The following is a 57,671-nucleotide window of genomic DNA, read 5'->3' on the forward strand; positions in this document are numbered from 1 at the left end:
GCCTGCGACTTGGCGTACGCCGTGCCGAAGACGGAGTCGATGCCCATGACCTCGCCGGTGGAGCGCATCTCCGGGCCCAGGATCGTGTCCACGCCCCGCCCGTGGACGTCACGGAAACGCGACCACGGCATGACGGCCTCCTTGACGGAGATCGGCGCGTCCAGCGGCAGTTCACCGCCGTCGCCGGTCGCCGGGAGCAGGCCCTCGGCACGCAGCTCGGCGATGGTGGCGCCCAGGGAGATCCGGGCGGCGGCCTTGGCCAGCGGCACCGCGGTCGCCTTCGAGGTGAAGGGGACGGTGCGGGAGGCGCGCGGGTTGGCTTCCAGGACGTAGAGGATGTCGCCCGCCATCGCGAACTGGATGTTGATCAGGCCGCGGACGCCGACCCCCTTCGCGATGGCCTCCGTGGAGGCCCGCAGGCGCTTGATGTCGAAGCCGCCCAGCGTGATCGGGGGCAGCGCGCACGCCGAGTCGCCGGAGTGGATGCCGGCCTCCTCGATGTGTTCCATGACGCCGCCGAGGTAGAGCTCCTGGCCGTCGTAGAGGGCGTCGACGTCGATCTCGATCGCGTCGTCGAGGAAGCGGTCGACCAGGACCGGCCGCGAGGGGCTGATCTCGGTCGACTCGGCGATGTACGACTCCAGGCGGGTCTCGTCGTAGACGATCTCCATACCGCGCCCGCCGAGGACGTACGAGGGCCGCACCAGGACGGGGTAGCCGATCTCGTCGGCGATGGCCTTGGCGCCGGCGAAGGTGGTGGCGGTGCCGTGCTTGGGCGCCGGCAGCCCGGCCTCGGCGAGGACGCGGCCGAAGGCGCCGCGGTCCTCGGCGGCGTGGATGGCCTCGGGAGGCGTGCCGACGATGGGGACGCCGTTGTCCTTGAGCGCCTGCGCCAGGCCCAGCGGGGTCTGGCCGCCGAGCTGCACGATCACGCCCGCGATCGGGCCGGCCTGCGCCTCCGCGTGGACGATCTCCAGCACGTCCTCCAGCGTCAGCGGCTCGAAGTACAGCCGGCCGGAGGTGTCGTAGTCGGTGGAGACGGTCTCCGGGTTGCAGTTGACCATCACCGTCTCGTACCCGGCGTCCGACAGCGCGAAGGAGGCGTGCACGCAGGAGTAGTCGAACTCGATGCCCTGGCCGATGCGGTTGGGCCCGGAGCCCAGGATGATGACGGCCGGCTTCTCGCGCGGGGCGACCTCGCTCTCCTCGTCGTAGCAGGAGTAGAAGTACGGCGTCTTCGCGGCGAACTCGGCGGCGCAGGTGTCGACCGTCTTGTACACCGGGCGCAGGCCCAGCGCGTGCCGCACCTCGCGCACCACGTCCTCGCGCAGCCCCCGGATCTCGCCGATCTGCTGGTCGGAGAAGCCGTGCCGCTTGGCCTCGGCGAGCAGGTCGCGGGTCAGCTCCGGCGCCTGGGCGAGTTCGTCCGCGACCTCCTTGATGAGGAAGAGCTGGTCGACGAACCAGGGGTCGATCTTCGTGTAGTCGAAGATCTCCTCCGGCGTGGCACCGGCGCGGATGGCCTGCATGACGGTGTTGATCCGGCCGTCGGTCGGCCGGACCGCCTCCGTCAGGAGGGTGGCCTTGTCGCCGGGCTCGCCCACGAACGTGAACTGGCTGCCCTTCTTCTCCAGCGAGCGCAGCGCCTTCTGGAACGCCTCGGTGAAGTTGCGGCCGATCGCCATGGCCTCGCCCACCGACTTCATGGTCGTGGTCAGCGTGGAGTCGGCGGAGGGGAACTTCTCGAACGCGAAACGCGGAGCCTTCACGACCACGTAGTCGAGCGTCGGCTCGAAGGAGGCCGGGGTCTTCTCCGTGATGTCGTTCGGGATCTCATCCAGCGTGTAGCCGACGGCGAGCTTCGCGGCGATCTTGGCGATCGGGAAGCCGGTCGCCTTCGACGCCAGCGCCGAGGAGCGCGACACACGCGGGTTCATCTCGATGACGATCACCCGGCCGTCCGCGGGGTCCACCGCGAACTGGATGTTGCAGCCGCCGGTGTCGACGCCGACCTCGCGGATGATCGCGATGCCGATGTCCCGCAGGATCTGGTACTCACGGTCGGTGAGCGTCATCGCGGGGGCGACGGTGATCGAGTCGCCGGTGTGGACACCCATCGGGTCGAAGTTCTCGATGGAGCACACGACCACGACGTTGTCGTTCTTGTCGCGCATCAGCTCCAGCTCGTACTCCTTCCAGCCCAGGATGGACTCTTCCAGGAGCACCTCGGTGGTCGGCGAGAGCGTCAGGCCCTGGCCGGCGATCCGGCGCAGCTCCTCCTCGTCGTGCGCGAAGCCGGAGCCGGCGCCGCCCATGGTGAAGGACGGGCGGACGACGACGGGGTAGCCGCCGAGCTGCTCGACGCCCTTCAGCACGTCGTCCATGGAGTGGCAGATGTAGGACCGGGCGGACTCGCCGTGCCCGATCTTCTGGCGGACGGCCTCGACGACGTCCTTGAAGAGGTCGCGGTCCTCGCCCTTGTTGATGGCTTCGACGTTGGCGCCGATCAGCTCGACGCCGTACTTGTCCAGGACGCCGTTCTCGTGCATGGAGATCGCGGTGTTGAGGGCCGTCTGACCGCCCAGGGTGGGCAGCAGCGCGTCCGGCCGCTCCTTGGCGATGATCTTCTCGACGAACTCCGGGGTGATCGGCTCGACGTAGGTGGCGTCGGCGATCTCCGGGTCGGTCATGATCGTCGCCGGGTTGGAGTTGACGAGGACGACCCGCAGGCCCTCGGCCTTCAGGACCCGGCACGCCTGCGTGCCGGAGTAGTCGAACTCGGCGGCCTGGCCGATGACGATCGGACCGGAGCCGATGACCAGGACGGACTGGATATCGGTGCGCTTAGGCACGCTGGCCCTCCATCAGGGATACGAAGCGGTCGAACAGGTAGGCGGCATCGTGCGGGCCGGCCGCCGCTTCGGGGTGGTACTGGACGCTGAAGGCGGGGCGGTCGAGGAGCTGGAGCCCCTCCACCACATTGTCGTTCAGGCAGACGTGGGAGACCTCCGCACGGCCGAAGGGGGTCTCGGAGACCTGGTCCAGCGGGGCGTCCACGGCGAAGCCGTGGTTGTGCGCGGTGACCTCGACCTTGCCGGTCGAACGATCCTGCACCGGCTGGTTGATGCCGCGGTGGCCGTACTTCAGCTTGTACGTGCCAAAGCCCAGCGCCCGCCCCAGGATCTGGTTGCCGAAGCAGATGCCGAACAGCGGCGTGCCGCGCTCCAGCACCTCCCGCATGAGGGCGACCGGGTGGTCGGCGGCGGCCGGGTCGCCGGGCCCGTTGGAGAAGAACACGCCGTCGGGCTGGACGGCGTACACCTCCTCGGCGCTCGCGGTGGCGGGCAGCACGTGCACCTCGATGCCCCGCTGCGCCATCCGGTGCGGGGTCATGCCCTTGATGCCGAGGTCGACGGCGGCGACGGTGAACTTCTTCTCGCCGATCGCCGGGACGACGTACGCCTCCTGGGTGGCGACCTCCGCCGAGAGGTCGGCGCCCTTCATCCCGGGGACCTGGCGGACCTCGGCGAGCAGGGCGTCCTCGTCGCGCAGCGCCTCGCCGGAGAAGATGCCGACGCGCATGGCGCCGCGCTCGCGCAGATGGCGGGTCAGCGCGCGGGTGTCGATGCCGCAGATGCCCACCACCCCCTGCTCGCGCAGCTCGTCTTCGAGGGTGCGGCGGGAGCGCCAGCTGGACGGCACGCGCGCGGGGTCGCGCACGACGTATCCGGCGACCCAGATGCGCTTGGACTCGGGGTCCTCGTCGTTGATCCCGGTGTTGCCGACGTGCGGGGCGGTCATCACGACGACCTGGCGGTGGTACGACGGGTCGGTGAGGGTCTCCTGGTAGCCGGTCATGCCGGTGGAGAACACGGCCTCGCCGAAGGTCGCCCCCACGGCCCCGTACGCACGGCCGCGGAAGATCCGGCCGTCCTCCAGGACGAGTACGGCGGGAGCCTTCACGGATCCCCTGGTGGAGGTCGTCATCGTTCGGCGCCTTCCGTGGTGGTTGTCTTGATCATGGAGTTGATGGTGTCGGCCCACTCGTTGTGTTCGGCCGCGTGGTCGGAGCGGAAGCCGGAGTCGATCAGCCGCTCGCCGTGCGCCCAGGTCACCACGAGCAGGCCGCCCTCGGTCAGGACCTTGCCGGCGATGCCCTTGTCGAGCCGGGCCTCGCGCAGCGCCTCGACGGGGACGAAGAAGTCCGACGCCCCGGGACGTACGACGTCCAGTCCGGCGTCGGTCAGGGTGAGCTCGACCCGGCTGCGGGTGCCCAGGCCGTGCGCCACGATGCGGTCGAGCCACTGCCCGGCGGTGGTGGAGCCGTGGTAGCGGCCGCTCATCGTCAGTCTCGCCGCGCCGGGCCGGTCCGGCGCGGCCGGCAGCTCGGGCAGGTCGCCCTGGAGCGTGCCGCGCCATTTCCAGCCCTCGCGCATCAGCCAGTAGACGAGCGCCACGAAGAGGGCGAGTCCGACGAGCCAGCCGATGCGGGCGGCCCAGTCGGTGACCTCGGCCGATTTCTTCTCGGCGGCCAGCAGGATTACAGGTGTCACGTGAGCTTCCCGTCGACGAGCGTGGCCTTGCCCCGCAGCCACGTGTGCGTGACACGGCCCGGCAGCTCACGCCCCTCGTACGGGGTGTTCCGGCTGCGCGAGGCGAAGCCCGCGGGGTCCACGGACCCACGGTATGCCGTGTCGACGAGCGTGAGGTTGGCGGGCTCACCTGCCGAGACGGGACGGCCGTGGCCCTGTGCCCGCCCGATCCGCGCGGGCGTGAAGGACATCCGCTCGGCGACCTGGGCCCAGTCCAGCAGGCCCGTCTCCACCATGGTCTCCTGGACCACCGACAGCGCGGTCTCCAGGCCGACCATGCCCATGGCGGCCGCGGCCCACTCGCAGTCCTTGTCCTCGTGCGGGTGCGGGGCGTGGTCGGTGGCGACGATGTCGATCGTGCCGTCGGCGAGCGCCTCGCGCAGGGCGTGCACGTCCCGCTCGGTGCGCAGCGGCGGGTTGACCTTGAAGACCGGGTTGTACGTGCGCACCAGCTCGTCGGTGAGGAGCAGGTGGTGCGGGGTGACCTCGGCGGTGACGTCGATGCCGCGGGACTTGGCCCAGCGGACGATCTCGACGGACCCGGCGGTCGACAGGTGGCAGATGTGGACGCGGGAGCCGACGTGCTCGGCGAGCAGCACGTCCCGGGCGATGATCGACTCCTCGGCCACCGCGGGCCAGCCGCCGAGCCCCAGCTCGGCGGAGACGACGCCCTCGTTCATCTGGGCGCCCTCGGTCAGCCGCGGCTCCTGCGCGTGCTGGGCGACGACCCCGCCGAAGGCCTTCACGTACTCCAGGGCCCGCCGCATCATCACGGCGTCGTCGACGCACTTGCCGTCGTCGGAGAAGACGGTGACCCCGGCGGCCGACTCGTACATGGCGCCCAGCTCGGCGAGCTTCCTGCCCTCCAGGCCGACGGTGACGGCACCGATCGGCTGCACGTCGCAGTAGCCGTGCTCCTGGCCGAGCCGGTAGACCTGCTCGACCACGCCGGCGGTGTCGGCGACCGGGAAGGTGTTGGCCATGGCGAACACGGCGGTGTAGCCGCCGGAGGCAGCCGCGCGCGTGCCGGTCAGCACCGTCTCGGAGTCCTCGCGGCCGGGCTCGCGCAGGTGGGTGTGCAGGTCGACCAGGCCCGGCAGCAGCACCTTGCCGCCGGCCTCGACGACCACGGCCTCCTCGTCGGACAGGCCGGCGCCGACCTCGGCGATGATCTCGCCGTCGATCAGCACGTCCTGCGGCTCGCCGCCGAGCACCTTCGCACCACGGATCAGGATCTTGCTCATGTGTCCTACTTCTCCTCGATACGGGTGTGAGAGACGGCGGGCACGTTCTTCGCGTCGACCACGGCGCCGCCCAGCAGCAGATACAGGACGGCCATCCGGATGGAGACTCCGTTCGCGACCTGCTCGACGACGGTGCAGCGCTCGGAGTCGGCGACCTCGGCGGTGATCTCCATGCCGCGGACCATCGGACCCGGGTGCATCACGATGGCGTGCCCGGGCATCCGCGCCATGCGCTGGCCGTCGAGGCCGTACCGGCGCGCGTACTCGCGCTCGGTCGGGAAGAATGCCGCGTTCATGCGCTCCCGCTGGACCCGCAGCATCATCACCGCGTCCGACGTGGAGAGCGTGCTGTCCAGGTCGTACGACACCTCGCAGGGCCAGGCTTCGACGCCGACCGGCACCAGGGTGGGCGGGGCGACGAGGGTCACCTCGGCGCCGAGGGTGTGCAGCAGGTCGACGTTGGAGCGGGCGACCCGGCTGTGCAGGACGTCGCCGACGATCGTGATGCGCTTGCCGTCGAGGTCCTGGCCGAGCCCGGCGTCCCGGCCGACGAGTCGGCGGCGCATGGTGAACGCGTCCAGCAGCGCCTGGGTGGGGTGCTGGTGGGTGCCGTCACCGGCGTTGATGACGGCCGCGTCGATCCAGCCGGAGTTGGCGAGGCGGTACGGCGCCCCGGAGGCGCCGTGCCGGATCACGACGGCGTCGACGCCCATGGCCTCCAGGGTCTGGGCGGTGTCCTTCAGGGACTCGCCCTTGGACACGCTGGAGCCCTTGGCGGAGAAGTTGATGACGTCCGCGGACAGGCGCTTCTCGGCGGCCTCGAAGGAGATCCGGGTCCGGGTGGAGTCCTCGAAGAAGAGGTTGACGATCGTGCGGCCGCGCAGGGTGGGCAGTTTCTTGATCGGCCGGTCGGCGACCCGGGCCATCTCCTCGGCGGTGTCGAGGATCAGGACGGCGTCGTCGCGGGTGAGGTCGGCGGCCGAGATGAGATGACGCTGCATCTGTCAGGCTCCGTAGGGCAGTTCAGTTCGGGAGAATCCGGGCAGGCGAGGGCATGGCCACAGGGCGTACGGGCATGCCGTACACCGCGGCGCTACTGCTGCCGCTCGCCCGGGGCGGCCGGCTTCAGACCGAGCAGCACGGTGTCGCGACCGTCCTCCTCGGCGAGCTGGACCTTGACCGTCTCCCGCAACGACGTGGGGAGGTTCTTGCCGACGTAGTCGGCGCGGATGGGCAGTTCGCGGTGGCCTCTGTCGACCAGCACCGCGAGCTGCACGGCACGCGGACGCCCGAGGTCGTTCAGGGCGTCCAGGGCGGCGCGGATGGTGCGGCCGGAGAAGAGCACGTCGTCGACGAGGACGACCAGCCTGCCGTCGAGGCCGTCGCCGGGGATGTCGGTGCGGGCCAGCGCACGCGGCGGGTGCATGCGCAGGTCGTCGCGGTACATGGTGATGTCGAGCGAACCCACGGGGATCGTGCGCTCGGTGATCTGCTCCAGCTTGGCGGCGAGACGCTGGGCGAGGAAGACGCCCCGGGTCGGGATGCCGAGGAGCACCACGTCGTCGGCGCCCTTGGCGCGTTCGACGATCTCGTGGGCGATACGGGTCAACACCCGTGCGATGTCGGGGCCTTCGAGAACGGGCCGCGCGTCGGAGTGCTGCGGATCCTGCTGAGCGTCCATGGGAAACGGACCTCCTTCTCCGCCTCACGGGACGGACCTTAAAGGACGTCGGATTTGCGCCATCCACGGTAGCAGGTCGCAGGACACGCCAGATCACCCCTATGGCCCAACCGGCCACGGCCACCACGGAAGCATCGGTGCGGACCATTCGGCTTGACGCGGAAGAGTAACGCTGCGTAACCTCACAGTGAGTTACCAGCCGCGCGGCATGGAAAACCCCCAGCCGCGTCGACACAGTGTCCGGGGAGCTATATGTCCAGCGAATACGCCAAACAGCTCGGGGCCAAGCTCCGGGCCATCCGCACCCAGCAGGGCCTTTCCCTCCACGGTGTCGAGGAGAAGTCCCAGGGGCGCTGGAAGGCCGTCGTGGTCGGTTCGTACGAGCGCGGCGACCGCGCCGTGACCGTGCAGCGCCTCGCCGAGCTGGCGGATTTCTACGGCGTGCCGGTCCAGGAGCTGCTGCCGGGCACCACCCCGGGCGGTGCCGCCGAGCCGCCGCCGAAGCTGGTCCTGGACCTGGAGCGGCTGGCGCACGTGCCGGCCGAGAAGGCGGGCCCGCTGCAGCGGTACGCGGCCACGATCCAGTCGCAGCGCGGTGACTACAACGGCAAGGTGCTCTCGATCCGTCAGGACGACCTGCGCACACTCGCCGTCATCTACGACCAGTCGCCCTCCGTCCTCACCGAGCAGCTGATCAGCTGGGGCGTGCTGGACGCGGACGCGCGCCGTGCGGTGGCGTCCCACGAGGAGAGCTGAACCGCTTCCCGCCTCTGCAGAAACGTGCCGTCGGGGTGGCCGGAACTTCACGGTTCCGGCCACCCCGGCGGCTTTCTGCGCCCGTCAGGGGCCCCAGTGGCACCGGGACGCCGCAGGGCCCGCAGCAGTCGCGCTGCGGGCCCTGAACGCGGGTCGTACTGCTTGCGGGTACCTGTCACGCCTCGTCGCGGCGCAGCGAGGGCTTCAGCTCTTTGAAGCGGCCGAGCAGACCGTTGACGAACGAGGGCGACTCGTCCGTGGAGAACTCCTTCGCCAGCTGCACCATCTCGTCGAGCACGACGGCGTCCGGCGTCTCGTCCGTCCAGATCAGCTCGTAGGCGCCCAGACGCAGGATGTTGCGGTCGACGACCGGCATCCGGTCGAGCGTCCAGCCGACCGAGTACTGCGCGATCAGCTCGTCGATGCGCTGCGCGTGCTGCGCGTAGCCTTCGACCAGCTGCATCGTGTACTCGCTCACCGGGGGCTGCCGGGTGTCGTCCCGGGAGAGCCGGATCCAGTCCGCGAGGACCGTCAGGACGTCCGCGTCTCGCTGGTCGCCCTCGAAGAGGATCTGGAAGGCACGCTTGCGGGCCGTGTTGCGGGCAGCCACGGTTAGCTGTTCACCCGGCCGAGGTAGTCGCTCGAGCGGGTGTCGACCTTGATCTTCTCACCGGTGGTGATGAAGAGCGGGACCTGGATCTGGTGGCCGGTCTCCAGAGTGGCGGGCTTGGTGCCGCCGGTGGAGCGGTCGCCCTGCACGCCCGGCTCGGTCTCCTGGACGACCAGCTCGACGGCGGCCGGCAGCTCGACGAAGAGCACCTCGCCCTCGTGCTGCGCCACGGTGGCCGTGAAGCCCTCGATCAGGAAGTTCGCGGCGTCGCCGACGGCCTTCCGGTCGACCATGAGCTGGTCGTAGGTCTCCATGTCCATGAAGACGAAGTACTCGCCGTCCATGTACGAGAACTGCATGTCGCGCTTGTCGACAGTGGCCGTCTCGACCTTGACACCGGCGTTGAAGGTCTTGTCGACGACCTTGCCGGAGAGCACGTTCTTGAGCTTGGTGCGCACGAAGGCCGGGCCCTTACCGGGCTTGACGTGCTGGAACTCGACGACGGACCACAGCTGGCCGCCATCGAGCTTGAGCACCATGCCGTTCTTGAGGTCGTTCGTGGAAGCCACGGTTGCGGAATCTCCTGGACTGACGTGGACGACCCCGGCGCACGCACCTGGCTAAAGGGCGAGCAGCTCCTTGGTCGTGATGGTGAGTAGCTCGGGTCCGCCGTCCGCCTCGGGGCGGACGACGAGCGTGTCATCGATCCGGACGCCGCCCCGGCCCGGGAGGTGGACCCCGGGTTCGACGGTGACCGGCACGCAAGCGTCCAGTTTACCCATGGCCGCGGGGCCCAACTGCGGGTCCTCGGCGATTTCGAGTCCGACACCGTGTCCCGTCAGGGCGGGGAGGCTCTCCGCGTACCCCGCGGAGTCCAGCACCTGACGTGCGGCACGGTCCACCTCGCGGCAGGCGACACCCGGGGCCAGCGCCTCCCGGCCGGCGCGCTGAGCGGCGAAGACGAGGTCGTACAGCTCGATCTGCCAGTCGGTGGGGGACGTACCGATGACGAAGGTGCGGCCGATCTCGCAGCGGTAGCCGCGGTAGGTCGCGCCGAGGCAGACGGAGAGGAAGTCGCCCTCCTCGACCCGTCGGTCGGTGGGCCGGTGGCCGCGTCTGCCGGAGTTCGGGCCGGTGGCCACGGAGGTCGCGAAGGCGGGGCCGTCGGCGCCGTGGTCGACGAGGCGGCGCTCCAGTTCGAGGGCGAGGTGGCGTTCGGTGCGGCCGACGAGGATGGATTCGAGCAGCTCGCCCAGTGCCTGGTCGGCGATCTCGGCGCCGATCCGCAGGCAGGAGATCTCCTCCTCGTCCTTGACCACTCGCAGCTGTTCGACCGCGCCGCCCAGGTCGGCCAGGCGCAGCCGCGGTGCGACCGAGCGGATGGCCCGGTGCCGGGCGACCGTGAGGTGGTGCTCCTCGACGGCGAGGGCGTCACCGGTCTGCGCCACCGCGAGGCCGGCCGCCGCGACGGCGGGATCGGCGCCGGGTCCGGACAGCCGCTGCACGCGCAGCGCCTCGTCGGGCCGGCCGTACCCGAAGCGGTCGTCCGGCGGGCCGGGACACAGCAGCATGTCCTCGGTCCTGCCGAGCAGCAGAACGGCGCCGTGCGGGGCGGTGCCTGCGAGGTAGCGGACGTTGGCGGGGCGGGAGACCAGCGCGGAGGCGCTGCCGCTGGCTTGGCAGCGTTCCCGTAGGCGGGCTCGGCGAGCGGCGTAGACCTCTGACATGACACGAGCGTAGGAGCTTGGCAGGTGGGCCGCCGCTCGGGAGAGGCCGAGTGGGGCCGAGTGGGCAGGCGCCGATCGGGGAGGAGGGATGCCCCGGGCCGTCGCCCGCCGTCCGCGGTCCTGGGGCGCATCGCGCCCGCCCGGCAGCCGGCGCCCCCGAGGGGGTCTGGTGCCGCCGGTTCACCACTGCGGCGGGCTCGCGATCGATCGTGCCAGTACGTCGTCCAGGATCTGGGCCGTCTGTGGGACGTCGAGCTGGGAGTTGTCGATGATCGGGAGGCCGGAGCCGTACCAGCCGGCCATGCGGCCGTGGATTCGGGCGACCTCCTCGTCGGCGAGGCGACGGTTGCCGGCGCGTTCGGCGTTGCGTTCCAGGACGATCTCCAGGCCGGGCAACAGCACCACCGGCAGCAGGCCCGGGCCCACGTGCCGCTTCCAGCCCCCGAGGCCGACGACCGGGCGGTCGGGGAAGACGGCGTCGTCGAGGATGCACGAGATGCCGTTGGCCAGGAAGTTGCGCGCGGCGAAGCCGCAGGTGCGGCGGGCCAGACGGTACTGCGCCTCGGAGTGGTCGTTCCACCCGGACTGGGGGTCGGCGAAGCCGGAGCGGACCCATTCGCGGACGTCGTCGAGGCTGATGTGGGCGGTGGGGACCCGGCGGTGGTCCGCCCAGTACTTGGCGACGCTGGTCTTGCCGGCGCCCGCGGGGCCGATGAGCAGCACCGCGAGGGTGGTGCCGGCCGGGTCGGGGGTGGCTGTGGCGGGGGGCGCGCTGGGCATGGCGACGGGGCCGCCGGGCGGCAGCGGCACATGGCCGCTGGTGTCCGGGGCCGAGGGCGCGGGGGCGTGCTGAGGCGTGGGGGGCACCGGCGCCGCGGGGGCGCCGGTGAACCCCGGGGCGGGAGGCGGCGGGGGGACGGGGGCGGGGCCCTGGTGTGCGCCCGGGGGGTGCGGGCCCGGATGGTGCGCGGCCGGCGACCAGCCGGTGGCCGGTCCGCCCCCCGGCTGGTGGGGCGGTGGCAGCGGAGAACCCACTGCGTGCTGCATCCGGTGCCACTCCGTCTCGTATCAGGCGATGGGCGCTGACAGCGGGGCGGACCCGCTTTCCCCCACAGCCTAAAGGGCGTGGGTAAGGCTCCGTTCGAACGGTACCGCCCCCTCCGTCATGTGGGGAAACGGCCGGGGGCGGTCCGAAGTGCCCGGTGGCGTACGGCGCGTCGGGCCGAGGGGGCTGGCGGGACCTACTGGCCCACCTCTCCGTACGCGGCGAGGAGGACGGCCGGGTCGGGCCCCTCCAGGACGGTGGGCTTGGCCAGGCCGTCCAGGACGATGAAGCGCAGCAGGTCGCCGCGGGACTTCTTGTCGACCTTCATGTTCTCCAGCAGCTTGGGCCACTGGTCGTAGCGGTAGTGCAGCGGCAGGCCCACCGACTCCAGCACCGTGCGGTGCCGGTCGGCCGTGGCGTCGTCCAACCGGCCCGCGAGACGGCCGAGTTCGGCGGCGAAGTGCATGCCCACGGCGACGGCGGCGCCGTGCCGCCACTGGTAGCGCTCGTTCTTCTCGATGGCGTGCGCGAGCGTGTGGCCGTAGTTGAGGATCTCCCTGAGGCCCGACTCCTTGAGGTCGGAGGAGACGACCTCGGCCTTGACCCGGATGGAGCGCTCGATGAGCTCGGCGGTGTGCGGGCCCGCCGGGGTGCGGGCGGCCTCCGGGTCGGCCTCGATGAGTTCGAGGATCCTCGGGTCGGCGATGAAGCCGGCCTTGATGATCTCGGCGAGCCCGGAGACGTAGTCGTTGGCCGGGAGGGAGTCCAGCGCGGCCAGGTCACACAGCACGCCGGCCGGCGGGTGGAACGAGCCGACGAGGTTCTTGCCCTCGGCGGTGTTGATGCCGGTCTTGCCGCCGACGGCCGCGTCCACCATGGCCAGCACGGTGGTCGGCACCGCGATCCAGCGCACGCCGCGCAGCCAGGTCGCGGCCACGAACCCGGCGAGGTCGGTGGTCGCGCCGCCGCCGACGCCGATGATGACGTCGGTGCGGGTGAACCCGGACTGGCCGAGCGCCTTCCAGCAGTAGGCGGCGACCTCGGCGGTCTTGGCCTCCTCCGCGTTCGGCACCTGGATGGCCACGGCCTCGTAACCCTGCCCGGCCAGGTCACCGCGGAGCGCGTCGCCGGTCTCGGCGAGCGCCTCGGGGTGGACGACCGCGACCCGCTTGGCCTTGTCACCGATCAACCCGCCGAGCTCACCCAGCAGTTGACGGCCCACCAGGACCTCGTACGGTTCGCTGCCCGCGGTGCCGCCGACCTGGATGCGGGTGACTGCCTCGCTCATGCGTTCTTCAACTCCAGTGCGTCCAGGGCGGCTTGGGTGACCTCTTCGGGCGTACGGCCGTCGGTCGGTACGACAGCCGTGGCAAGCCCCTCGTACAGGTGACGACGGGCTTCCATCAGCTCGCGCCACTGCTTGCGCGGGTTGACCGCCAGCAGTGGCCGGGCCGCGTTGAGGCCGGTGCGCCTGACCGCCTCCTCGACGTCCATCGAGAGGTAGACGACGCGCTGCCCCGCGAGCGACGCGCGCGTGCCCGCGTCCAGGATCGCGCCGCCGCCGAGGGCGAGGACACCGTCGTGCTCGGCGAGCGCCTTGGCGACGGCCTGCTTCTCGATCGCGCGGAAGGCCGGTTCGCCCTCGTCGACGAAGATCTCGGCGATCGTCCGGCCCTGCTCGGCCACGATGTCCTCGTCGGAGTCCCGGTAGCGCACGCCGAGCCGTTCGGCGAGCAGTCGTCCGACGGTGGACTTGCCGACACCCATCGGACCGACCAGGACGACCAGGGGCACCGCGTTCATCGGATCGCCAGGTGCTCGAGGTACGAGCGCACGTTGCGGCGGGTCTCGGGCACGCTGTCGCCGCCGAACTTCTCCGCGACCGCGTCCGCCAGGACCAGCGCGACCATCGCCTCGGCGACGATGCCGGCCGCCGGGACCGCGCACACGTCGGAGCGCTGGTGGTGGGCGGCCGTCGCCTCGCCGGTGACGACGTCCACGGTCTTCAGGGCCCGGGGCACGGTCGCGATCGGCTTCATCGCGGCGCGCACCCGCAGCAGCTCGCCGGTGCTCAGACCGCCCTCGGTACCGCCGGAGCGGCCCGAGGTGCGCCTGATGCCCTCGTCGGTGGCGACGATCTCGTCGTGCGCCTGCGAGCCCGGCACCCGCGCCAGACCGAAGCCGTCGCCCAGCTCCACGCCCTTGATCGCCTGGATGCCCATCAGCGCGGCGGCCAGCCGCGCGTCCAGCTTGCGGTCCCAGTGCACGTGCGAGCCGAGGCCGACGGGCACGCCGTACGCCAGCACCTCGACCACGCCGCCCAGGGTGTCGCCGTCCTTGTGGGCCTGGTCGATCTCCGCGACCATCGCCTTCGACGCGTCCGCGTCCAGGCAGCGCACCGGGTCGGCGTCCAGCTTCTCGACGTCGGAGGGCTTGGGGTAGACGCCGTGGGGCGCCTTCGCCGCGGCCAGCTCGACGACGTGCGAGACGATCTCGATGCCGGCCGTCTCCTTCAGGTACGAGCGGGCCACCGCGCCCAGCGCCACCCGGGCCGCCGTCTCCCGGGCGGAGGCCCGCTCCAGGATCGGCCGGGCCTCGTCGAAGCCGTACTTCTGCATCCCGGCGAGGTCGGCGTGACCGGGGCGCGGCCGGGTCAGCGGGGCGTTGCGGGCCAGGCCCGCCAGGATCTCGGGGTCGACGGGGTCGGCCGCCATGACCTGCTCCCACTTCGGCCACTCGGAGTTGCCCACCATGATCGCGACCGGGGAGCCGAGGGTGAGGCCGTGCCGCACACCGCCGATGAAGGTGATCTCGTCGCGCTCGAACTTCATGCGGGCACCGCGTCCATAGCCGAGCCGGCGCCGGGCCAGGTGGTCCGCCACCATCTCCGTGGTGATCGGCACGCCGGCGGGAAGTCCCTCCAGCGTCGCGACGAGTGCGGGACCGTGGGACTCCCCCGCGGTCAGCCAGCGCAACCTGCTCAACGGTGCTCCTCAGTGCTCGCGCCTGGTACTGCCGTCCCTACGCGCGTCCTCGCGTACGGCAACGGCGCGACCGGGTGCGCGGTCCCGGCCCGCCACCTCCGATCCTCCCACGTCCGGGCGCCGGTACCGGCCGCCGGTCCACAGGGCGGACGGGACACCGTGTTCCCGGCCTGAACCGGGCGGCGCCTGGGGCGTGTTTCGAAAGTGGCGTCGTTGGCCCGGAGGGCGGGGCTCGCGGCGTCTGGTGCGGTGCATCGCAAGGCGGAGGGTCGTCCGCGTACCGGGTGTACGTGGACGATCCCGACAACGCGGCGAGGTGCCGTGCCAGGCGTCGCGAGCCAGACGGGACTTTCGAAACACGCCCCTAGCGGGCCGCGAGCGCGTGCTCGCCGGCCTTGCGCATCACGTCCAGCGGGGCGGGTGTGCGCCCGGTCATCAGCTCCACCTGGAGGACGGCCTGGTGCACCAGCAGGTCGAGCCCGCTGACCACCGCCCCGCCGTACGCCGACCAGCGGGCGGCGAGCGCGGTCGGCCACGGGTCGTAGAGCACGTCGAACAGGGTGGCAGGCCGTTCCGGCAGGGCGCAGGACAGCGCGTCGGTCGTACCGGCCGGAGTGGTGGCGACGACGAGCGGGGCGCGCAGGGCCTCGGCGGCGTCCGCCCAGTCCGCCGTCCGCACCTCCATGTCGAGCCGCTCGCCCCACTGCCGCATCTCGGCGGCGCGGGCCTCGCTGCGGACGTAGGCGACGACCTCGCCGGTGCAGATCCGGGCCAGTGCGGCGAGCGCGGAGGAGGCGGTGGCGCCGGCGCCGAGGATCGCCGCCGAGTCGACCTGTTCGATGCCGTGTTCCCTGAGGGCCGCGACCATGCCGGGGATGTCGGTGTTGTCGCCGACGCGGCGGCCGTCCTTGGCGCACACCACCGTGTTGACCGTGCCGACCGAGGCGGCCGTCTCGCTGATCTCGTCGAGCAGCGGGATGACGGCCCGCTTCAGCGGCATGGTCACCGACAGCCCGGCCCACTCCGGTCCGAGCTGGGCGAAGAATGCGGGCAGGGCCGCCTCGTCGAGCTCGATGCGGTCGTACGACCAGCCGGTGAGGCCCAGTTCCGCGTAGGCGGCGCGGTGCAGCGCCGGGGAGAGGGAGTGGGCGATGGGCTTGCCGAGCACGGCGGCCCGGCGGACGTCAGTTGCCCGTGCTCTCATTGAACTTTTCCTTGAGCTTCAGGAAGGCGTCGTGGGTCTTGGCGAACTCGGTCTTGTTCGCCCCGTCGGTCGCGACGAAGTAGTACCAGCCCTCGTCGGTCGGATTCAGCGTCGCCTTCATCGCCGTCTCGCCCGGGTTGTCGATCGGACCGGGCGGCAGACCCTTCTGCGTGTACGTGTTGTACGGGTCCTGGTTGCTGTTGATCTCCGACTCGCTGATGTCGATGTTGCTCTGGCCCTTCAGGTAGTTGAAGGTCGAGTCGAACTGCAGCAGGCCGTACGTCTCGGGGTTGGCGAGGTCGAGACGGTTGTAGATCACCTCGGACATCTTCCGGTAGTCGTCCTCGGTCTTGCCCTCGGCCTCGACGAGGCTGGCGACCGTGACGAGCTGGAGCGGGCTGTCCAGCTTGAGCGCCTTGGCCTTGGCTTCCAGGCCGTACGCGTCGTACTTCCTGGCGGCCTGGCTCACCATCTCCTTCAGGACCGTCTCGGGCTTCATGCCCTTGGCGGCGGGATAGGTGCCCGGGTAGAGGAATCCTTCCAGCGGATCCTTGATGTCGCTGTTGTCGTTCGCCCAGTCCGGAAGGCCGAGGCTCCCGAGTTTCTTCTCGGCGGCCTTCGCGGTCGTGCCGGACGACAGTTCGAGCTGCTCGTCGATCGCCTTGTAGACACTCGCATTGCGCTCGCCCGGCTTGACCAGCACGTTGTTCTGGCTCTTCGGGTCGAGCATCATCGCGATGGCGCTCTCGGCGGACATCTCCTTCTTCAGCAGGTAGGCGCCCGCCTGGATCTTGTCGCCGTCGGGATTCTGCTGCTGCGCGGAGACGAAGGCGTCGACGCTCTTGACGACACCGGCGTCCTTCAGCTTCTGGCCGATCGTCGACCCGAAGGCCCCCTTGGGGATGACGACGGACACCGTCTCGCCCGTGCCCTCGCCCGCGAAGTCCGGTGCCGATCCGAAGCGGTTCTGATAGAACTGGTAGCCGAAATATCCGACTCCGCCCAGTCCGCCGCCGAACACCAGCAGGACCACCAGGCAGGCGCACCCGTTGCGGCGCTTCTTCTCCTTGCCGCTCCGGCCGCGCCGGTCGCCGCGTCCGCCGCGGTCGCCCGGCTCGTCGCCGTCGGTGTCGTCGTCGCCCGCGAAGAAGGCGTGTTCGCCCTGGTCGGGGCCGGGATCCCAGTCGGTCCGCGGCTCGGGTTCGGCGCGTCGGCGGGCCGGCGGCTCCGGTGGCGGGTAGGCGTCCGGGGTGCCGTAGTAGTCGGGCTGCTCTCCGCCGTACGACGTGCCCTGCTGCCCGTACGGGTCCGACGGGTCGGTGTACTGGGGGTGCGCGGGCGGGCCCGTGGTCCAGCCGTTGTTGTCGTACTGCTGTTGCTGCTGCGGTTGCTGCGGTTGCTGCTGCTGGGCCGCGTAGTCCTGCTGACCGTGCTGCTGGTCGTACTGCTGCTGCTCGTACTGCTGCTGGTCGTACTGCTGCTGGTGCTGCTGCGCCTGACCGTATGCGGCCTGCTGGCCGTCGCCCCAGCCTCCGTCGTCGTACTGCGGCTGCTGCGGCTGCTGCGGCTGCTCCGGATAGTGCTGCGGCTGGCCGCCGTAGGGGGACTGCTGGCCCGCCTCGGCCTGCTGTCCGCCCCATCCGCCGTCCCCGTACAACGGGTCCTCCGGATGCCACGGTTCGGAGCCTTGGCCCCGGCCATACTCAGTCATCGATCCCCTAGAGCCGCGAGGCGGCGGGCGCCTGATCACGGCCCGGCTCCCGTCCCGCCTCTCTCTGTGCGGTGGCTGTTCGAATGCCGCCACATCGCGCGGAACGTTACCGTATCGCGATCAGATGACCACTTCGACGCCCTCGCCGGGTGCTTTACCTGACACCCGTTCGGATTCCAACGCCTGCTGAAGGATGATCACGGCCGCTGCCTGGTCGATGACCGATCTGCCCTTCTTCGACTTCACTCCCGAGGCGCGCAGTCCCTGACTGGCCGTCACGGTCGTCATCCGCTCGTCGACGAGTCTCACCGCCACCGGCGCGATGCCCTTCGCGAGTTCCTGGGCGAAGCCCCGGACCTTGACCGCGGCCGGGCCCTCGCCCCCCTTGAGGGAGCGGGGCAGACCGACGACGACCTCGATCGGCTCGTACTCCTCGACCAGTTGCCTCAGCCTGCGGTGCGCTGCCGGGACGTCCCGGCCGGGGACCGTCTCCACCGGCGTGGCGAGGATCCCGTCGGGGTCGCACGAGGCGACCCCGATGCGGGCGTCCCCGACGTCGATCGCGAGGCGACGGCCACGGCGCATCACCGGGCCGTCCCCGCGCGCCTGTCCGTCGGCGCTCACTTGGCCGTTTCCGCCACGAGCCGCTCGACGGCGTCGACGGCCTCGCCGACGGCGGCCGGGTTCTGGCCGCCGCCCTGGGCGACGTCCGGCTTGCCGCCACCGCCGCCGCCGAGGGTCTTGGCGGCCGTACGGACCAGGTCACCGGCCTTCAAGCCGCGCTCGCGGGCGGCCTCGTTGGTGGCGATGACCGTCAGCGGCTTGCCGTTGGTGACCGCGAACAGGGCCACCACGGCGGCCCGTCCGCCCTGGATCCGGCCGCGCACGTCCAGGACCAGCTTGCGCAGGTCGTCGGCGGTCGTGCCGTCCGGGACCTGGCCGGTGACGACGGCGACCCCGCGGACGTCCTTGGCGGACCCGGCGAGACCGGCGGCGGCCTGGAGGACCTTCTCGGCGCGGAACTTCTCGATCTCCTTCTCGGCGTCCTTCAGCTTGCCGAGCATGGCGGAGACCTTCTCCGGGAGCTCCTCCGGACGGCCCTTGATCAGCTCCTGGAGCTGGGCGACGACCGTGTGCTCCCGGGCCAGGAAGTTGTAGGCGTCGACCCCGACCAGGGCCTCGATACGGCGCACACCCGAGCCGATGGACGACTCGCCCAGCAGCTTCACCAGGCCCAGCTGGGCGGTGTTGTGCACGTGCGTGCCGCCGCACAGCTCCTTGGAGAAGTCGCCGATGGTCACCACGCGGACGCGCTCGCCGTATTTCTCGCCGAACTCGGCGATGGCGCCCTGCTTCTTGGCCTCGTCGATGGACATGACGTCGGCGCGGACGTCCAGGTCGCGGGCGAGCACCTCGTTGATCTTCTGCTCGACGTCGGTCATCACGGCCGTCGGAACGGCGGACGGCGAGCCGAAGTCGAAGCGGAAGCGGCCGGGCTGGTTCTCGGAACCGGCCTGGGCGGCCGTCGGGCCGAGGGCGTCGCGCAGGGCCTGGTGGGTGAGGTGCGTGGCCGAGTGGGCGCGGGCGATGGCCGTGCGGCGGCGCACGTCGATGACGGCCTCGGCCTTCGCGCCGACGGTCACCTCGCCGACCTGGACGACGCCCTTGTGGACGTACACGCCCGGCACCGGCTTCTGGCAGTCGCGGACCTCGATGACGGCACCGGAGTCGGCCTTGATGCGGCCCGTGTCGCCGATCTGACCGCCGCCCTCGGCGTAGAAGGGGGTGCGGTCGAGGACGATCTCGACCTCGTCGCCCTCGGTGGCGGCGGGCGAGGACAGGCCGTCGACCAGGATGCCGACGATCGTCGACTCACCGTCGGTGTCCGTGTAGCCGATGAACTCGGTCTCGCCGGCCCGGTCGGCGATCTCGCGGTAGGCGCCGAGGTCGGCGTGACCGGTCTTCTTGGACCGGGCGTCGGCCTTGGCGCGCTCCCGCTGCTCCTTCATCAGGCGGCGGAAGCCGTCCTGGTCCACGGCGAGGCCCTGCTCGGCGGCCATCTCCAGGGTGAGGTCGATCGGGAAGCCCCAGGTGTCGTGGAGCAGGAAGGCCTTGTCGCCGGACAGGACGGTGCCGCCGGCCTGCTTGGTCTCGGTGACGGCGGTGTCGAGGATGTTGGTGCCAGCCTTCAGCGTCTTGAGGAAGGCGTTCTCCTCGGCGACGGCGACCTTCTCGATCCGCTCGCGGTCCGTGACGAGCTCGGGGTACTGCTGGCCCATCATCTCGATGACCGTGTCGATCAGGTCGTTGACGACCGGGCCGGTGGCGCCGAGCAGGCGCATGTTGCGGATGGCGCGGCGCATGATGCGGCGCAGCACGTAGCCACGGCCCTCGTTGCCGGGGCTCACGCCGTCGCCGATGAGCATCACGGACGTGCGCATGTGGTCGGTGACCACGCGCAGGGCGACGTCCGAGTCGTGGGCCTCGCCGTACTCGACGCCGGTCAGCTCGGTGGCCTTCTTGATGACGGCCATGGAGGTGTCGATCTCGTACATGTTCTGCACGCCCTGCAGAATCATGGCGAGCCGCTCCATGCCGAGGCCCGTGTCGATGTTCTTGCTCGGCAGGTCGCCGAGGATCTCGAAGTCCTCCTTCGAGGTGCCCTCGCCGCGCTCGTACTGCATGAAGACCAGGTTCCAGATCTCCACGTACCGCTCGTCGTTGACGGCGGGGCCGCCCTCGGCGCCGAACTCGGGGCCGCGGTCGTAGTTGATCTCGGAGCACGGGCCGCACGGGCCGGGCACGCCCATGGACCAGTAGTTGTCCTTCTTGCCGAGGCGCTGGATGCGCTCGGCGGGGACGCCGACGACGTCGCGCCAGATGCGCTCGGCCTCGTCGTCCTCCAGGTAGACGGTGATCCACAGGCGCTCGGGGTCGAGACCGTAACCGCCCTTGTCCTGGGGGCTGGTGAGCAGCTCCCAGGCGTACGTGATGGCGCCTTCCTTGAAGTAGTCGCCGAAGGAGAAGTTGCCGCACATCTGGAAGAACGTGCCGTGGCGCGTGGTCTTGCCGACCTCTTCGATGTCGGGCGTGCGCACGCACTTCTGCACGCTGGTGGCGCGCGCGAAGGGCGGCTTGACCTCGCCCAGGAAGTACGGCTTGAAGGGCACCATGCCGGCCGGGACGAGCAGCAGAGTCGGGTCGTCCGCGATGAGCGACGCCGAAGGAACGACGGTGTGACCGCGCTCCTCGAAGAAGCTCAACCAGCGGCGGCGGATTTCAGCCGACTCCATCAGTGGTCCTCATTCCGGTTGTGCGAGTACGTCGTCCTGTCGTTGTCGACGGACTTCGGGGTGTTGCTGTTCTCGATGGCGGTGTACCGCCGGGGCGCGGGGAGTTCGTGGTCGACGGAGGCGTTCAGCCCCAGCGCGTCGCCCAGTTCCTCCTCCCGCTGCGCCATGTTGTCCCGGACGTCGAGCGCGAAGCCCACCGCGCGGTCCTTGAGCCGGTGACCGGCCTCGATCGCCTTGTTCGCCGCGCTCGCGGCCAGGTTCTCGGGCGTCAGCTGCTTCAGCTTGCGGTTGACCTTGGTGGTGGCCCACACACCGGCGGCGACGCCTGTGCTGAACCAGAAGGTACGGCGGAACATCGCTGGCTCTCAGTCCTTCTTTTTACGGAGGTCTCGCTTGTCCCGCCGAGAGACCGTGCGGCCCACGATCACCGTACGCCGGGGTGCTTTGGCGGGTACGTCGTCGTCCTTGCGGCCGCCGAGGGCCTGGCGCACGCCGTAGCCGAAGGCGGCGACCTTGACCAGGGGGCCGCCGAAGGTGGAGGCGACGGTGGTCGAGAGCGCCGAGGCGTTCGACGTGACCTCCTGGACGTCCGACGCGATCGCGTCGACCCGGTCGATCTGGGTCTGCGCGGAGCGCACCGCCGAGGAGGCGTCGGCCAGCAGCGGGACGGCCTGATCGGTCACGTCCGCCACGAGCTTGGTGGTCGCCCTGAGCGTCTGGGCCAGCCTCGCCAGCGCGACGGCGAGGAAGGACACCAGGATCGCCCAGAAGACGGCCACCAGGATCCCGGCCACCTCTCCACCGGACACTGTGTGCACCCGCTCCCTGAAACGTGCCTGCAGATCGAAAAAGTCGTGCACCGAGCCTATCGCGCCGGGGGTGGGGCTCCGTACCGGATTACCGTCCGAGGGCGGCCGGGTCGCGCGGAGCGATCGTACGGACTGCATATGGTTCAGTGCCGCGCTGGCCGCGCTGGAGGAGTGCCGCACGGCGGCGGAGCGGGTCGCGAGTGCCGCCGGGAGGCGTACGCGGAGCACCGCACCGGCTGTCCGGCCCTGGTGACGGACGACGTGGCGCGCGCGGAGACGCTGCTGCGCACGGCGCTGGAGCGCTACCGGGAGATCGGCGAGCTCAACAGCGAGGTGCTGACGGGCCAGGTGGAGCTCGCCATGGCCCGGGCGTTCCAGGACGATCTGCCGGACGCGGTGCGGCTGTGCGAGGACGTCCGCCGGGTCTGCCAGGACCACGGCGAACGACGGGCGCGGGGATACGCGCTGTACGTCCTGGCCTACGCCGCCTGGAGCGGGGGTGAGCCGGCCCGCGCCCGCGAGCTGCTCACGGACTGCCTGGACGGGGCCCACGCCTTTCGCGACCTGCTCGGCTCGGTGCTGTCGATCGAGCTGCCGGCCCTGGTCACGGCCACCGAGGGCGACCCGGCGGAGGCCGCGGTGCTGCAAGGGGCGGCGGGGGCGATGTGGCCGTCGGTGGGCCTGCCGCTGTGCGAGAGGGCGGCCCGGGACCACCTGGGCGACGAGCGGTACGAGGAGTGCGCACGGCAGGGGTGGTCGCTGGGGCGCGGGAGAGGGCGAGGCGGTGGCCCATGCGCTGCGGCGTGGCGGGCCCGAGCCGCTGGAGGCGCTGCCGGGGCCGCGCGGTCCCGGCCGGCCGGCGACGGCGTCCCCGGACACGCACGAGCCCGCCGCCTCACCCACCCGGAAGGGCGGGGAGACGGCGGGCTGACGTGCGGGGTGCTGTCCGCCGGAGGATCAGCGGGCGTAGTACTCGACGACGAGCTGCTCGTCGCAGATCACCGGGATCTCCTTGCGGTTCGGCTCGCGGTCCAGGCGGAAGGCCAGGGCGCGGAGGTTCACCTGGAGGTAGCGCGGGGTCTCGCCGTCGGGGGCGAAGCCGCCCTCGCGGGCGATCGAGAACAGGGTCTTCTCGCGGCTGCGCTCACGGACCATCACGACGTCGTCGGGACGGACGCGGAAGGACGGCTTGTCGACCTTCTGGCCGTTGACCTCGATGTGGCCGTGGACGACCATCTGGCGGGCCTGGTAGATCGTGCGGGCGATGCCCGAACGCAGGACCAGCGCGTCGAGACGGCGCTCGAGCTCGATGATCAGGGCCTCACCGGTCTTGCCCTGGACCTTGGAGGCACGCTCGTAGGCGCGGACGAGCTGGCGCTCGGACACGTCGTACTGCGCGCGCAGACGCTGCTTCTCCAGCAGACGGACCTTGTAGTCCGAGTTCTGCTTGCGGCCACGGCCGTGCTCACCCGGCGGGTAGGGACGGGCCTCGAAGTACTTGACGGCCTTCGGGGTCAGCGCGATACCGAGGGCACGCGACTTCTTGACCTTGGGGCGGGACTGGTTCGGCATGAACCAAACACCTCGTGTCTCTGATGCGAATACGGCTTCACCAGGGTTAGGGGAGGTCGCATCCGCAGCCGGGGAAACCCACCGGGTCCTGTCCTACGGACCTGTCGGGCAGCCGCTCCCTGGTCTGGGCACAACGTGCAGCACGCGAGTGGCCCACCGACCTGTCCCGGAACTCCGGGTGGTGGTGGGCTGCCCGCGACACCGTTCGACGGTGCGCGACGCTCCTGGAGATCCTTCCCCGGGGGGAGGATCTCCGGCTGGATGTCCCGTTCTGGTGGTGCCGGTTCTCCTTGCGGAGGTCCGGACACGGGACGCAGCACTTCGGGCGAGTCTACAGGGTGCTCAGGACCGCTTGCGACCGAGGCGGGCGCGGGTCCACTCCACGGCGTCCGCGTACCGGGCCTCGGCTCCGTGCCGGGTGGGGGTGTAGTACGCGCGGTCCTTGATGGCGTCCGGCGCGTACTGCTGGGCGGCGATGCCCTCGGGCACGTCGTGCGGGTACACGTACCCCTGCGCGTGTCCGAGCTTGGCGGCGCCCTTGTAGTGCCCGTCGCGCAGGTGCGGCGGGACGGGCCCGGCCAGTCCCTTGCGTACGTCCTCCATGGCGGCGCCGATCGCGGTGGTCGCCGCGTTCGACTTGGGGGCCAGGGCGAGGGCGATGGTGACGTGGCTGAGGGTGAGGGCGGCCTCGGGGAAGCCGATCATGGCGACGGCCTGGGCGGCGGCGACCGCGATCGGCAGGGCGTTCGGGTCGGCGAGGCCGATGTCCTCGCTGGCGGAGATCATCAGGCGGCGGGCGATGAAGCGGGGGTCCTCGCCGGCCTCGATCATGCGAGCCAGGTAGTGCAGGGCGGCGTCGACGTCGGAGCCTCGGATGGACTTGATCAGGGCGCTGGCCACGTCGTAGTGCTGGTCGCCGTCGCGGTCGTACGTCACGGCCGCCCGGTCGACCGTCTCCTCCAGTGTCTGCAGGGCGACCTCCGCCTCGCCCTTGTCGAGGGCGGCTCCGGCGGCCGCCTCCAGGGCGGTCAGGGCGCGGCGGGCGTCACCGCCGGCGATCCGCAGCAGGTGCTCCTCGGTGTCCGCGGGGAGGGTGACGGCGCCCTTGAGACCGCGTTCGTCGGTGAGGGCCCGGTGCAGGAGTCCGCGCAGGTCGTCGTCGGTGAGGGATTCCAGGGTGAGCAGGAGGGAGCGGGACAGCAGCGGGGAGATCACCGAGAAGTACGGGTTCTCCGTCGTCGCGGCGATGAGTGTCACCCAGCGGTTCTCGACGGCCGGGAGCAGCGAGTCCTGCTGGGCCTTGCTGAAGCGGTGGATCTCGTCGAGGAAGAGGACGGTCTCCTTGCCATAGCCGCCGGTGGCGCGGCGGGCCCCCTCGATGACCGCGCGGACCTCCTTGACGCCGGCGGTGATCGCCGACAGCTCCACGAAGCGCTTGTCGGTGGCCTTGGAGACGACGTACGCCAGCGTCGTCTTGCCCGTGCCGGGCGGGCCCCAGAGGATCACCGAGGACGGTCCGGCCGGGCCGCCCGCGCTCTCGCCGACCAGTCTGCGCAGGGGTGAGCCCGGCTTCAGCAAATGCTGCTGTCCCACGACCTCGTCGAGGGTGCGCGGACGCATCCGGACGGCCAGCGGACTGGCGGCCGGGTCCTTCTCCTGACGTTCTTCTGCTGCGGCGGTGAACAGGTCGGGCTCCACACCCAAAACCCTATGTCACCCCACTGACAACCCGGCCGGGACCGCCCCACGGCCCGTGACCGCGGGCCGTCAGCTGGTCCAGAAGTCCCACCAGCGGGTCATGATCAGGATGCCGATGACGCCGGTGTGCAGCACCGGGAGCACCCAGGTGAACTCGCCGAAGAAGCTCTTCAGCCACTGCGGGGCGGGCAGGAAGCCGTTGCGGACGTTGAACGACGTCACGTACCAGAACATGACGAGCGTCGCGACCCAGGCCAGGGAGCACCACAGGCACAGGGCGCCGATCCGGTACAGCGACTGGAACTGCAGCCAGGTGCAGAAGCCGACACCGAAGAGCGTGCCGAAGTTGAAGGTCAGCCAGTACCAGCGCGGGAAGCGGGCCCGGGCGAGCAGGCTCATGCCGACGCAGATCACGATGCCGTAGCAGACCAGGCCGAGCACCGGGTTGGGGAACCCGAAGGCCTCGGCCTGCTTGCTCTCCATGACGCTGCCGCAGGAGACGACGGGGTTCAGGCTGCACCCGGGGACGAAGGTCGTGCCCTCGACCTTGGCTTCGAGCAGCTTGAACTTGTCGATCGTGATGACCCACGCGGCGAGCAGACCCGCCGCACCGGTGATCACCAGCAGCAGGGCGAACGCACGGCTGCCGCCCGCCGTCCGGGGCCCGGCGGAGGGGGTCTCCGGCGAGGGCTCCGACTCGGTGGAGACGTCTTTGACTGTGGTCTTGCTCATCACGCGGAATCCGTCTGCTTGAGAGTTGGACCTTCTTCGGGCACGGGCCATTCTGCCGCACCCGTGCGCCTGTCCACCGTTCGGTGGACATAAGAAGGTACGCCCGGTCGTCCCCGGGCGTTCGGTTCCGGCCGAGACTCGAACGCATGACAACACACGCGAACGAGCTCGCGGTGGACGTACGGGGACTGCGCAAACGGTACGGCGACGTGACCGCGGTCGACGGCATCGACCTCGGCATCCGCAGGGGCGAGGTGTTCGGCCTGCTGGGGCCCAACGGGGCGGGCAAGAGCACGACGGTGGAGATCCTCCAGGGCAACCGGGACCGGGACGGGGGCGAGGTGTCCGTCCTCGGGTCGGACCCGGCGCACGGCACGCGCGCGTGGCGCTCACGGGTCGGAATCGTCTGGCAGGACGAATCCGCGCCCGCGGAGTTGACGGTCGACGAGAGCGTGCGGCACTTCGCCCGCTACTACCCGAGGCCGCGGGACCCTCAGGAGGTCATCGGCCTGGTCGGTCTGGAGGCGAAGGCGGGCAGCCGGGTCAAGGCGCTGTCCGGCGGGCAGCGCCGGCGTCTCGACGTGGCGCTCGGGGTGATCGGCGACCCCGAACTGCTGCTCCTGGACGAGCCGACGACCGGTTTCGACCCGGCGGCCCGGCGCCAGTTCTGGGACCTGATCCGCAAGCTGTCCGACGAGGGCACGACCATCCTGCTCACCACGCACTACCTGGAGGAGGCGGAGGCACTCGCGGACCGGCTGGCGATCGTCACCCGGGGACGGGTCGTCGCCGAGGGCGAGCCGACCGCGCTGCGGGAGCGGCACGGCACCGGGACCACCGTCGAGTGGACCGGGACGGACGGCACCCCGCGCGCGGAGCGCACGGACACCCCCACCCGGACGGTCGCCGAGCTGATGCGCCGCTTCGACGGCGAGATCCCCGGGCTGCGGGTGAGCCGCCCCACGCTGGAGGACGTCTACCTCCGGCTGACGGGACAGTCGCCCGCACAGCCCGCACAGACGGCACAGACGGCACAGACGGCACAGCCCGTGGCGACCGCAGGGGAGGACACGCGATGACCACCACCGTCGTACCGCCCCGGACCGAACCGTCCGCCGCGCGGCTGCCCGGCGCGTGGGGCCTCGGACTGCGGCGGGGGGCCCTGGAGATCAGGCAGTTCTTCCGGCAGCGCGACCACGTGGTGTTCACCTTCGCCTTCCCGGTCGTGTTCCTGTTCCTCTTCGCGTCGATCTTCAGCGACGACGTGCCGGACGCCGGCATCACCGCCTCGCAGCTGTACGTCCCCGCGATGATGGCGGCGGGCATCATGTCGACCAGTTTCCAGTCCCTCGGCGTCACCATCGCGATCGAGCGGGACGAGAAGGTGCTGCGCCGGCTGCGCGGGACGCCGATGCCGCCGGCCGCGTACTTCCTGGGCAAGATCTGGCTGGTTCTGGTCACCGGTCTGCTGGAGACCGCGATCCTGCTGGGCGTCGGCACGGCGTTGTACGACATCGAGCTTCCGTCCGACGCGGGCCGCTGGCTCGACTTCGCCTGGATTTTCCTGCTCGGGCTGACGGCGTGCGCGCTGCTCGGGATCGCGGTCAGCTCGGTCCCGAAGTCGGGCAAGAGCGCCAGCTCCGTGGTCGTCCTCCCGTTCCTGGTGCTGCAGTTCATCTCCGGGGTGTACATCGCGATCGGCACCATCCCCGACTGGATGCTGAACATCGGCGCGCTGTTCCCGCTGAAGTGGATGTGCCAGGGGTTGCGCGGGGTGTTCCTGCCGGAGTCGGCGCGAGTCCTGGAGCAGACGGGGAGCTGGGAGTTCGGCCGGATCGCCCTGGTGCTCGGGGCGTGGTGCGCCGGAGGATTGCTGCTGTGCCTGCTGACCTTCCGGTGGAGAGACCGGCGCGACGGGTGACCGATCCTGACGACACCGCCGGCGCCTACACCTGGGCCCGGTCGTTCCGGATCTGGGACACGTACTTCGCGCTGATCTGGCTGGCGACCCTGGTGTCCGTACTGGGCGCCGACCACCCGGGGCGGCCGGTCCGGGTCGTCGCGGCAGCGCTGCTGGTTCCCCTGGTTCCCCTGTTCGTGTGGGTGGGGAGGCCCGTCTTGCGGGGCGATCCGCCCGAGGAACGGCAGGCCCTCGGCTACCTGCTCGCGGCAACGGCCCTGTTCGTGCCGTCGGCGATCCTCGTGGGCGAGACGAGGGCGATCACCTTCGCGCTGGTCCCCCAGTGCTTCATGACGTTGCGGATGCGGCGGGCACTCGTGGCCGTCGCGGTCATCAACCTGGCGCCGGTCGCGGGCTGGGCCCTGCTGTGGCGGCCGAGCGAGAAGGTCCTCTTCGACAACGGGCTGTTCGCGATGGTCTCCCTGGTCTTCTCGGTGGCCGTCGGCAGCTGGGTCATCCGGATCATCGAGCAGAGCCAGGAGCGGGCCGCGCTGATCGCGGAGCTGGACGCGAGCCGTCACGAGGTGTCCCGGCTGTCGGCCGAGCGCGGCGCGCTGGCCGAGCGGGAGCGGATGGCCCGGGAGATCCACGACACGCTCGCGCAGGGCTTCACCAGCCTGCTGATGCTGGTCCAGGCCGTCGAGGCGGAACTCGACCACGACGTGCCGCGGGCCCGTCGGCATCTCGCCCTGATGGACGAGACGGCCCGGCAGAACCTCGCCGAGGCGCGGGCCCTGGTCGCCGGGGGCGCGCCCGTCGATCTCGCCGGGGCCTCCCTGCCGGACGCGCTGCGCCGGCTCGCCGCGCGCCACGAGGCGACGCTGGACGTGAGCGGTTCCGTGCGTCCGCTGCCCGCCGGCGCCGAAGTGGTGGCCCTGCGCACCTGCCAGGAGGCGCTGGCCAACTCCCGCAGGCACGCGGGGAGTCCGACCGCGGTGGGCATCTGCCTGACGTACGCCGACGAGAACCTGACCGTGTCCGTACGGGACGACGGCCGCGGCTTCGACCCGGAGACCCTCACGGGCGGCTACGGTCTGGCGGGACTGCGGGCCCGGGCCACCGAGGCCGGCGGGACGGCTCAGGTGCGCAGCGCCCCCGGCGACGGTACGACGGTGACCGTCCGCCTGCCCGTACCGCCCCCGAGGAGCGCGTGGTGATCCGGATCATCCTGGCCGACGACCATCCCGTCGTACGGGAGGGGCTGCGGGCGATGCTCAGTGCCGAGCCGGACCTGGAGGTGGTCGCCGACGCGTCCAGTGGGCCGCAGGCGGAGGCGATGGCGGCACAACTGCGGCCCGACATCGTGCTGATGGACCTGCGGATGCCGGGCGGCGGGGGCGTGGACTCGATCGTGCGGATGAGCGAGGCGGGGCTGCCCTGCCGGGTGATCGTCCTGACGACGTACGAGACGGACCGGGACATCCTGCGGGCGGTGGAGGCGGGGGCAGCGGGCTATCTGCTGAAGGACCTGCCGCGCGGCGAACTGGCCGAGGCGGTACGGGCCGCCGCCCGCGGTGAGACCGTGCTGGCCCCCTCCGTCGCCGCCCGGCTGGTCGACCGGTTGCGGAGCAGGCCGGAGCGGCCCCGTCTCTCGGAGCGGGAGACGGCGGTGCTGCGGCTGGTGGCGGAGGGGTGCACGAACGCGGAGATCGGGCGCCGGCTGTTCATCGGGGAGTCGACCGTGAAGACCCATCTCCTGCGCGTCTTCGGCAAGTTGGGCGTGGACGACCGGACGGCGGCGGTGACGAGCGCGATGCGGCACGGTTTGCTGGACTGAGGTGTTCCGCCCCCGCCGCCCCTTCCCGTTCCCGACCTCGGGGGCTCCGCCCCGCGCCCCCGCTCCTCAAACGCCGGAGGGGCTGAAATTGCCTGGGGCTCCGCCCCCGGCCCCCGCTCTTCGAACGCCGGGCGGGCTGATTTTCAGCCCGTCCGGCGTTTGAGGACGAGGGCCTTTCGGGCCCGAAGCGGGAGTCTGGGGGCGGCAGCCCCCAGGGACGGGAAGGGTGAGGGCGGCGGGGGCGAGGGAAGTCCCGCCTCAGCCCAGCCGTGACTCCAGTTCCGCCACGATCTCGTTCACGCCGATCGCCGTCTGCTCGCCGGACTCCATGTCCTTGAGCTGGACGACCCCCTCGGCGAGGTCGCGCTCACCGGCGACGATCGCGTAACGGGCGCCACTGCGGTTGGCGTTCTTCATCGCGCCCTTGAGCCCCTTGCCGCCGTACGAGAAGTCCGCCGCGATGCCGTTCTTGCGCAGCTCGGTGACCTTCGCGAACAGCACGCGCCGGGCCTCCTCCCCCAGCGGCACCGCGAACACACTGGTCGCGGCCGGGAGTTCGAGCTCGACGCCCTCCGCCTCCAGGGCGAGCATCGTACGGTCGACGCCCAGTGCCCAGCCGACGGACGGCAGCGCGGGTCCGCCGATCATCTCGGACAGACCGTCGTAACGGCCACCGCCGCCCACCGCGGACTGGGAGCCCAGACCGTCGTGGACGAACTCGAACGTCGTACGGGTGTAGTAGTCCAGGCCGCGCACCAGCTTCGGGTCGTCCTCGAAGGAGACGCCCGCCGCCGTGATCAGCTCGCGCACCTCCTCGTGGTACGCCTTGCAGGCGTCGCAGAGGTAGTCGCGCAGCAGCGGGGCGTCCGTCAGCTGCTTCTGGATGTCGGGGCGCTTGTCGTCCAGGACGCGCAGCGGGTTGATCTCCGCGCGGCGCAGCGTCTCCTCGTCGAGGTCCAGGCCCCGCAGGAAGGTCTGCAGCGCCTCCCGGTACACCGGACGGCACTCCTTGTCACCCAGGGAGTTCAGCAGGATCCGGAAGTTGCGCAGACCCAGCGAGCGGTACGCCTGGTCGGCCAGGATGATCAGTTCGGCGTCCAGCGCGGGGTCCTCCGCGCCGATCGCCTCGGCGCCGACCTGGGAGAAGTGGCGGTAACGGCCCTTCTGGGGACGCTCGTAGCGGTAGTACGAGCCCGAGTACCAGAGCTTGACCGGGAGGTTGCCGGCCCTGTGCAGGCCGGCCTCCAGCGCGGCGCGCAGCACGGAGGCCGTGCCCTCGGGGCGCAGGGCCAGCCGGTCGCCGCCCTTGGTCTCGAAGGCGTACATCTCCTTCGTCACGATGTCGGTGGACTCACCGACCCCGCGCGCGAAGAGCTCGACGTTCTCGAAGCCCGGCGTCTCGATGTAGCCGTAGCCGGAGGTGCGCAGCGGCGCGGCGATCGCCTCGCGGACCGCGAGGAACCGCGCGGAGTCCGGCGGGATCAGGTCGTACGTGCCCTTGGGGGCCTTGAAGGTGCTCACGGGAAGTCTCTCGTCACATTCCTCGTCGGGGAGGGGTGTCCACACGCGTGTCGCGATCCTGGCGGCCGGCGGCCACCTGGCGCAGATACGGGTTGGTGGCACGCTCCTGGCCGATGGTCGTCTGGGGGCCGTGGCCGGACAGCACCACGGTCGAGTCGTCGAGCGGCAGGCACACACGGGCCAGCGAGTCGAGCATCTCGGCCATGTCACCGCCGGGCAGGTCGGTGCGTCCGACGGAGCCGGCGAACAGCAGGTCGCCCGAGAAGAAGACCGGCGGAATGTCCGCCGCCTCGGGCATCCGGAAGGTCACCGACCCCTTGGTATGGCCCGGCGCGTGCGCGACGGAGAACTCCAGACCGGCGAGGTCCAGCCGCACGCCGTCGGTCAGCTCGCGGACGTCGTCCGGCTCCCCCACGGTCAGCTCGCCCATCAGCGGCATCCCGATGGACCGGCCGAGCGCCTTCTCGGGGTCGCTCATCATGTACCGGTCCTGGGGGTGGATCCAGGCCGGTACGTCGTGCGCGCCGCACACCGGGACGACCGAGGCCACGTGGTCGAGGTGACCGTGGGTGAGGACGACGGCGACGGGCTTGAGCCGATGCTTCTTCAGCGTTTCCTCGACGCCTGGGGCCGCCTGGTGGCCCGGGTCGATGATCACGCACTCCTCACCGGCGGCGGGGGCGACGAGATAACAGTTCGTCCCCCAGGCCCCGGCGGGGAACCCGGCAATGAGCACGATCGTCCTTCGTTGTGTCGATTCGGGTGGGCTTCGAAGCGGTTACGCCTGTGGTCAGAGCCTACCGGCGCTGCCGATTCCTCAGCTAACCCATATACGGTACGGGGCACACGCAGGCGGTCGGCTCACAAGACGCACGCGTCCCAGTCGACGTACGAGACGCATGAGGAGAAGATCCGGTGGTCACCCAGGAACAGCGGAAGCGTCAGCTCGCCCGGGAGAAGTTCTTGCGGCAGCAGCAGCGGCGCACGTCCGCGCGGCGCAAGGCGCGCATGCGCAACTCGGTGATCGCGTCGGTGCTCGGCGTGATCCTGGTGGGCAGTCTCGCGCTGTACACGACCGGCACCCTCAAGGACGACGACGACAAGGCCAACGCGGGCTCCGAGACGAGCCCGAGCGCGGCGGCGAGCAGCAAGGCGCCGGACCCGTGCGAGAAGCCCGCGGCCGGCAAGGCCAAGACGGCGACCTGGAAGAAGGAGCCGGCGATGACCATCGACAAGTCGGCCACGTACACGATGCGGCTCGCCACGACCTGCGGCGAGATAGACGTCGCGCTGAAGACGTCGGCGGCGCCGCACACCGTGAACTCCTTCGACTTCCTCGCGGGCAAGGGCTTCTTCGACCACACCAAGTGCCACCGGCTCACCACCGAGGGCATCTACGTGCTGCAGTGCGGCGACCCGACGGGCAGCGGCAGCGGGGGCCCCGGCTATACGATCCCGGACGAGAACCTGAAGGACAAAAGCCTCAAGAGCAACATCTACCCGGCGGGCACGGTCGCGATGGCGAACACCGGCCAGCCGAACAGCGGCGGCAGCCAGTTCTTCCTCGTCTACCAGGACAGTCAGCTTCCGCCCAGCTACACACCGTTCGGCACGGTGTCCGATTCCGGCATGAAGGTCCTCAAGAAGATCGCCGCCGCGGGCGCCCAGGCGGCCGACCCCACGACGGGCAATACGGCACCCCATGCGACCGTCGTGATCAACAAGGCAACTGTCACCAAATCCTGACCGCCAGCTGCGTAATTTCGGTCGCGCGGGATGCGGACAGGCAACCCGCCGGTCGCCTATGTTGGCCGTGACGAAACTGTGGACGATGCCCGGGGGCGCAGGCGCCCTGCGCAGGCATCATGTGGAGGAGGCGCTGTGAGCAGCGACCCGTGGGGACGCGTCGACGAGACGGGGACCGTGTACGTGCGTACGGCCGACGGCGAGCAGGTCGTCGGTTCCTGGCAGGCCGGCTCCCCCGACGAGGCGCTGGCCTACTTCGAGCGCAAGTACGAAGGCCTGGTTGTCGAGATCGGCCTCCTCGAGAAGCGAGTGAAGACCACCGACCTGTCCGCGAAGGACGCCCACGCCGCCATCGACCACATCCGCGAGCAGGTCGACGCGCACCACGCGGTCGGCGACCTGGACGCCCTGCGGACCCGGCTGGACACGCTCGTGGAGACGGTCGAGAAGCGCCGCGAGGAGCGCAAGGCCCAGCGGGCCAAGCAGTCGGACGAGGCGCGGCACGCCAAGGAGGCGCTGGTCGTCGAGGCGGAGGAGCTCGCACAGTCCGACCAGTGGCGGGCGGCCGGTGAGCGGCTGCGGGCCCTGGTGGACACCTGGAAGGGGCTGCCCCGCCTGGACCGCAAGTCGGACGACGAGCTGTGGCACCGCTTCTCGCACGCCCGCTCGGCGTTCTCCAAGCGCCGCAAGGCCCACTTCGCGTCGCTGGACGCGCAGCGCGAGGACGCCCGCCGGACCAAGGAGCGGCTGGTCGCCGAGGCCGAGTCGCTGTCCGGCTCGACCGACTGGGGTCCGACGGCCGCGCGCTACCGCGACCTGATGACGGAGTGGAAGGCCGCGGGCCGCGCCCAGCGCGAGCACGAGGACGACCTGTGGAACCGCTTCCGCGGCGCCCAGGACGTCTTCTTCGCCGCCCGCAGCTCGGTCTTCGCCGAGCGGGACGCCGAGCAGTCGGAGAACCTGAAGCTCAAGGAGGAACTGGCCGAGGAGGCCGAGAAGCTCCTGCCGATCGCGGACCTGAAGGCCGCCCGCGCCGCGTTCCGCTCGCTCAACGAGCGCTGGGAGGCCATCGGCCACGTGCCCCGCGACGCCCGGCCGAAGGTCGAGGGCCGGATGCACGCCGTCGAGCGGGCCCTCCAGGAGGCCGAGGAGACCGAGTGGCGCCGGACCAACCCGGAGGCCCGCGCGCGGGCCGAGGGTCTGACCGGCCAGCTCCAGGCGGCCGTGGACAAGCTGAAGGGCCAGATCGAGCAGGCGCGCGCCCAGGGCAACAACGCCAGGGCCGACAAGCTGGAGCGCGAACTGGAGGGCCGCCAGGCGCTCCTGGACCAGGCGCTCAAGGGTCTGCAGGAATTCGGCGGCTAGCCGGGCATCCCGGATCACGCAGAGGGGCTCCCGTACGCGCGGTACGGGAGCCCCTTCGTCGTATGCGCGGCTACGACCGGCTGCGCGCCGACGTCACCCGGTACACGTCGTACACGCCCTCGACGCCCCTGACCGCCTTCAGGACGTGCCCGAGGTGCTTGGGGTCGCCCATCTCGAAGGTGAAGCGGGAGGTCGCCACGCGGTCACGGGAGGTCTGGACGGCCGCGGAGAGGATGTTGACGTGCTGGTCGGACAGGACCCGGGTGACGTCCGACAGGAGCCGGGAGCGGTCCAGCGCCTCCACCTGGATGGCGACCAGGAAGACCGAGGACTGGGTGGGCGCCCACTCGACCTCCAGGATGCGCTCGGGCTCGCGGGACAGCGAGTCCACGTTCACGCAGTCGTTGCGGTGCACCGATACGCCACTGCCGCGGGTGACGAAGCCCATGATCGGGTCACCGGGCACGGGCGTACAGCAGCGGGCCAGCTTGACCCACACGTCGTCGACGCCCTTGACGACCACGCCGGGATCGGTGCTGGTGCGGCGCTTGCGGCTGCGGCCGCGGGCCGGGGGGACCGACTCGTCGATCTCCTCGGTGGCCGCCTCCTCGCCGCCGAGCGCCTGGACGAGCTTCTGCACGATGTTCTGCGCGGAGACATGGCCCTCGCCGATCGCCGCGTACAGGGCGGAGATGTCCGAGTAGCGCATCTCGTGCGCGAGCGTGACGAGGGAGTCACCGGTCAGGATGCGCTGGATCGGCAGGTTCTGCTTGCGCATCGCGCGGACGATGGCGTCCTTGCCCTGCTCGATCGCCTCGTCGCGGCGCTCCTTGGAGAACCACGCCCGGATCTTGTTGCGGGCGCGCGGCGACTTGACGAAGCCCAGCCAGTCCCGGGACGGTCCGGCGCCGGCCGCCTTGGAGGTGAAGACCTCCACCAGGTCACCGTTGTCGAGGGTCGACTCCAGCGGTACGAGACGGCCGTTGACGCGGGCGCCTATGGTGCGGTGGCCCACCTCGGTGTGCACGGCGTAGGAGAAGTCGACGGGGGTGGCGCCGGCCGGCAGCGCTATCACGTCGCCCTTCGGGGTGAAGACGAAGACCTCGTTGCGCGAGAGGTCGAAGCGCAGGGACTCCAGGAACTCGCCGGGGTCCTCCGTCTCCTTCTGCCAGTCCAGGAGCTGGCGCAGCCACGCCATGTCGTTGAGGTGGTCGTCCTTGCCGGTGGTCCTCGGCTGGTCCGAACGCACCTTGGAGGTGCCGGCGACGGCCTCCTGCTTGTACTTCCAGTGCGCGGCGATGCCGTACTCGGCGCGGCGGTGCATGTCGAACGTGCGGATCTGGAGTTCGACCGGCTTGCCGTTGGGGCCGATGACCGTCGTGTGCAGCGACTGGTACATGTTGAACTTGGGCATCGCGATGTAGTCCTTGAACCGGCCGGGGACCGGGTTCCATCGCGCGTGCACGGTGCCGAGGGCCGCGTAGCAGTCGCGGACGGTGTCCACGAGGACGCGGATGCCCACCAGGTCGTAGATCTCCGCGAAGTCCCGGCCGCGGACGATCATCTTCTGGTAGACGCTGTAGTAGTGCTTCGGGCGGCCGGTGACGGTCGCCTTGATGCGGGCCGCGCGCAGGTCGGACTGGACCTCGTCGGTCACTATGGCGAGGTACTCGTCGCGCTTGGGGGCCCGCTCGGCGACGAGGCGGACGATCTCGTCGTACATCTTGGGGTAGAGGATCGCGAAGGCGAGGTCCTCCAGCTCCCACTTGATGGTGTTCATGCCCAGCCGGTGGGCGAGCGGCGCGTAGATCTCCAGGGTCTCGCGCGCCTTCTTCTCCTGCTTCTCGCGCTTGAGGTAGCGCATGGTGCGCATGTTGTGCAGGCGGTCGGCGAGCTTGATGACCAGGACGCGGGGGTCCTTGGCCATCGCGACGACCATCTTGCGCACGGTCTCGGCCTGCGCGGCCTCGCCGAACTTGACCTTGTCCAGCTTGGTGACGCCGTCGACGAGCAGGGCGACCTGGTCGCCGAAGTCGCGGCGGAGCTGGTCGAGGCCGTACTCGGTGTCCTCGACGGTGTCGTGCAGGAGGCCGGCCATCAGCGTGGCCGGATCCATGCCCAGCTCGGCGAGGATCGTGGTCACCGCGAGCGGGTGCGTGATGTACGGGTCGCCGCTCTTGCGCTTCTGGCCGCGGTGCCAGCGCTCGGCGACCTGGTAGGCCTGCTCGATCTGCCGCAGCGTCGCCGTCTCGATCTTCGTGTCGTTGCTGCGCACGATCCGCAGCAGCGGCTCCAGGACCGGGTTGTACGGGTTGGAGCGCTGGACACCGAGGCGGGCGAGGCGGGCGCGGACACGGTTGGAGGAGCCGGAGCGGGCGGGGGCAGAGGCGGGCTGGCCGGCGGACGAGCGGGCCGCGGGCGGGTTCGCGGGGCGCTCGGCCGGGAGGGGCTTGGGGCGCTGCTGCTCAGCCGGCTTGTCGACAGCCGCGGACTGGGCGTGCTGGACCGGCCCGCGAGAGTCGTTCTTCGCCTGCGGCGTGCTCGGCGCGGGCTTCGCCGCGGGCGCCGAGGCGGGCTCGGGCTTAGCGGCGGTGAGTGGCTGGGCCTCGTCTGGCAAGAGGACTCCTCGTGCGCGATCCGGGTCCCCCGGTCAGGCTCCGGAAACCCCATGGTAGCGATCCTGCGCCCCAGGATCGCCTTCGGCCACTGTGAGGGCCGTCTACTTGTGCAACGCGAGGGGCGGACGCCGGATTCCTCCGGGTCCGCCCCTGCGGTGTGCTGCGGTGTGCTGCGGTGGCTGTGTGGCGCCCACCTGCGCTCAGACCGTGAGCAGCGCCTCCAGCGGGGCGCCGGCCATGGCCGGTTCCAGGCGCCCCCGGCCGCCCAGGAAACCCAGCTCCATCAGGACGGCGAGGCCCGCGACCTCGGCGCCCGCGCGACGGACGAGCTGGATCGACGCCTCGGCGGTGCCGCCGGTGGCGAGGACGTCGTCGACGATCAGTACCCGGTCGTCGGCGCTCAGGTCCTCGGCGTGCACCTCGATCTCGGCTGAGCCGTACTCCAGGTCGTACGCCTGGCTGAGCGTCGCTCCGGGGAGCTTGCCCGCCTTGCGTACGGGGATGAAGCCGAGGCCCGCGCGGACCGCGACCGGGGCGCCGAGGATGAAGCCGCGGGCCTCCAGGCCGACGATCTTCGTGGCGCCGGTGTTCGCGGCGATCTGAGCGAGGGCGTCGGTGAGCGCGGTGAACGCCGCCGGGTCCGCCAGGAGCGGGGTGATGTCCTTGAACACCACGCCCGGCTCCGGGTAGTCGGCCACGTCACGGATCCGGCTGAGCAGCAGCTCCTCGACGCCGGTCACCGGCGCTTGCCCGAGGGCCGGCCGCGGCCGCGGTTGCGGGACGGGGGCTGGTTGCGGGGGCCGACGACCGCGGGGGCCGCGTCCTCGGGCTCGTCGTCGTACGGCTCCTCGTCGGCGACCGGGGCGTCCAGGGACTCGCCCTTCGCGGCGGCCTGGGCCCGCTTGGCCTTGACGCGCTTCTTCAGGGCCTTCATCTGCGGCTCGAGTTCCTTGAGGTCGGCGACGAGCGGCGTGGCGATGAAGATCGAGGAGTACGCACCGGCCGCGAGACCGACGAACAGCGACAGCGAGATGTCGTTCAGCATGCCGGCGCCGAGGACACCGCCGCCGATGAACAGCAGGCCCGCCACCGGCAGCAGCGCCACCACGGTGGTGTTGATGGAGCGGACCAGGGTGCTGTTGATCGACCGGTTGGCGATGTCGCTGTAGGTCCAGCGGGTCTGTTTGGTGATGTCCCTGGTCTGTTCCTTGAGGCTGTCGAAGACGACGACCGTGTCGTAGAGCGAGTAACCGAGGATCGTCAGCAGACCGATCACCGTGCCGGGCGTGACCTCGAAGCCGACGAGGGCGTAGATGCCGACCGTGATGGTGATGTCGTGGATCAGCGCGACGAACGCGGCGATCGCCATGCGCCATTCGAAGGCGATCGCCAGGTAGATCACGACGAGGACCAGGAAGATGCCGAGACCCTGCCAGGCCTTGTTGGCGATCTGGTCACCCCAGCTGGGGCCGATCAGGTCGGCGTTGATGTTCTCCGCGTCGACCTTCAGGTCCTTGGCGAGGTCTTCCTTGATCTGGTTGGACGTGCCGGTGTCGATGCCGGCGATCTGGATGCGCAGGCTGCCGTTGCCGAGCTTCTGCACGATCGCGTCGTGACCGGACGCCTCTTCCGCGTACCTCTCGGCCTGGGAGACCGAGACGGCCGTGTCCTTCGGGGTGGTGAAGACGGCGCCGCCCTGGAAGTCGATGCCCATGTTCAGGCCGCGCACCGCCAGGCCGACGATGGCCGTGATGGTGATCAGGATGGAGATGCCGTACCAGATCTTGCGGTTCTTGACGAAGTCGTAGCCGACCTCGCCACGGTGCAGTCGGGCGCCGAGGTTGCCGAGCTTCGACATCTCTCACGCCTCCTTCGGGTCGACAGGGCCAGCGGCGGAATGGGCGGGACGGGGGGTGCGACGCAGCGGCGGCTTGGCACCCAGGCTCTTCGGGTCCAGGCCCGACCACTTGTGACCGCTCGCGAAGAACTTGCGGCGGGCCATCAGCGTCAGCAGCGGCTTGGTGAAGAGGAAGACCACCACCACGTCGAGCACGGTGGTCAGGCCGAGCGTGAACGCGAAGCCCTGGACCTTGCCGACGGTGACGACGAAGAGCACCGCCGCGGCGAGGAACGACACGAAGTCGGAGACCAGGATGGTGCGCCGGGCACGCGGCCAGGCCCGCTCGACGGCGGGACGCAGCGAGCGGCCCTCGCGGATCTCGTCCCGGACCCGTTCGAAGTACACGATGAACGAGTCCGCCGTGATGCCGATCGCGACGATGGCGCCGCAGACGGCCGGCAGGTTGAGCGCGAAGTTGATGGCCGGGCCGAGCAACGCCATGATCACGTAGGTGAGGGCCGCGGAGACCAGCAGCGAGGCGACGGCGATGAACGACAGGCCGCGGTAGTAGACCAGCAGGTACAGGACGACCAGCGCGAGGCCGATCGCGCCGGCGACCAGGCCGGCGTGCAGCTGGTCACCGCCCAGGGCGGCGGTCACCGTGGTGACGCTCTCCTCCCTGAAGGACAGCGGCAGGGCGCCGTACGACAGCATGTTGGCGAGGCTCTGCGCCTCCTCCTGGGTGAAACTGCCGGAGATCTCCGCGCTGCCGCCGGTCAGCGCCTGGCTGACGCGCGGGTCGGAGACGACCTCGCCGTCGAGGACGATCGCGAACTGGTTCTGCGGGGGCTGGCTCTGCGCCAGCTTGCCGGTGATGTCGGCGAACTTCTTGCCGCCCTTGTCCGTGAAGTCCATGTTGACGGTCCAGCCGGCGGCGGTCGTCGTGTTGAAGACGGCCTGCGCCTTGTCGACGTCCGTGCCGTCGACCGCGGCCGGGCCGAGAATGTACTTCTGCCACTGGCCGCTCGAGTTGCCGCAGGCCACCGTGGTGTCGGTGGGCTTGGCGCTCTTGCCGGCGTCGGCGCGGGCCGTCGGCTTGGTGCAGTCCAGCGCGGTGTACTCGGCCTGGAGCTTGCCGGTCGCGTCATCGGCGCCGCCGCTCGCGGAGGCGGACGGGGAGGGGCTCGCCGAGCCGGAGCCGCTCGCGGACGGCGTGGCGTCGGCCGTCAGCGCGCCGGTGACCGCGCGGCCCTGCGAGGTGGGGGTCGCCGACGGGGTGGTGGAGCTGGAGGGGGACGACGACGAGGTCGCCTTGTCCGTGCCCGAGGGGCTGCCGGACGCGCTCGGCGACGGGCTGGCCGTGGCGGCGGCGCCGGAGACCTCGGTGGCGAGCACCGGCCGGAAGTAGAGCTTCGCGGTGGTGCCGACCTGCTCCTGAGCCTCCTTGGAGTTCGTGCCCTTGGGGATGTTGACGATGATGTTGTCTTCGCCCTGGGTCTGAACTTCGGCCTCCGAGACACCAAGACCGTTGACACGGCGGTTCATGATCTCGACCGCGGTGTCCATGTTGGTCTTGTTGATCGCGGATTCCTGGCCGGGCTCGCTGACCGCTTTCAGCGTGATGCTCGTACCACCGGCGAGGTCGATGCCGAGCCGCGGGGTGGTGTGCCCGGACAGGAACATCCCGCCGGTGAGCGCCACGATGGCGATCAGGATGAAGGCCAGCGAGCGCCCTGGCTTGCTCTGGGCGCTCGCGTTCCGGCCCCTCTTAGGTGCTGCCACCTTCTCGTACTCCCTCTCGGGCCGCCTCGCGCCAGGTCGGCGGGCGGACGGCCATGACATGGTGTCGGGATCCCGTGCGAGCCGCGCAGGGTCCGGGGCGTGCGGAGCAGGCCCGCGCGCCCTGGAGTGCGGTTACTTCGCCTCGGAGTCGCCGTCGGTCTTCTTCGGCTCCTCGTCCGTCTTCGCCTTGGCGGCCTCGGTGGTGGCCGGGACGTCGGCGGGCTCCTCGACCGGGTCCTTCTTGCCGAGGTCGACGGGCTTGTCGTCGGCGGCGGCAGCGTCAGCGACGGGCTCGTCGGTCTCGGTGAGGGAGGAGGCGTCGTCCGGGACGACGTCGGAGTCGGACTTCAGGTCGTGCTCGACGCCGTGGACGATGCGGTTGTACTCGTCGTCCGACAGGACGGCGCCGATCGCGTTCTTCGCGAAGACGAGTTCGACGCCCGGACCGGCGTCGACGAGGACCGTGTCCTCGTTGACCTCCTTCACCGTCGCGTACATGCCCCCGATGGTGCGGATGCCGCTGCCGGGCTGCATTTCGTTCCGCATCTGCGCGGCCTGCTGTTGCTTCTTCTTGGCCGAGCGGGTCATCAGGAACATGGCCCCGATGAGCACGATGAACGGGAGGAGGGTCACGAGACTCACGGGTCGGTACTTCCTTCACGCGACCGCGATGGTGAGCGGCCTGATGGTTGGGGGTTTGTGCACCGCCGACAAGGGCGGCATCGGCGGAGTCTAAGCGAGTCCGCGCGCAGGGAACAACGCTCAGCATGGCACCGGGGTTCCTGCTCCGGCCAATGCGCGCGCCGTCACGATGCCGTCACGTCCCGAACAGGTCCGGTTGTCCGGTTCCGGTGGCCGCGGAGCGGGGCGGGGTGAGGCCGAGATGCGCCCATGCGGCGGGCGTCGCCACCCGGCCGCGCGGGGTGCGAGCGAGCAGTCCCTCGCGGACGAGGAAGGGCTCGGCGACCTCCTCCACGGTCTCGCGCTCCTCCCCCACCGCGACCGCGAGCGTGGACAGGCCGACCGGGCCGCCGCCGAAGAGCTTCAGCAGGGCCTCCAGGACACCGCGGTCGAGGCGGTCGAGGCCGCGGGCGTCGACTTCGTAGACCTTCAGGGCGGCCGCCGCGATGTCTCGGGTGATGACCCCGTCGGCCTTGACCTGGGCGTAGTCGCGGACGCGGCGCAGCAGGCGGTTGGCGATACGGGGCGTGCCGCGGGAGCGGCCGGCGATCTCGGTGGCTCCGTCGGCCTCGATCTCCACGTCGAGCAGATGGGCCGAGCGGTGGATGACGCGCTCCAGTTCGGCCGGCTCGTAGAACTCCATGTGCGCGGTGAAGCCGAAGCGGTCGCGCAGCGGGGGCGGCAGCAGGCCCGCGCGCGTGGTGGCGCCGACCAGGGTGAAGGGCGGCAGTTCGAGGGGGATGGCGGTGGCGCCGGGGCCCTTGCCGACGATCACGTCGACGCGGTAGTCCTCCATCGCCATGTAGAGCATCTCCTCGGCGGGCCGGGACATGCGGTGGATCTCGTCGAGGAAGAGGACCTCGCCCTCCTGGAGGGAGGACAGGATCGCGGCGAGGTCGCCGGCGTGCTGGATGGCGGGCCCGCTGGTGATGCGGATCGGTGCGTTCATCTCGGCCGCGATGATCATCGACAGGGTGGTCTTGCCGAGGCCGGGGGCACCGGAGAGCAGGACGTGGTCGGCGGTGGCGCCGCGGGCGCGGGCGGCGCGCAGGACGAGGTCGAGCTGCTCGCGGACCTTCTCCTGGCCGATGAACTCGTCCAGGTCCTTGGGGCGCAGGGCGGCCTCGACGGCCTGGTCCTCACCGCCGGCGACAGAGTCCACCAGCCGGTCAGCGGCGGGGCCGTCGGTCGTGTCGTCCCAGTTCATGGAGTGTGCCTCGGGATCTCGTGGTTCAGCGGGCTCGGTTCAGGGTCTGCAGGGCCGCCTTCAGCAGCTGACCCACCTGGGGCGTGCCCTCGGCGGCCTCTGCCTGGGGTGTCACGGCGGACACGGCCTCGTCGGCCTCCCGGGTCGCGTACCCGAGGCCGATCAGGGCGGCGTGCAGCTGATCGCGCCAGCCGGTGCTGATCGCCCTGCCCACCGCGGGAGCGCCGAGCGGCTCGCCGAGCCGGTCCTTCAGCTCCAGCAGCAGCTTCTGCGCGCCCTTCTTCCCGATGCCCGGCACGGCGGTCAGCGCCTTCTCGTCGCCGGTGGCGACGGCACGGCGCAGCGTGTCCGGACTGTGCACCGCCAGCATGGCCTGGGCCAGGCGGGGGCCGACCCCGCTGGCGGTCTGGAGCAGCTGGAAGGTCTGCCGCTCGTCGTCGTCCGCGAAGCCGTACAGGGTGAGGGAGTCCTCCCGCACGACGAGGGAGGTGGCGAGCCGCGCGGGCTGGCCCGTGCGCAGGGTGGACAGCGTGTTCGGCGTGCACTGCACGGCCATGCCGACGCCGCCGACCTCGATCACCGCGGCGTCGGGGGCCAGGGCGGCGACTTTGCCGCTGACGAAGGCGATCATGCCGTACGGCCTTTCGATGCGTGCAGGGCGACGGCCTGCTGGAGTCGGTTCTGGGCAGGGGCGCGCCAGATGTGGCAGATGGCGAGCGCGAGCGCGTCGGCGGCGTCGGCGGGCTTCGGCGGCGCGTCGAGCCGCAGCAGCCGCGTGACCATGGCGCCGACCTGCGCCTTGTCGGCGCGTCCGCTGCCGGTGACGGCGGCCTTGACCTCGCTGGGCGTGTGCAGGGCGACGGGGATGCCGCGCCGGGCGGCGCACAGCATGGCGACGGCGCTGGCCTGGGCGGTGCCCATCACGGTCCGTACGTTGTGCTGGCTGAACACCCGCTCCACCGCGACGCATTCGGGCCGGTGCTGGTCCAGCCACTGCTCGATGCCCTGCTCGATCGCGACGAGGCGCTGCCCCAGCTCGGCGTCCGCCGGCGTCCGTACGACACCGACGCCGAGCATGGTGAGCGGCCGGCCCGCGATCCCCTCGACCACGCCGACACCGCACCGCGTGAGTCCGGGGTCGACGCCCAGTACCCGCACTCCAGCCCCCTTCTTCGATCGCCAGTTTGTGCAGGCTATCGGGTGCCACCGACAACGGCCGCACGCGACGCCGGGCAGAGCGACGGGCCGACGGGGTGTGTCCCGTCGGCCCGTTGGTCCCGTGCGGCGCGTGGCGGTCCTACGCGTCGACCTTCTCCATGATCTCGTCGCTGACGTCGAAGTTGGCGAAGACGTTCTGCACGTCGTCGCTGTCCTCGAGCGCGTCGATCAGCTTGAAGATCTTCTTGGCGCCCTCCTCGTCCAGCTCGACCTGCATGGTCGGGACGAAGTTGGCGTCGGCGGAGTCGTAGTCGATGCCGGCGTCCTGGAGGGCGGTGCGCACCGCGACCAGGTCGGTGGCCTCGGAGAGGATCTCGAAGGACTCCCCCAGGTCGTTGACCTCCTCCGCGCCCGCGTCCAGCACGGCGCCCAGGACGTCGTCCTCGCCGAGGTCGCCCTTGGGGACGATGACGACGCCCTTGCGGTGGAAGAGGTACGACACCGAGCCCGGGTCGGCCATGGAGCCGCCGTTGCGGGTCATGGCGACGCGGACGTCGGAGGCGGCGCGGTTGCGGTTGTCGGTGAGGCACTCGATGAGCACCGCGACGCCGTTCGGGCCGTAGCCCTCGTACATGATGGTCTCGTAGTCGGCGCCGCCCGCTTCCAGACCGCCGCCGCGCTTGATCGCCGAGTCGATGTTCTTGTTCGGGACCGACGACTTCTTCGCCTTCTGCACGGCGTCGTACAGCGTCGGGTTGCCGTCCAGGTCGACGCCGCCCATGCGCGCCGCGACCTCGATGTTCTTGATCAGCTTCGCGAAGAGCTTGCCGCGCTTGGCGTCGATCACGGCCTTCTTGTGCTTCGTCGTGGCCCATTTAGAGTGGCCGGACATCTGCCTGTCTCCTTCGCGTAACCCATCTCCGTACGAACGGCAGAGATCCTACAAGGACTCCGCTGTCCGGTTCCCGCGTACCAGGTCGACGAACAGGGAGTGCACGCGGTGGTCGCCGGTCAGTTCCGGGTGGAACGACGTGGCGAGCGCGTTGCCCTGGCGGACCGCGACGATGTGGCCGTCGTGCTCGGCGAGCACCTCGGCCTCGGCACCCACGGACTCGACCCAGGGGGCGCGGATGAACACGCCCTCCACAGGATCCCCCGGGATGCCCTTCACGTCGACCGTCGCTTCGAAGGACTCGTTCTGGCGTCCGAAGGCGTTGCGGCGCACGATCATGTCGATGCCGCCGACCGTCTCCTGGCCCGAGCGCGGGTCGAGGATCTTGTCGGCGAGCATGATCATGCCGGCGCAGCTGCCGTAGACCGGCATTCCGGCCCGCACCCGCGCGCGCAGGGGCTCCATCACGCCGAACAGGACGGCCAGCTTGGAGATGGTGGTGGACTCGCCGCCCGGGATGACCAGGCCGTCCACCTCGGCGAGCTCTTCGGGGCGCCGCACCGGCCTGGCCACGGCGTCGGCCGCGGCCAGGGCGATGAGGTGCTCCCGTACGTCGCCCTGGAGGGCCAGGACGCCGATGACAGGTGCGTCAGTCATGTGTGTGCGGTCCTCAGGGAGTGACTTACCAGCCGCGGTTGGCGTAGCGCTCGGACTCGGGGAGGGTGTCGCAGTTGATGCCGACCATGGCCTCGCCGAGGTTGCGGGACGCGTCCGCGATGATCTTCGGGTCGTCGTAGAAGGTGGTCGCCTTCACGATGGCGGCGGCGCGCTTGGCCGGGTCGCCGGACTTGAAGATGCCGGAGCCGACGAAGACGCCCTCGGCGCCGAGCTGGCGCATCAGCGCGGCGTCGGCCGGGGTGGCGACGCCACCGGCGGAGAACAGCACGACCGGGAGCTTGCCGAGCTCGGCGACCTCGCGCACGATCTCGTACGGGGCACGCAGTTCCTTGGCAGCGGCGTACAGCTCGTTGTTGTCGTAGCCGCGCAGCCGGGCGATCTCGTTCTTGATCTGGCGCAGGTGGCGGACGGCCTCGACGACGTTGCCGGTGCCGGCCTCGCCCTTGGAGCGGATCATCGCGGCGCCCTCGGCTATGCGGCGCAGGGCCTCGCCCAGGTTGGTGGCGCCACAGACGAAGGGGGTCGTGAACGCCCACTTGTCGGAGTGGTTGACCTCGTCGGCCGGGGTGAGGACCTCGGACTCGTCGATGTAGTCGACGCCGAGCGACTGCAGGACCTGGGCCTCGACGAAGTGGCCGATACGGGACTTGGCCATGACCGGGATCGAGACGGCCTCGATGATGCCCTCGATCATGTCCGGGTCGGACATCCGGGCCACGCCGCCGTCCTTGCGGATGTCGGCGGGAACGCGCTCCAGGGCCATGACGGCGACGGCGCCCGCGTCCTCGGCGATCTTCGCCTGCTCGGCGTTGACGACGTCCATGATCACGCCGCCCTTGAGCTGCTCGGCCATGCCGCGCTTCACGCGGGCGGTGCCGGTCTCGGGAGTCTGGTTGTCGGAAAGCGTGGTGGACACGGGTGACCTCACTGAAGGGAAAGAGGGTTGCTGCAGCACCGAGGAAACGGGAACGGACCAGTCCACAGCAAGGGCCAATGGGGAGCCGGTGGCTCGTTTTCCGGCTGAGGCGCCTGGTCCGGTCCCGGCAGAGATGCCTGTCAGGCCCGGTCCACCAGGGCCGTCGGCGGCTCGTCGTCCATCTCGAACGCCAGCGGGAACGGCGCGTGTCCGGCCAGCCGGAACCAGCGCACCTTGCGGTGCCGGCGCAGTGCCCGGGCCGCGCGCACGGTGTCGTTGTGGAAGCGCCGGGCCATCGGCACCCGGCGTACCGCCTCGGTCAGCTCGCGGGCCGCCGACTCTCCGCCGGGTGCCTCGCGCACGGCCCATACCTGCTGGGGCTCGGCGAACACGGCCCGCAGCGCCTGGCTCAGCTCGCTCTCGGCGACCTCCCGCTGTTCCTCCTCGGCCTGGCGGGCGGCGTGGGCCGCCTCGTACAGGACGATCGACGCCGCCGGGTCGAGCACTCCGGAGGTGGCCAGTTCCTGGGCCACCGAGGCGCGGCGCAGCAACTGGGCGTCGAGTGCGGCGCGCGCCGCGTCGATCCGCGCGTGCAGCCGGTCGAGGCGGCCCGCGGTCCAGCTCAGGTAGAGACCGATCGCGAACAGGGCTACCGCGATCCAGATGAGTGTCGAAGTCACGGGCCGCAGGCTACCCGTGCCCCATGACACCTCCCGACCGGCCCGAAACCCGGGGATGCGCGGGGATGCGCGGGCTTGCGCGGGAATGTGCGGGGTTCTGGACGAGGGGTGACCGCGCGGCGGGCGACGCGGAGGTGCCGTGCCCGGACACGGCCCGGCGGCCCGTGTTCGCCACGACGGCCGACCGGGAGGGGGACCGCCGCTGCCGCCCTACGGCCGAGGGCCCGCCGGGCAACGCGGCGGAACGACGCGAAGCCCCGGCCGGCGTCCGACGTCCGGCGTCCGACGGCCGTCGGCCGACGGCGGCGGCCGACGGCGACGGCCGACGGCCGACGGCTAGTGTCCGGCGCCCGGCTCCGGCTCCGGCGTCCGACCGCCAGTGTCCGGCGCCCGACCCGAGTCATTCCCGGACCAGTCCGGTGTCAGCCGTGTCAGTCCCGTGTCAGTCCCGCGCCAGCCCCAGCCTGGACCGCAGCCACGGCGTCCGGTCGTCGTCCGCGGCGACCGCCGCCGCCCCGGCCGCCACGGTCTCGTACACGGACAGGATGTCCGCGCCGACCGTCGACCAGTCGAACCGCCGCACGTGGGCGCTCCCCCGCGCGCGCAGCTCGGCCCGCCGCTCCGGGTCCCCCAGCAGGCGTACCGCGGCCCGGGCGAGGGCGTCGGCGTCCTCGTTGGCGAACAGCTCGCCCGCCGCGCCCTGGTCCAGTACCTGGGCGAAGGCGTCCAGGTCCGAGGCCAGCACGGGGGCGCCCGCCGACATCGCCTCGACCAGGATGATCCCGAAGCTCTCGCCGCCGGTGTTGGGGGCGACGTACAGGTCGACGCTGCGCAGGAAACGCGCCTTGTCCTCGTCGCTGACCATGCCGAGGAACTCCACCCGCGGGCGGAGTTCGGCGGGCAGCGACTCCACCGCCTCCTTCTCGTCACCGCGCCCGGCGACCAGCAGCCGGGTCCGCGGACGCTCGGCGAGGATCTTCGGCAGGGCCTTCATCAGCACCGGCAGGCCCTTGCGGGACTCGTCGATACGGCCCACGAAGCCGATGGTGTCGCCCTGCCACTCGGGCTTCGGCTCGGCCCTGGCGAAGAAGTCCACGTCGACGCCGTTCGGGATCACCACCGCGTCCCCGCCGAGATGCTCGACGAGCGTCCGGCGGGCATACTCGCTCACGGCGATCCGGGCGCTGATCTTCTCCAGGGCGGCCTGCAGGATCGAGTACGCGGCGATCATGGCCCGGGAGCGCGGGTTGGAGGTGTGGAAGGTGGCCACGATCGGGCCCTGCGCCGCCCAGCAGGCGAGCAGGCCGAGGGACGGCGAGGCCGGTTCGTGGATGTGGATGACGTCGAACGCGCCGTCGTGCAGCCAGCGCCGTACCCGGGCCGCCGACAGGAAGCCGAAGTTCAGCCGGGCCACCGAGCCGTTGTACGGCACCGGCACCGCGCGGCCGGCCGAGACGACGTACGGCGGCAGCGGGGTGTCGTCGTCGGCGGGGGCGAGGACCGACACCTCGTGGCCGAGGCGGAGGAAGTACTCGGCGAGGTCGCGGATGTGGAACTGGACGCCGCCCGGCACGTCCCAGGAGTACGGGCAGACGATGCCGATCCTCACGGGGTTCCCTTCCCGGGATCCGAGGGACGGGCCGAGGCGCCGGCCGAGGGGTCCTTCGCGGGGTCGAGATCAGCGAGCCACAAACGCTGCAGCATGTGCCAGTCCTCCGGGTGTTCGGCGATCCCTGTGGCGAAGGCGTCGGCCAGCGCCTGTGCCATGACGGACGTCTTCTCGGCCCGCGTACCGGTCCCGGGCACCTCGACCGGGGGATGCACCTGGCCCCGCATGACCGGCGAGTCGTCGTACCAGAGCGTCGCCGGCAGCAGCAGCGCCCCGGTCTGCTGGGCGAGCAGCGCCGGGCCGGCCGGGATCCGGATGGTCTCGCCGAAGAACGTGACCTCGACGCCGGAGCTCGACAGGTCCCGTTCGGCGACCAGGCAGACCAGGCCGCCCTCGCGCAGCCGCCGGGCCAGGGTGCCGAAGGCGGAGCCCCCGCTGTGCGGCAGGACCTCCATGCCGAGGCCCTCGCGGTAGGCGACGAAACGGTCGTACAGCGTCTCCGGCCTGAGGCGTTCGGCGACCGTCGTGAACGGGATCTTCAGCGCGGTGGTGAGCCAGGCGCCGGCGAGGTCCCAGTTGGCCATGTGCGGCAGCGCGAGGACGACGCCCCGGCCGGCCGCGAGACCGTCGGTGAGGCGGTGGAGGTCCTTGACCTCCACCCCGTCCCTGATGCGCTCGGGGCTCCAGGCGGGAAGCCGGAAGGACTCCATCCAGTAGCGCAGGTACGACCGCATGCCCGCGCGGGACAGTGCGGCGAGGCGCTCGGGGCTCGCGTCGGGCACCACGCGCGCGTAGTTGCGCTCCAGCCGCCGCACGCCCGCGCCGCGCTGCTTCCAGGCGAGGTCGGCGATGCTCCGGCCGAGGCGTACGGCGACCGGCTCGGGCAGCTTCTTGACCACGCTCCAGCCGAGGCCGTAGAGCCCGTCGGTGACCCGGTCCTGGGCGCTCACTTCGCCGCCTCGCTCCCCTGGGCCTCCTGGGCCTCCTGCTGCCCCTGCTGCTCTTGCTGCCCCTGCTGCTCCTGGGCGGTCGCGGCCTCCGCCTCGGCGGACTCCCGGCGGACCGTGACGACCCGCTGGATCAGTGTGACCAGGCTGCCGACGGCCACGATCCACAGGGCGATCGGCAGCAGGTACTGGATACCGGGCACGCCGAACGTGTGCAGCCCCGAGAGTCCGGCCAGCACCAGGGCGATCACCAGGCGCTCGGCCCGCTCGACCAGTCCGTTCACGGCGACCGGCAGACCGATCGACTCGCCACGCGCCTTGGTGTACGACACCACCTGGCCGCTCGCCAGACAGAAGATCGAGACCGCGCACAGGACGTTGTCGTCGCCGTTCCCGGCGTACCAGAGGGCGAAGCCGCCGAAGATCGCGCCGTCGGCGACCCGGTCGAGCGTGGAGTCCAGGAAGGCGCCCCAGCGGCTGGAACGGCCGAGCTGGCGTGCCATGTTGCCGTCGATGAGGTCGGAGAACACGAAGAGCGTGATCACGACCGTGCCCCAGAAGAACTCACCCCTGGGGTAGAAGACCAGCGCCCCCGCGACCACACCGGCGGTGCCGATGAGCGTGACCGCGTCGGGACTGACGCCCCGGCGGATGAGAAACGCGGCGAACGGCGTGAGGACACGCGTGAAGAATGCACGCGCGTACTTGTTCAGCATGGCCTTCCCGAGGGTCGGTGTGGCCGAGCGGCCCCTGCTGGCCACCGGCTGGCCCATCGTAGCCACGCGCGCGGGTGGGCGACGGGCGGGCACCACCGGCCCGGGTCACGGGCGGGCGGCATCCGGGTCACGGCACGGTCGCGCCGCTCGGGCCGAGGGCCCGCGGCGGATCGCACCACCGGCGCCGAGGGCTCTGTGGTGCTGTCGCGTCCGTCGGCGTCGAGGGCTTGGTGGGGCTGTCGCGTCCGTCGTATGGACGCACCGTGACGGGAGTGGAAAGCTCGAAGAACACCGCGGGCGTCGCCGGAGCCGCCATCGCACGCGGACCCGGCGTGTCCGCGCCCACAGTGACCTCACCGTGCACGGGAGGCAAGGCCATGGGCGACAAGGCGAACGCACACCCCGGAGCCGCCGGCAGGGCGACAGCGGCCGACCACCCCGCGTCCGTACGGAATGTGGTGCTGGTCGGCCACTGCGGATCGGGCAAGACGACACTGGTGGAAGCCCTCGCGCTCACCGCGGGGGCCGTGAACCGGGCGGGCCGCGTGGAGGACGGCGGCACCGTCTCCGACTACGACGAGATCGAGCACCGGCAGCAGCGCTCGGTGCAGCTCTCCCTGGTGCCCGTCGAATGGGACGGGTTCAAGATCAACCTTCTCGACACCCCGGGATACGCCGACTTCGTCGGGGAGCTGAGGGCCGGTCTGCGAGCGGCGGACGCGGCCCTCTTCGTCGTCTCCGCCTCCGACGGGGTGGACGGCTCGACCCGCATGGTGTGGGAGGAGTGTGCCGCCGTCGGCATGCCGCGGGCGATCGTCGTCACGCACCTGGAGGCCGCCCGGGCGGACTTCGAGGAGATGACGCGGATCTGCGCCCAGGCCTTCGGCGGCGACGATCCCGACGCCGTACTGCCGCTGTACCTGCCGCTGCGCGGCCCGCAGGCGCCGGACGGGCACGCGCCCGTGACCGGGCTGATCGGGCTGCTGTCGCAGAAGCTGTTCGACTACTCGACCGGCGAGCGCAAGGAGTCCGAGCCGGGCGAGGACCAGTTGCCGCTGATCGAGGAGGCCCGCAACCGGCTGATCGAGGGGATCATCGCGGAGAGCGAGGACGAGACCCTCATGGACCGCTACCTCGGCGGCGAGCCGATCGACGTCGGGACGCTGATCGAGGACCTGGAACGGGCCGTCGCGCGCGGGGTGTTCTTCCCCGTCCTGGCCGCCGCCCCCGCGGCCGGGGGCGCCCGGCACGGGCTCGGCACCGTCGAGCTGCTGGAGCTGATCACCCGCGGCTTCCCGACCCCGCTGGAACGCGCGGCGCCCCGGGTCACCACGGTCGAGGGCAAGCCGCGTGAGCTGAGGCTGTGCGATCCGGACGGTCCGCTGGTGGCGGAGGTCGTCAAGACGGCGTCCGACCCCTACGTCGGCCGGGTCTCCCTGGTGCGGGTCTTCTCCGGCACGCTGCGGCCGGACGCGACCGTGCACGTCTCCGGGCACGGGCTGGCCGACCGCGGGCACGAGGATCACGATGTCGACGAGCGGATCGGCGCGCTGTCCGCGCCGTTCGGCAAGCAGCAGCGGGCACTCACCCACTGCATCGCCGGCGATCTCGCGTGCGTGGCGAAGCTGAGCCGCGCGGAGACCGGGGACACGCTGTCGGCCAAGGACGACCCGCTGCTCATGGAGCCGTGGGAGATGCCGGACCCGCTGCTGCCGCTGGCCATCCAGGCGCACAGCAAGGCCGACGAGGACAAGCTCTCCCAGGGCCTGTCCCGGCTGGTCGCCGAGGACCCGACGATGCGGCTGGAGCATAACCAGGACACCCACCAGGTCGTCCTGTGGTGCCTGGGCGAGGCGCACGCCGACGTCGCGCTGGAACGGCTGCGCAACCGGTACGGCGTCCAGGTCGACGTCGTGCCGCACAAGGTCTCCCTGCGGGAGACGTTCGCCGCGAAGTCGGGCGGGCGCGGCCGCCATGTGAAACAGTCCGGCGGGCACGGGCAGTACGCGATCTGCGAGATCGAGGTGGAGCCGCTGCCGGGCGGCTCGGGCATCGAGTTCGTGGACAAGGTCGTCGGCGGGGCGGTGCCGCGCCAGTTCATCCCGTCCGTCGAGAAGGGCGTACGGAGCCAGGCGGCGAAGGGTGTCGCGGCCGGCCATCCGCTGATCGACATCCGGGTCACGCTGCTGGACGGCAAGGCGCACTCCGTGGACTCCTCCGACGCCGCCTTCCAGACGGCCGGCGCGCTGGCCCTGCGGGAGGCGGCGGCCGACGCGAGGATCCATCTGCTGGAGCCGGTGGCCGAGGTGAGCGTCCTGGTCGGCGACGACTACGTGGGCGTCGTGATGAGCGACCTGTCCGGGCGGCGCGGCCGGGTGCTCGGCACGGAACAGACCGGCGGCGGACGGACGTTGGTGCGGGCCGAGGTGCCCGAGATCGAGATCGGCCGGTACGCCGTCGACCTGCGCTCCCTGTCCCACGGCACGGCGCGTTTCAGCCGTTCCTACGCGCGGCACGAGCCGATGCCCCCGCAGGTCGCCGACAGACTCCGGGAAAAGGCGGGCGCCGTCTCGTAGTTGACGACGGACGCCTCCCCGGGAGGGCGTTCACGCAAGGTTGCCCTCCCCGTCGGCGGGCGGCTTCGGCCGTCCGCCGACGGATGTGGGGGCGTCCGGGACGGATGTCACTGCCTGCGGATACGCTGACGACCTGATCAACAGGTGTGCGGAGCACGGAAGTCGGGAAGGCCGCAGGAGCAAGACCTGTGGCGATCGGGGGCGGGAATGGCCGTTGACAGCGGTTACGCGGACTTCTTCGGTCCGCAGGTGCCGCGCACGGGCGACGAGGGCCAGACGGCGACGTACGCGCTGGCCTCGGCGGCCTATCGGGACAATCCGGTGGAGGAGATCCTCAAGGCCAACAACGAGTGGCACGCGTCGAGCGTCAAGGGCGGTCGCAGGTGGGCGCGGATCTTCCGGCCCAACCTGGGTGAGGCCTTCTCCACGGCCGTGGCCGCCCGCATGCTCGGTCCCGGCCGCAAACCGCTCATCCAGTCCTTCGGCGCCGAGCCGCAGGTCGTGGTCGAGCACTGTCTCGCGGCGAACAACATCCGCAGGGACCGCGACAATCTGCTGACCATCGTCATGGTGCTGTGCGGTCTGCTGTTCCTGCCCGGGCTGCTGATCTGGCTGCTGGTCTTCCAGATCCGCACCACGCTGGCCAAGGTGGAGGGCCGGGCCAGCGCGTTCGGCACCGCACTGCTCGTCGGTGTGGGCGCGCTCGCCGTGCTCTTCGTGGTCAAGATGCCGTTCTCGGGCTTCTGGGCCTGGTACGGACGCGCGGCGGTGGTCATGCCCGTGGTCGGCTGGTTCTGGGCCAAGCAGATCTGCGAGCGCACCGCGGCGGACCTGCGGGGCCGCTGGAGCAGTCTGCTCTCCGGCAGCAGCGTCGGAGCGAAGGTGCCCGAGGCGGTGCCGACCAGCCCCCGCGAGACCGCCGCCGAGCAGTTGCGTCAGTCGCTGGCCAAGCTGGGCGCCGAGCAGCAGTCCAACTCGGTCTTCTACGCCGGCCCCAAGGGCATACTCGGCATGGGCACCCGCTGGGGCAGCTGGCAGCTCGCCGAGGACCTCGTGCCGGCCGACCCCACCCGCGAGATCCACCCCTTCCGCAGCTGGGACGTCATCCGCTCGATCCACGACCAGCTGCGCATGCTGGAGCGCGGCCCGCTGAACACCGGCGGTTTCCCGAAGCCGTCGATACGGCACTGGGTGGTCACGCCCATCGCGGAGAACGCGACGGCGGTGTCCCGGCCCGAGGGCACCGACGTGGAGGCGTACCAGGTCAAGTCGCACGCCATACAGGACATCTGCAACAAGCAGCAGTTCGGCGCGGGCGACCGGCACTACCTGGGCGTGCAGTGGACGCTGTGGGACGGACAGCTGGTGATCACCATGCTGATCACGGTGACCGTGCTGCACGAGACCCTGCGCATCGAGGTGACCGGGCACGCCCTGGGACCGGTGCACGGCCTGTTCACCTCGGGCCCGGCGGCCAGGGAGAAGGAGGTCCAGAAGTCGCTGAGGTTCTGGGAGACCCGGAAGGTGAAGCTTCCGCTGGTCGACGCGGACGAGGTGGTGCGGCTGACCGCCCGGGCGCCCCTGACCTGGTATCCGCCGCTGCTCAACTGGCTCGGCGGCAGCCTGGCCCTGCCCGAGCCGTTCGGGCTGCGGCACGCCTGGGCGGACAAGCCGTGGCGGCACCGCTTCATGGCCGACGACGCGCTGCGCGCCGCGACGCCGGTGCTGCGGGTGGTGCACTCGGCGGCGATCCGGGTCCTGACCGAGAACGGCGTGGACACGGAGAAGTTCGGCAACCGGTCGGCGTTCCTCAGTACGGCGGTGCAGGACCCGTCGCCCAGGAAGGCCGACGTGTACGACGCGTAGGCGCGAGGGGGCCGAGCCTTCCGGCCCCCTTCGCCGGCCCCTCCCCGCCCGGGACGCTCAGGCCGTGGGCCAGGCGTCCGCCAGCATCTTGCGGGTGTCCGCCAGCAGCTGCGGCAGCACCCGGGTGTGGCCGACCACCGGCATGAAGTTCGTGTCGCCGCCCCAGCGCGGGACGATGTGCTGGTGCAGATGCGCGGCGATACCGGCGCCGGCCACCGAGCCCTGGTTCATCCCGATGTTGAAGCCGTGCGCTCCGGAGGCGGTACGCAGGGCGGTCATCGCCTGCTTGGTCAGCAGGGCCAGCTCGGCCGTCTCCGCGTCCGTGAGGTCCGTGTAGTCGGCCACGTGACGGTAGGGCACGACCATCAGGTGGCCGCCGTTGTACGGGTACAGGTTGAGCACCCCGTAGACCTGCTCACCGCGCCTGACGACCAGCCCGTCCTCGTCGGATTTGGCCGGAATCGAGCAGAAGGGGCAACCGTCGTCGGCACCCGGGCCGGTCGGCTTGTTCTCACCCTGGATGTAGGCCATCCGATGGGGCGTCCACAGACGCTGGAACGCGTCCTGGGTCCCCACGCCCCACTGCTGCTCCGGCTCACTCGTCATGCAGTGCAGCATATTGCTTCGCCCGTTCGCGCCGTGTCGGCGGGGTTCGCGGAAAACCGTCCCGGGCCAAGCTGGGCCGGTGGACGACGCGGAGGACGAGGACAGTCGCAAGGCCCGCTGGGAACGCCGTACGGAAGGCCCTCTGGCCGTCGCGTCGCTGGTGTTTCTCGCCGCGTACGCGGTCCGCGTGCTGACCGGTGATCCGCCCGACGGACTGCGAGCCCTCTGCCTCGGGCTGATCCTTACCGCCTGGGCCCTGTTCGCCGTCGACTACGGGGTGCGCTGGCGGCTGAGCGGGCAGCGGCTGCGGTTCGTACGGACGCACTGGCTGGACACCGTGGTGCTGCTCCTGCCGCTGCTGCGGCCGCTGCGGGTCGTCAGGGTGTACGAGGCCGTGCGGCACCACCACGGCCGGCCCCGTCTCGCGCTGCACGCGCGCGTGATGGTCTACGCCGGGCTGGCCGCCGTCCTGCTCGGCTTCACGGGCGCCCTCGGCGTCTACCAGCAGGAGCACGCGGCACCGGGGGCGACCGTGCGGACCTTCGGGGACGCCGTGTGGTGGACCTGCGCGACCCTCGCGACCGTCGGCTACGGCGACGTCGCCCCCGTCACTCCGGCCGGGCGCCTGATCGCGGTCGGGCTGATGGCGATCGGGCTGGCCCTGCTGGGCGCGGTGACCGGGACCTTCGCCTCCTGGCTGCTCCAGGTGTTCGGGCGGGAGGACGACGGAAGGCCCCCGGCGGGATGATCTCGCCGGGGGCCCGACACCCACCGGATCAGACCTGCGCCCGCTCCTCCACGACCTGCGCGATCTTCGCGATGGCCTCGTCGAACGGGATGCCGTTCTCCTGCGAGCCGTCGCGGTAGCGGAAGGACACCGAGCTGTTCGACATGTCCTCGTCGCCCGCGATGACCATGAAGGGCACCTTCTGCTTCTGGGCGTTGCGGATCTTCTTCTGCATCCGGTCCGAGGAGGAGTCGACCTCCACCCGCAGGCCCTTCTTCCTGGCCGCCGCGGCGAACTTCTCCAGGTACTCGACGTGCCCGTCGCCGATCGGGATGCCGACCGCCTGCACCGGCGCCAGCCACGCCGGGAACGCGCCTGCGTAGTGCTCCAGCAGCACCGCGAAGAACCGCTCGATGGAGCCGAACAGCGCGCGGTGGATCATGACCGGCCGCTGCTTGGAGCCGTCGGGCGAGGTGTACTCCAGCTCGAAGCGCTCCGGCAGGTTGAAGTCGAGCTGGATCGTCGACATCTGCCAGGTGCGGCCGATGGCGTCCTTGGTCTGGACGGAGATCTTCGGGCCGTAGAACGCGGCGCCGCCCGGGTCCGGGACCAGGGGCAGGCCCTGCTTCTCGGCGACCTGGCGCAGCGTCTCCGTGGCCTCCTCCCAGGCGTCGTCGGAGCCGACGAACTTCTCCGGGTCCTTGGTGGACAGCTCCAGGTAGAAGTCGGTCAGGCCGTAGTCCCGCAGCAGGCCGAGGACGAAGGTGAGGGTCTTGTCGAGCTCCTCGGCCATCTGCTCGCGCGTGCAGTAGATGTGCGCGTCGTCCTGGGTGAAGCCGCGGGCGCGGGTCAGGCCGTGCACGACGCCCGACTTCTCGTACCGGTACACGGTCCCGAACTCGAAGAGGCGCAGCGGCAGTTCACGGTAGGAGCGGCCGCGCGCGTCGAAGATCAGGTTGTGCATCGGGCAGTTCATGGGCTTGAGGTAGTAGTCCACGCCCTCGTCGAGCTGCATGGGCGGGTACATGCCGTCGGCGTACCAGTCCAGGTGGCCCGAGGTCTCGAAGAGCTTCCCCTTCGTCGCGTGCGGGGTGTAGACGAACTCGTAGCCCTCCTCCTCGTGGCGGCGGCGCGAGTAGTCCTCCATGACCCGGCGGATGATGCCGCCCTTGGGGTGGAAGACGGCGAGGCCGGAGCCGATCTGCTCGGGGATGGAGAACAGGTCGAGCTCGGAGCCCAGCTTGCGGTGGTCGCGCTTCTCGGCCTCGGCGAGGAAGTCGAGGTGCGCCTTCAGCTCGTCCTTGGTCGGCCAGGCGGTGCCGTAGATGCGCTGGAGCATCGGGTTCTTCTCGCTGCCGCGCCAGTAGGCGGCGGCGTTGCGCATCAGCTTGAACGCGGGGATGTTCCGGGTGGTGGGCAGGTGGGGACCGCGGCAGAGGTCCTTCCAGCACAGGTCGCCGGTCTTGGCGTCCAGGTTGTCGTAGATCGTCAGCTCGCCGGCCCCGACCTCGACGTCCGCGCCGTCGTCGGAGGAGGCCGCGCCCTTGATGCCGATGAGCTCCAGCTTGTACGGCTCGTCGGCCAGTTCCTCGCGGGCGGCCTCGTCGGTGACGACCCGGCGCGAGAAGCGCTGGCCGCGCTTCTGGATCTCCTGCATCTTCTTCTCGATGGCCTTGAGATCCTCGGGCGTGAAGGGCTTGTCGACGTCGAAGTCGTAGTAGAAGCCGTCCTTGACCGGCGGGCCGATGCCCAGCTTGGCCTCGGGGAAGAGTTCCTGCACGGCCTGCGCCATGACGTGCGCGGTGGAGTGGCGCAGGATGTCGAGGCCGTCCTCGGAGGAGATCTCGACGCCCTCGACCTCCTCGCCCTCGGACAGGACGTACGACAGGTCCTTCAGCTCGCCGCCCACGCGCGCGGCGATGATCGAGCGCTCGCCGGCGAAGAGCTCGGCGGCCGTGGTGCCCGTCGTCACCACGCGCTCTTCCCGCTCGGAATCGCGATGGATGATCACACGGACGTCTGACACCGGTCTCTCCTGACTGAAGGCGGATGCGGGCGTCGTACCGAGAGCGCGCGCAAGAGGGGATCGTACCGACCCGGGCCCGCCCACCGCGAAATCAGTCCCCTCCGCAGGCCTCCTCGAAG

Annotated in this window: 52 protein-coding genes and 1 pseudogene (1 of these 53 running past the window's edge); 11 read left to right on the forward strand and 42 right to left on the reverse strand. The window is 70.9% G+C overall.

The annotated features are described in order from the left end of the window. From carB to pyrR, 6 genes are all read right to left on the reverse strand, one after another. Positions 1-2,852 (reverse strand): carbamoyl-phosphate synthase large subunit (carB, locus tag ACWD0J_RS25435; RefSeq protein ID WP_451498141.1); only part of this gene is annotated, 2,852 nt, incomplete at its 3' end. Further along, positions 2,845-3,987 (reverse strand): glutamine-hydrolyzing carbamoyl-phosphate synthase small subunit, encoded by a 1,143-nt coding sequence (gene carA, locus ACWD0J_RS25440; protein ID WP_451498142.1) that lies wholly within the window; start codon positions 3,985-3,987, stop codon positions 2,845-2,847. The genes carA and carB, both read right to left, overlap by 8 nt. Then, positions 3,984-4,553 (reverse strand): PH-like domain-containing protein, encoded by a 570-nt coding sequence (locus tag ACWD0J_RS25445; protein WP_451498143.1) that lies wholly within the window; start codon positions 4,551-4,553, stop codon positions 3,984-3,986. Before ACWD0J_RS25445 ends, carA begins: the two co-directional genes overlap by 4 nt. Next, positions 4,550-5,836: a dihydroorotase gene (locus tag ACWD0J_RS25450; RefSeq protein ID WP_451498144.1), complete on the reverse strand. Its 1,287-nt coding sequence runs from the start codon at positions 5,834-5,836 to the stop codon at positions 4,550-4,552. The genes ACWD0J_RS25445 and ACWD0J_RS25450 overlap by 4 nt, the downstream gene beginning before the upstream one ends. Before the next feature lie 5 nt (positions 5,837-5,841). Then, a complete protein-coding gene (locus tag ACWD0J_RS25455) occupies positions 5,842-6,837 on the reverse strand; it encodes an aspartate carbamoyltransferase catalytic subunit (protein ID WP_451498145.1) in 996 nt (331 codons plus the stop codon). Between the two features lie 92 nt (positions 6,838-6,929). Beyond that, a complete protein-coding gene (gene pyrR, locus ACWD0J_RS25460; RefSeq protein ID WP_451498146.1) occupies positions 6,930-7,517 on the reverse strand; it encodes a bifunctional pyr operon transcriptional regulator/uracil phosphoribosyltransferase PyrR in 588 nt (195 codons plus the stop codon). A 252-nt stretch (positions 7,518-7,769) separates the two neighbouring features. Between pyrR and bldD the strand changes: the two genes are divergently transcribed. After that, complete coding sequence (bldD, locus tag ACWD0J_RS25465) at positions 7,770-8,273, forward strand: transcriptional regulator BldD (RefSeq protein WP_030038549.1); 504 nt, start codon at positions 7,770-7,772, stop codon at positions 8,271-8,273. Positions 8,274-8,448: 175 nt separating this feature from the next. Here bldD and nusB read toward each other — a convergent pair whose 3' ends face one another. The 13 genes from nusB to ACWD0J_RS25530 all read right to left on the reverse strand — a co-directional run bounded on the left by nusB (position 8,449) and on the right by ACWD0J_RS25530 (position 21,665). Beyond that, positions 8,449-8,883 (reverse strand): transcription antitermination factor NusB, encoded by a 435-nt coding sequence (gene nusB, locus ACWD0J_RS25470; protein WP_451498147.1) that lies wholly within the window; start codon positions 8,881-8,883, stop codon positions 8,449-8,451. A gap of 2 nt (positions 8,884-8,885) precedes the next feature. Next, positions 8,886-9,452, reverse strand: coding sequence for an elongation factor P (gene efp, locus ACWD0J_RS25475; RefSeq protein ID WP_451498148.1), 567 nt, complete (start codon positions 9,450-9,452; stop codon positions 8,886-8,888). 51 nt (positions 9,453-9,503) lie between these two features. After that, on the reverse strand, positions 9,504-10,610 hold the full coding sequence (locus ACWD0J_RS25480) for an aminopeptidase P family protein (RefSeq protein ID WP_451498149.1): 1,107 nt from the start codon (positions 10,608-10,610) through the stop codon (positions 9,504-9,506). Positions 10,611-10,790: 180 nt separating this feature from the next. After that, entirely contained in the window at positions 10,791-11,657 is an 867-nt protein-coding gene (locus tag ACWD0J_RS25485; RefSeq protein ID WP_451498150.1) for a Pro-rich N-terminal domain-containing protein, read from the reverse strand. A 194-nt stretch (positions 11,658-11,851) separates the two neighbouring features. Then, positions 11,852-12,943 (reverse strand): 3-dehydroquinate synthase, encoded by a 1,092-nt coding sequence (gene aroB, locus ACWD0J_RS25490; RefSeq protein WP_451498151.1) that lies wholly within the window; start codon positions 12,941-12,943, stop codon positions 11,852-11,854. Continuing rightward, positions 12,940-13,458: a shikimate kinase gene (locus ACWD0J_RS25495; protein ID WP_451498152.1), complete on the reverse strand. Its 519-nt coding sequence runs from the start codon at positions 13,456-13,458 to the stop codon at positions 12,940-12,942. Before ACWD0J_RS25495 ends, aroB begins: the two co-directional genes overlap by 4 nt. Next, positions 13,455-14,639, reverse strand: a complete 1,185-nt coding sequence (gene aroC, locus ACWD0J_RS25500; RefSeq protein WP_451498153.1) for a chorismate synthase — start codon at positions 14,637-14,639, stop codon at positions 13,455-13,457. The genes ACWD0J_RS25495 and aroC overlap by 4 nt, the downstream gene beginning before the upstream one ends. 364 nt (positions 14,640-15,003) lie before the next feature. After that, positions 15,004-15,843, reverse strand: coding sequence for a shikimate dehydrogenase (locus ACWD0J_RS25505; protein ID WP_451498154.1), 840 nt, complete (start codon positions 15,841-15,843; stop codon positions 15,004-15,006). Further along, complete coding sequence (gene mltG, locus ACWD0J_RS25510; protein WP_451498155.1) at positions 15,824-17,554, reverse strand: endolytic transglycosylase MltG; 1,731 nt, start codon at positions 17,552-17,554, stop codon at positions 15,824-15,826. Before mltG ends, ACWD0J_RS25505 begins: the two co-directional genes overlap by 20 nt. A 120-nt stretch (positions 17,555-17,674) precedes the next feature. Further along, a complete protein-coding gene (gene ruvX, locus ACWD0J_RS25515; protein WP_451498196.1) occupies positions 17,675-18,139 on the reverse strand; it encodes a Holliday junction resolvase RuvX in 465 nt (154 codons plus the stop codon). Positions 18,140-18,174: 35 nt separating this feature from the next. Continuing rightward, positions 18,175-20,847: an alanine--tRNA ligase gene (gene alaS / locus ACWD0J_RS25520; protein ID WP_451498156.1), complete on the reverse strand. Its 2,673-nt coding sequence runs from the start codon at positions 20,845-20,847 to the stop codon at positions 18,175-18,177. Then, positions 20,847-21,203 carry a hypothetical protein gene (locus ACWD0J_RS25525; protein ID WP_451498157.1) on the reverse strand — a complete coding sequence of 119 codons (357 nt, stop codon included), beginning with the start codon at positions 21,201-21,203 and terminating at the stop codon, positions 20,847-20,849. The genes alaS and ACWD0J_RS25525 overlap by 1 nt, the downstream gene beginning before the upstream one ends. Before the next feature lie 9 nt (positions 21,204-21,212). Next, entirely contained in the window at positions 21,213-21,665 is a 453-nt protein-coding gene (locus tag ACWD0J_RS25530; RefSeq protein WP_451498158.1) for a DUF948 domain-containing protein, read from the reverse strand. A gap of 142 nt (positions 21,666-21,807) precedes the next feature. Here ACWD0J_RS25530 and ACWD0J_RS25535 point away from each other — a divergent pair. Then, a pseudogene (locus ACWD0J_RS25535) lies at positions 21,808-22,587 on the forward strand (regulator); the annotation flags it as partial. A 26-nt stretch (positions 22,588-22,613) separates the two neighbouring features. On the opposite strand, the gene rpsD reads toward ACWD0J_RS25535, so the two are convergent. The 3 genes from rpsD to ACWD0J_RS25550 form a co-directional block, all read right to left on the reverse strand. After that, positions 22,614-23,228, reverse strand: a complete 615-nt coding sequence (gene rpsD / locus ACWD0J_RS25540; RefSeq protein WP_286061253.1) for a 30S ribosomal protein S4 — start codon at positions 23,226-23,228, stop codon at positions 22,614-22,616. 342 nt (positions 23,229-23,570) lie between these two features. Further along, positions 23,571-24,926 (reverse strand): replication-associated recombination protein A, encoded by a 1,356-nt coding sequence (locus ACWD0J_RS25545; protein WP_451498159.1) that lies wholly within the window; start codon positions 24,924-24,926, stop codon positions 23,571-23,573. A gap of 69 nt (positions 24,927-24,995) precedes the next feature. Beyond that, the gene (locus tag ACWD0J_RS25550; RefSeq protein ID WP_451498160.1) at positions 24,996-25,658 is read right to left on the reverse strand and encodes a vitamin K epoxide reductase family protein; all 663 of its coding nucleotides are present in this window, start codon (positions 25,656-25,658) and stop codon (positions 24,996-24,998) included. A gap of 146 nt (positions 25,659-25,804) precedes the next feature. On the opposite strand from ACWD0J_RS25550, the gene ACWD0J_RS25555 reads away from it, so the two are divergent. From ACWD0J_RS25555 to ACWD0J_RS25570, 4 genes are read left to right on the forward strand one after another with little or no spacing between them, the layout of a single operon-like run. Then, positions 25,805-26,737, forward strand: coding sequence for an ABC transporter ATP-binding protein (locus tag ACWD0J_RS25555; protein WP_451498161.1), 933 nt, complete (start codon positions 25,805-25,807; stop codon positions 26,735-26,737). Beyond that, positions 26,734-27,579: an ABC transporter permease gene (locus ACWD0J_RS25560; RefSeq protein WP_451498162.1), complete on the forward strand. Its 846-nt coding sequence runs from the start codon at positions 26,734-26,736 to the stop codon at positions 27,577-27,579. The genes ACWD0J_RS25555 and ACWD0J_RS25560 overlap by 4 nt, the downstream gene beginning before the upstream one ends. Then, a complete protein-coding gene (locus tag ACWD0J_RS25565; protein WP_451498163.1) occupies positions 27,576-28,775 on the forward strand; it encodes a sensor histidine kinase in 1,200 nt (399 codons plus the stop codon). The genes ACWD0J_RS25560 and ACWD0J_RS25565 overlap by 4 nt, the downstream gene beginning before the upstream one ends. Next, positions 28,772-29,395, forward strand: a complete 624-nt coding sequence (locus ACWD0J_RS25570; protein ID WP_451498164.1) for a response regulator — start codon at positions 28,772-28,774, stop codon at positions 29,393-29,395. Before ACWD0J_RS25565 ends, ACWD0J_RS25570 begins: the two co-directional genes overlap by 4 nt. A 258-nt stretch (positions 29,396-29,653) precedes the next feature. On the opposite strand, the gene hisS is transcribed toward ACWD0J_RS25570, so the two are convergent. Together hisS and ACWD0J_RS25580 are read right to left on the reverse strand one after the other, a co-directional pair. Then, on the reverse strand, positions 29,654-30,916 hold the full coding sequence (gene hisS / locus ACWD0J_RS25575) for a histidine--tRNA ligase (protein WP_451498165.1): 1,263 nt from the start codon (positions 30,914-30,916) through the stop codon (positions 29,654-29,656). Between the two features lie 13 nt (positions 30,917-30,929). Beyond that, the gene (locus tag ACWD0J_RS25580) at positions 30,930-31,652 is read right to left on the reverse strand and encodes an MBL fold metallo-hydrolase (protein WP_451498166.1); all 723 of its coding nucleotides are present in this window, start codon (positions 31,650-31,652) and stop codon (positions 30,930-30,932) included. A gap of 179 nt (positions 31,653-31,831) precedes the next feature. Here ACWD0J_RS25580 and ACWD0J_RS25585 point away from each other — a divergent pair, with 179 nt between their 5' ends. Continuing rightward, positions 31,832-32,662 carry a peptidylprolyl isomerase gene (locus tag ACWD0J_RS25585; RefSeq protein ID WP_451498167.1) on the forward strand — a complete coding sequence of 277 codons (831 nt, stop codon included), beginning with the start codon at positions 31,832-31,834 and terminating at the stop codon, positions 32,660-32,662. 135 nt (positions 32,663-32,797) lie between these two features. Continuing rightward, complete coding sequence (locus tag ACWD0J_RS25590) at positions 32,798-34,027, forward strand: DUF349 domain-containing protein (RefSeq protein WP_451498168.1); 1,230 nt, start codon at positions 32,798-32,800, stop codon at positions 34,025-34,027. Positions 34,028-34,097: 70 nt separating this feature from the next. Here the strand turns inward: ACWD0J_RS25590 and ACWD0J_RS25595 are convergent, their stop codons facing one another. From ACWD0J_RS25595 to pgsA, 15 genes are all read right to left on the reverse strand, one after another. Beyond that, positions 34,098-36,644 (reverse strand): RelA/SpoT family protein, encoded by a 2,547-nt coding sequence (locus ACWD0J_RS25595; RefSeq protein ID WP_451498169.1) that lies wholly within the window; start codon positions 36,642-36,644, stop codon positions 34,098-34,100. 201 nt (positions 36,645-36,845) lie between these two features. Continuing rightward, positions 36,846-37,385, reverse strand: a complete 540-nt coding sequence (locus ACWD0J_RS25600; protein WP_451498170.1) for an adenine phosphoribosyltransferase — start codon at positions 37,383-37,385, stop codon at positions 36,846-36,848. Beyond that, positions 37,382-38,503, reverse strand: a complete 1,122-nt coding sequence (secF, locus tag ACWD0J_RS25605; protein ID WP_451498171.1) for a protein translocase subunit SecF — start codon at positions 38,501-38,503, stop codon at positions 37,382-37,384. Before secF ends, ACWD0J_RS25600 begins: the two co-directional genes overlap by 4 nt. 3 nt (positions 38,504-38,506) lie before the next feature. Next, the gene (gene secD, locus ACWD0J_RS25610) at positions 38,507-40,267 is read right to left on the reverse strand and encodes a protein translocase subunit SecD (protein ID WP_451498172.1); all 1,761 of its coding nucleotides are present in this window, start codon (positions 40,265-40,267) and stop codon (positions 38,507-38,509) included. Positions 40,268-40,399: 132 nt separating this feature from the next. Beyond that, a complete protein-coding gene (gene yajC, locus ACWD0J_RS25615) occupies positions 40,400-40,909 on the reverse strand; it encodes a preprotein translocase subunit YajC (RefSeq protein WP_451498173.1) in 510 nt (169 codons plus the stop codon). 175 nt (positions 40,910-41,084) lie between these two features. Then, positions 41,085-42,155 carry a Holliday junction branch migration DNA helicase RuvB gene (ruvB, locus tag ACWD0J_RS25620; protein WP_451498174.1) on the reverse strand — a complete coding sequence of 357 codons (1,071 nt, stop codon included), beginning with the start codon at positions 42,153-42,155 and terminating at the stop codon, positions 41,085-41,087. 25 nt (positions 42,156-42,180) lie between these two features. Continuing rightward, entirely contained in the window at positions 42,181-42,786 is a 606-nt protein-coding gene (ruvA, locus tag ACWD0J_RS25625; RefSeq protein WP_451498175.1) for a Holliday junction branch migration protein RuvA, read from the reverse strand. Further along, on the reverse strand, positions 42,783-43,313 hold the full coding sequence (gene ruvC, locus ACWD0J_RS25630) for a crossover junction endodeoxyribonuclease RuvC (protein ID WP_451498176.1): 531 nt from the start codon (positions 43,311-43,313) through the stop codon (positions 42,783-42,785). Before ruvC ends, ruvA begins: the two co-directional genes overlap by 4 nt. Before the next feature lie 139 nt (positions 43,314-43,452). Then, positions 43,453-44,205 carry a YebC/PmpR family DNA-binding transcriptional regulator gene (locus ACWD0J_RS25635; RefSeq protein ID WP_451498177.1) on the reverse strand — a complete coding sequence of 251 codons (753 nt, stop codon included), beginning with the start codon at positions 44,203-44,205 and terminating at the stop codon, positions 43,453-43,455. A 48-nt stretch (positions 44,206-44,253) separates the two neighbouring features. Further along, a complete protein-coding gene (pdxT, locus tag ACWD0J_RS25640; protein ID WP_451498178.1) occupies positions 44,254-44,862 on the reverse strand; it encodes a pyridoxal 5'-phosphate synthase glutaminase subunit PdxT in 609 nt (202 codons plus the stop codon). Positions 44,863-44,887: 25 nt separating this feature from the next. After that, positions 44,888-45,799 (reverse strand): pyridoxal 5'-phosphate synthase lyase subunit PdxS, encoded by a 912-nt coding sequence (pdxS, locus tag ACWD0J_RS25645; RefSeq protein ID WP_451498179.1) that lies wholly within the window; start codon positions 45,797-45,799, stop codon positions 44,888-44,890. A 140-nt stretch (positions 45,800-45,939) separates the two neighbouring features. Then, positions 45,940-46,488, reverse strand: coding sequence for a hypothetical protein (locus ACWD0J_RS25650; RefSeq protein WP_451498197.1), 549 nt, complete (start codon positions 46,486-46,488; stop codon positions 45,940-45,942). Positions 46,489-46,921: 433 nt separating this feature from the next. Beyond that, entirely contained in the window at positions 46,922-48,088 is a 1,167-nt protein-coding gene (locus ACWD0J_RS25655; RefSeq protein ID WP_451498180.1) for a glycosyltransferase family 4 protein, read from the reverse strand. Then, a complete protein-coding gene (locus tag ACWD0J_RS25660) occupies positions 48,085-49,038 on the reverse strand; it encodes a phosphatidylinositol mannoside acyltransferase (protein ID WP_451498181.1) in 954 nt (317 codons plus the stop codon). The genes ACWD0J_RS25655 and ACWD0J_RS25660 overlap by 4 nt, the downstream gene beginning before the upstream one ends. Further along, a complete protein-coding gene (gene pgsA, locus ACWD0J_RS25665) occupies positions 49,035-49,808 on the reverse strand; it encodes a phosphatidylinositol phosphate synthase (protein WP_451498198.1) in 774 nt (257 codons plus the stop codon). Before pgsA ends, ACWD0J_RS25660 begins: the two co-directional genes overlap by 4 nt. Positions 49,809-50,128: 320 nt before the next feature. Here pgsA and ACWD0J_RS25670 point away from each other — a divergent pair, with 320 nt between their 5' ends. After that, a complete protein-coding gene (locus tag ACWD0J_RS25670) occupies positions 50,129-52,327 on the forward strand; it encodes an elongation factor G-like protein EF-G2 (protein ID WP_451498199.1) in 2,199 nt (732 codons plus the stop codon). Positions 52,328-52,534: 207 nt separating this feature from the next. Further along, positions 52,535-54,193 carry a hypothetical protein gene (locus ACWD0J_RS25675; RefSeq protein ID WP_451498182.1) on the forward strand — a complete coding sequence of 553 codons (1,659 nt, stop codon included), beginning with the start codon at positions 52,535-52,537 and terminating at the stop codon, positions 54,191-54,193. Between the two features lie 57 nt (positions 54,194-54,250). Here ACWD0J_RS25675 and ACWD0J_RS25680 read toward each other — a convergent pair whose 3' ends face one another. Then, complete coding sequence (locus tag ACWD0J_RS25680) at positions 54,251-54,811, reverse strand: HIT family protein (protein WP_451498183.1); 561 nt, start codon at positions 54,809-54,811, stop codon at positions 54,251-54,253. Between the two features lie 67 nt (positions 54,812-54,878). Here ACWD0J_RS25680 and ACWD0J_RS25685 point away from each other — a divergent pair, with 67 nt between their 5' ends. After that, positions 54,879-55,547, forward strand: coding sequence for a potassium channel family protein (locus ACWD0J_RS25685; RefSeq protein ID WP_451498184.1), 669 nt, complete (start codon positions 54,879-54,881; stop codon positions 55,545-55,547). A 28-nt stretch (positions 55,548-55,575) separates the two neighbouring features. On the opposite strand, the gene thrS is transcribed toward ACWD0J_RS25685, so the two are convergent. Then, positions 55,576-57,552: a threonine--tRNA ligase gene (gene thrS, locus ACWD0J_RS25690; protein WP_451498185.1), complete on the reverse strand. Its 1,977-nt coding sequence runs from the start codon at positions 57,550-57,552 to the stop codon at positions 55,576-55,578. A gap of 91 nt (positions 57,553-57,643) precedes the next feature. Further along, positions 57,644-57,671 carry the end of a hypothetical protein gene (locus ACWD0J_RS25695; protein ID WP_451498186.1) on the reverse strand. The gene runs 1,205 nt beyond the window's last position, so the window shows 28 of its 1,233 coding nt (coding positions 1,206-1,233); the start codon falls outside the window, past its right edge; its stop codon occupies positions 57,644-57,646.

The sequence above is a fragment of the Streptomyces sp. NPDC003011 genome (genome assembly GCF_053591515.1).

Coding starts and splice junctions, on each gene's coding strand:
- carA (WP_451498142.1), bottom strand. CDS start 3,987: ATGACGACCTCCACCAGGGGATCCGTGAAGGCTCCCGCCGTACTCGTC.
- ACWD0J_RS25450 (WP_451498144.1), bottom strand. CDS start 5,836: ATGAGCAAGATCCTGATCCGTGGTGCGAAGGTGCTCGGCGGCGAGCCG.
- ACWD0J_RS25455 (WP_451498145.1), bottom strand. CDS start 6,837: ATGCAGCGTCATCTCATCTCGGCCGCCGACCTCACCCGCGACGACGCC.
- pyrR (WP_451498146.1), bottom strand. CDS start 7,517: ATGGACGCTCAGCAGGATCCGCAGCACTCCGACGCGCGGCCCGTTCTC.
- bldD (WP_030038549.1), top strand. CDS start 7,770: ATGTCCAGCGAATACGCCAAACAGCTCGGGGCCAAGCTCCGGGCCATC.
- ACWD0J_RS25480 (WP_451498149.1), bottom strand. CDS start 10,610: ATGTCAGAGGTCTACGCCGCTCGCCGAGCCCGCCTACGGGAACGCTGC.
- ACWD0J_RS25485 (WP_451498150.1), bottom strand. CDS start 11,657: ATGCAGCACGCAGTGGGTTCTCCGCTGCCACCGCCCCACCAGCCGGGG.
- aroB (WP_451498151.1), bottom strand. CDS start 12,943: ATGAGCGAGGCAGTCACCCGCATCCAGGTCGGCGGCACCGCGGGCAGC.
- ACWD0J_RS25495 (WP_451498152.1), bottom strand. CDS start 13,458: ATGAACGCGGTGCCCCTGGTCGTCCTGGTCGGTCCGATGGGTGTCGGC.
- ACWD0J_RS25505 (WP_451498154.1), bottom strand. CDS start 15,843: ATGAGAGCACGGGCAACTGACGTCCGCCGGGCCGCCGTGCTCGGCAAG.
- mltG (WP_451498155.1), bottom strand. CDS start 17,554: ATGACTGAGTATGGCCGGGGCCAAGGCTCCGAACCGTGGCATCCGGAG.
- ruvX (WP_451498196.1), bottom strand. CDS start 18,139: ATGCGCCGTGGCCGTCGCCTCGCGATCGACGTCGGGGACGCCCGCATC.
- alaS (WP_451498156.1), bottom strand. CDS start 20,847: ATGGAGTCGGCTGAAATCCGCCGCCGCTGGTTGAGCTTCTTCGAGGAG.
- ACWD0J_RS25525 (WP_451498157.1), bottom strand. CDS start 21,203: ATGTTCCGCCGTACCTTCTGGTTCAGCACAGGCGTCGCCGCCGGTGTG.
- rpsD (WP_286061253.1), bottom strand. CDS start 23,228: ATGCCGAACCAGTCCCGCCCCAAGGTCAAGAAGTCGCGTGCCCTCGGT.
- ACWD0J_RS25550 (WP_451498160.1), bottom strand. CDS start 25,658: ATGAGCAAGACCACAGTCAAAGACGTCTCCACCGAGTCGGAGCCCTCG.
- ACWD0J_RS25555 (WP_451498161.1), top strand. CDS start 25,805: ATGACAACACACGCGAACGAGCTCGCGGTGGACGTACGGGGACTGCGC.
- ACWD0J_RS25560 (WP_451498162.1), top strand. CDS start 26,734: ATGACCACCACCGTCGTACCGCCCCGGACCGAACCGTCCGCCGCGCGG.
- secF (WP_451498171.1), bottom strand. CDS start 38,503: ATGTCGAAGCTCGGCAACCTCGGCGCCCGACTGCACCGTGGCGAGGTC.
- ruvB (WP_451498174.1), bottom strand. CDS start 42,155: ATGAACTGGGACGACACGACCGACGGCCCCGCCGCTGACCGGCTGGTG.
- ruvA (WP_451498175.1), bottom strand. CDS start 42,786: ATGATCGCCTTCGTCAGCGGCAAAGTCGCCGCCCTGGCCCCCGACGCC.
- ACWD0J_RS25635 (WP_451498177.1), bottom strand. CDS start 44,205: ATGTCCGGCCACTCTAAATGGGCCACGACGAAGCACAAGAAGGCCGTG.
- pdxT (WP_451498178.1), bottom strand. CDS start 44,862: ATGACTGACGCACCTGTCATCGGCGTCCTGGCCCTCCAGGGCGACGTA.
- pgsA (WP_451498198.1), bottom strand. CDS start 49,808: ATGGGCCAGCCGGTGGCCAGCAGGGGCCGCTCGGCCACACCGACCCTC.
- ACWD0J_RS25670 (WP_451498199.1), top strand. CDS start 50,129: ATGGGCGACAAGGCGAACGCACACCCCGGAGCCGCCGGCAGGGCGACA.
- ACWD0J_RS25675 (WP_451498182.1), top strand. CDS start 52,535: ATGGCCGTTGACAGCGGTTACGCGGACTTCTTCGGTCCGCAGGTGCCG.
- ACWD0J_RS25680 (WP_451498183.1), bottom strand. CDS start 54,811: ATGCTGCACTGCATGACGAGTGAGCCGGAGCAGCAGTGGGGCGTGGGG.